We start from the raw sequence: 51,982 nt of genomic DNA on the forward strand, positions 1-51,982 counted from the left end.
GGACATGCTCGTCACAATGACCGATCGCGGCCCGGATTCGGCCGGCATCGCGATCTACGGAAGCGCTGCCAATGGCCGCGCGAAAGTGACGATCCAGTCGGCCGATCCCGCCGCTGATTTTTCCGGCCTCGCCGAAGCGCTGAAGGAAAGCGGCGTCGATGCCGTGGTCACGGTAAAAAGCACTCATGCTGTTCTCGATATTCCCGCCGAAAAACTGGATGGCATCCGTCCGGTTCTTTCCGCAATCCGCCCGAATGTGCGCGTGATGGGTTCCGGCGACTGCGTCGAAATCTACAAGGAAACCGGCCTGCCGAAGGATGTCGTCACCCGTTTTGACGTGCGTTCCATGGCCGGCACCCATGGCATCGGCCACACCCGCATGGCGACGGAATCGGCGGTGACGACGCTTGGCGCGCATCCCTTCTCCACCGGCGCAGACCAGTGCTTGGTGCATAATGGCTCGCTTTCCAACCACAATAATCTGCGCCGCGAACTGGTGCGCGAAGGCATGGTCTTCGAGACCCAGAACGACTCGGAAGTGGCCGCCGCCTATCTCACCGCGGAAATGGCCAAGGGCAAGGATCTGGGCGAGGCGCTGACTGGCGCGCTCGACGATCTCGATGGTTTCTTCACTTTCGTCGTCGGCACCAAATCCGGTTTCGGCGTGGTGCGGGATCCCATCGCCTGCAAGCCGGCTGTCATGGCCGAGACCGACCAATATGTCGCTTTCGGTTCGGAGTACCGCGCGCTCGTCAACCTGCCTGGCATTGAAAATGCCCGGGTGTGGGAGCCGGAGCCTGCGACCGTCTATTTCTGGGACCATGAAAAGGCCGCCTGAGACCCGTCATCGGCGCCTGTTTTGAAAGTCATAATCCATGCCAGTTTTCGATCTCTCCCACACGCCTTTGCGTGAACTCAACAAGGCGCTCCATGGTCTTTCCTCGGGCGCGAACGACACCGAATTCGAGGTCGTCAATCCGCGCGGCCACCATGCCGTGGCGGTGGGTATCGACAGCCCTGTCACCGTCGATGTGCATGGTTCGGTCGGTTATTATTGCGCCGGCATGAATGATGGCGGCACCGTCACCGTGCACGGCTCGGCCGGGCCGGGTGTCGCTGAGAACATGATGTCCGGCACGGTCGTCATCGAGGGCGACGCCTCGCAATATGCTGGCGCCACAGGCCGCGGCGGGCTTCTGGTCATCAAGGGAAATGCCGCCTCCCGCTGCGGCATTTCCATGAAGGGCATCGATATCGTCGTGAAGGGCAATATCGGCCACATGTCGGCTTTCATGGGCCAGTCCGGCCATCTCGTCGTCTGCGGCGATGCGGGCGATGCGCTTGGCGATTCCCTTTATGAGGCGAAGCTTTTCGTGCGCGGTTCGGTGAAGAGCCTGGGTGCCGATTGCATCGAGAAGGAGATGCGGCCCGAACATCTCGAAAAGCTCGCAGAACTTCTGGGAAAGGCCGGCGTCACGGATGTCAGCCCTGACGAGTTCAAGCGCTACGGCTCGGCCCGCACGCTCTACAATTTCAACATCGACAACGCCGACGCGTATTGAGGCGAGGGACATTCCGATGAGCTATCACAACCCCTTCACCCCGCCGCGCAAATCCGCAACTTTCGATGACCATACGCTGGCGGAAATCCGCCGCGCGGCTGCGACCGGCATCTATGATATTCGCGGCGCAGGCACCAAGCGCAAGGTGCCGCATTTCGACGATCTCTTGTTTCTCGGCGCGTCCATCTCGCGTTATCCACTCGAAGGTTATCGCGAGAAATGCGATACCACCGTGACGCTTGGCACTCGCTTCGCCAGGAAGCCGATCACGTTAAAAACGCCGATCACCATTGCCGGCATGAGCTTTGGCGCTCTGTCAGGCAACGCCAAGGAAGCGCTCGGCCGTGGCGCGACAATCGCCGGCACCTCCACCACGACGGGCGATGGCGGCATGACGGATGAGGAGCGCGGCCACAGCCAGACGCTGGTTTATCAGTACCTGCCCTCGCGTTACGGCATGAACCCAAAGGATCTGCGCCGTGCGGACGCCATCGAAGTCGTCGTCGGCCAGGGCGCGAAACCGGGCGGCGGCGGCATGTTGCTCGGCCAGAAGATTTCCGATCGCGTCGCCAATATGCGCAACCTGCCGAAGGGTATCGATCAGCGCTCCGCCTGCCGTCATCCTGATTGGACCGGCCCGGACGATCTGGAAATCAAGATCCTCGAACTGCGCGAAATTACCGACTGGGAAAAGCCGATCTATATCAAGGTCGGCGGCGCGCGGCCCTATTACGACACGGCGCTGGCGGTGAAGGCCGGTGCGGATGTGGTGGTGCTGGATGGCATGCAGGGCGGTACGGCCGCCACGCAGGATGTCTTCATCGAAAATGTCGGCATGCCCACGCTCGCCTGCATTCGCCCCGCCGTGCAGGCGCTTCAGGATCTCGGCATGCACCGCAAGGTGCAGCTCATCGTCTCCGGCGGCATCCGTTCGGGTGCGGATGTCGCCAAGGCGCTGGCGCTTGGTGCCGATGCGGTCGCCATCGGCACGGCGGCACTGGTGGCGCTCGGCGACAATGATCCGAAATGGGAAGACGAATACCAGAAACTCGGCACCACGGCCGGCGCTTACGATGATTGGCACGAGGGCAAAGACCCCGCCGGCATTACCACGCAGGATCCGGAGCTTGCCGCTCGCCTCGATCCCGTCGCCGCCGGCCGCCGTCTTGCCAATTATCTGAAGGTCATGACGCTCGAGGCGCAGACTATCGCGCGTGCCTGCGGCAAGAACCATCTCCACAATCTGGAGCCGGAAGATCTGGTGGCGCTGACGATGGAGGCTGCCGCCATGGCGCAGGTTCCGCTGGCGGGAACCAACTGGTTCCCGGGCAAAGGCAGCTTTTAAGCCATAAAGAACGGACGGGCGCATTTGGGAGGATGTGCCCGTCTTTTTTCGATGAAGTGTCTGATATTCAAAAAAGGGGAATGACGTGACACTGGACCTCTCCAAATTTGCTGCCGAAAAGGGCATCAAATATTTCATGATCAGTTATACCGATCTCTTCGGCGGCCAGCGCGCCAAGCTGGTTCCTGCAGAAGCGATTGCCGATATGCAGAAGGATGGCGCGGGTTTTGCGGGCTTCGCCACCTGGTTCGATCTGACGCCCGCCCATCCCGATCTTTTCGCCGTGCCCGACGCTTCCTCGGTCATCCAGCTTCCGTGGAAAAAGGATGTCGCATGGGTGGCAGCCGATTGCGTGATGGAAGACCAGCCGGTGGAGCAGGCGCCGCGTGTGGTTCTGAAAAAACTCATCGCGGAAGCGGCGGGCGAGGGGCTCAGGGTCAAGACAGGCGTCGAGCCGGAATTTTTCCTGATTTCGCCCGACGGTGCGAAAATCTCCGACGAATACGACACGGCGGAAAAACCCTGCTACGACCAGCAGGCCGTCATGCGCCGTTACGATGTGATCGCCGAGATTTGCGATTACATGCTGGAGCTGGGCTGGAAGCCCTACCAGAATGACCATGAGGACGCGAACGGCCAGTTCGAGATGAACTGGGAATATGACGATGCGCTGCAGACCGCAGACAAACATTCCTTCTTCAAATTCATGGTCAAATCCGTCGCCGAAAAACACGGGCTGCGCGCCACCTTCATGCCGAAGCCGTTCAAGGGCCTGACCGGCAATGGCTGCCATGCCCATATTTCGGTCTGGGACCTCGACGGCAAGGTCAATGCCTTTGCCGACAGGGAAATGCCGTTCGGTCTGTCGGCCAAGGGCAAGACGTTTCTCGGCGGCATCATGAAACATGCGTCGGCTCTTGCGGCGGTCACCAATCCGACGGTCAATTCCTACAAGCGCATCAACGCGCCGCGCACCATTTCCGGCGCGACCTGGGCGCCGAATACGGTGACATGGACCGGCAATAACCGCACCCATATGGTGCGCGTGCCGGGCCCGGGGCGTTTCGAACTGCGCCTGCCGGATGGCGCCGTGAACCCCTATCTGCTGCAGGCCATCATCATCGCCGCCGGCCTTTCCGGTGTCCGCTCCAAGGCCGATCCCGGTCCGCACTACGATATCGACATGTATCGCGAGGGCCACAAGGTCACGGATGCACCGAAGCTGCCACTCAACCTTCTCGATGCGCTGCGCGAATATGAGAAGGATGCGGAATTGCAGCAGGCTCTCGGCACGGAATTCTCCAAGGCCTATCTGAAGCTCAAGCAGGGCGAGTGGAACAGCTATTGCTCGCAATTCACCGCCTGGGAGCATCAGACCACCCTCGACGTTTGAGTCCGGTTTTCCCCGCCGCCCTTGCGGCTTTTCCCCGCGCTGATCAAGAGCGCGGGGTTTTTCACTAAAGCGCGTTGCGTCCAATCTGGTTCATGCCCCGCGCTTTAGATCTTTGTTTTTAAGCATGTCTTGGTTCCAAAACCGCTGCACACTTTTGGGAGACATGCTTTATCGATGACAGAAAGAGTGCCAGATGACGAACTTCGTCCTGACCGTGACATGCAAATCCACCCGCGGCATCGTCGCCGCCCTTTCAGGCTTTCTCGCTGAGAAGGGGTGCAACATCGTCGACAGTTCGCAATTCGACGATCTCGGCACCGGCCGTTTTTTCATACGCGTGGGTTTCATTTCCGAGGAGGGTGCGACACGCGACGCGTTGATGGCCGGGCTTGCTCCGATCTCGGAAAAATTCGGCATGGAGGTGGCGCTGCACGATCAGGCAGAGCGGATGAAGGTTCTTTTGATGGTGTCGCGCTTCGGCCATTGCCTCAATGACCTGCTCTACCGCTGGCGCATCGGGGCGCTGCCGATCGACATTGTCGGTGTGGTTTCCAACCATTTCGACTACCAGAAGGTCGTCGTCAATCACGACATTCCGTTCCACTACATTCCGGTGACGAAAGAGAACAAACCGCAGGCCGAAGCCCGGATCATGGAGATCGTGGAAAGTGCGGGTACGGAACTCATCGTATTGGCACGTTACATGCAGGTGCTTTCCGACAGGATGTGTGAGGCGATGTCGGGCAGGATCATCAATATCCACCACTCCTTTCTGCCTTCCTTCAAGGGGGCCAACCCTTACAAGCAGGCCTATCAGCGCGGTGTGAAGCTGATCGGCGCGACGGCGCATTATGTGACCGCCGATCTGGATGAGGGACCGATCATCGAGCAGGATACCGTGCGCATCACCCATGCCCAGTCGGCCGAGGATTACGTGTCGCTCGGCCGCGACGTGGAGGCGCAGGTGCTGGCGCGTGCCATACACGCCCATATTCACCGGCGTGTATTCCTGAACGGCAGCCGAACCGTGGTGTTTCCCCCAGGTCCCGGCTCTTACGCTTCGGAAAGAATGGGATGAGCATTCTGCGTGAGCCGTGCTGATGTTGCCTTAAAGAGAGCACGGCGCTAAATAAGTTGGTACGCCATAATACAAAAGCCATTTCCCGCTCTTGTTCGTAACCGCGTTGCGACGAAACGGGAGGTGTCAAAAGAGGTGATACCATGACAGATGCTTCGCAAGGAACTGCCATTCGCGTTGAGCGCCCGACAAAGACGCTGAGGGAACTCGCTCTCGACAAGGTCCGTGACGCCATCGTGAACGGTTATTTCCGCCCGGGCGACCGTCTGGTCGAGCGCGATCTCTGCGCCCAGCTCGGCGTTTCCCGCACCATCGTTCGTGAGGTCCTGCGGCATCTGGAATCCGAGGGGCTTGTGGCGAATTTGCCGAACAAGGGCCCGATGGTCGCGATGCTCGATCTCGATGAGGCGAAGCAGATTTATGAAATTCGCGGTGCGCTGGAGGGAATGGCGGCGCGCCTTTGTGCGGAGCGCCGCGATCCTGCCATCGTGGAAGCGCTTGAAGCATCCCTCAGTCATATCCGCGAAAGCTATGTCGAAAAGGATATGCCGGGCGTTCTGGCGCATACCTCGTCTTTTTATCAGACGCTGTTCAGCAAGATCGACCGTCATGTCGCCTGGGGCGTCGTCAACCTGCTGACGGTGCGGATCAACCATCTTCGTTCGATGACGATCAAAACGAAAAGCCGCGATACCGAAGGTCCGGCGCAAATGGAAAAGATCGTCGAAGCCATCCGTCAGGGGGATGGAGACGCCGCTTACAAGGCGGCTCTGGACCATGTCGCGAGCGCAAGCGCGATTGCGGAAGCTGTCCTCATCGCCCAGAAGACCGGCAAAGAGTAACCTCTCCCGTCTCGTGTGCGGCGAAAATTTCCGACGCAGTATCTAGCCTGCGTCGGCACCTATTCCCGCAAGCGTGGTTTGCAGCATTTCCCGAACGGCAGCTACCAGATCGTTGAGCGGCTGGTCGTCACGGTAAAATGGCGCCGCCGTCCGGACACGCCGGTAGAGCGTATCGGTGCCGGGCGCACGGCCGGCTTCGTCTGGCTGCATGTCGTAGGCCTGCGCGGCGCTCATGATCTCGATTGCGAGAATGGTTTCCAGATTGCCGATAATCGAAAGCGTCTTGTCGGCGGCGGCGGTGGCATGTGTCAGTATATCCTCCTGCAAGGCGGAGGTGATGCCGCCATCGAGGCTGGCGGGGGCGGCGAGGCGGCGGTTTTCTGCGGCAAGCGCTGCGGCCGTGTACTGGATGATCATGAAACCGGAACAGACACCATCGCTTTCCGCCAGGAAGGGGGGCAGCCCGCTGACAAGCGGGTTGACGAGCCGGTCGATACGCCGCTCGGAAATCGCCGCAAGTTCGGCTGCGGCCGTCGCCAGCCCATCCATGGCAAGCCCGAGCGCCGCACCGACGGCATGGGCCTGGGAATGGACCTCGGGCGCTTGCGGCGTGCCGCCGACGACCGGGTTGTCCGTGACACTTGCGAGCTCGCGGTCTACGACGTCCGCGATCTGCGCGACGCTGTCGCGAACGGCGCCATGCACCTGCGGCACGGCGCGCAGGCTGAGCGGATCCTGCGTGCGCGATCCGGCCGACCGGGCAAGCAGCGGGCTTGCCGCCAGAAGCTGGCGCAGGTTTGCGCCGACGGTCTGGATGCCGGGTGAGCTGCGCAGTGCCAGCGGCCCTGCGGCGAAGGGATCGGCCTGCGCACCAAGGTTTTCATAGCTCATCGCCGCTGCCGCATCGGCCCAGTCAAGGAGCGACGTCGTGCGGGCGAGCGCGAGGCTGGCGAGGCCGGTGGCGCAAGGGGTGCCGTTGACGAGGCTCAGCCCCTCCTTCGCCTGCAGAACCATGGGTTCGAGGCCGAGCTTTTCGAGCCCCTGCCTGCCGCTGATGAGTTCGCCGCCGTGGCGGGCCTGGCCTTCGCCGATCAGCACCAGCCCTATCGCCGCGGCATGGGTGAGGTAACCCACCGAGCCCTTTGACGGAATGACGGGAAGAATATCGCCATTCAGCAGGGCGAGCAGTGCTTCGACCGTTTTGACCTGCACGCCGGAATAACCATGCGCGAAGTTGTTTATCTGGGCGGCCATGATGGCGCGCGTTTCTTCGCGCCCGAGCGGTTCTCCGACGCCGCAGGAGTGGCTGAGCAGGATGTTGCGGGAGAGGGCCTGCTGTTGCGGGATGTCGACGATGACATCGCAGAGCGCGCCGACACCCGTATTGATGCCGTAACCGCGCACCCGTTTTTGGACGAGTGCATCGACGATGGCGCGGGCTTCGGCAATGCGCCGCCACGCTTTATCCGACAGGGAAAGCGTGGCGCCCTTTGCAACAGCGGCGATCTCTTGCCAGGTGAGGGCACGATCGATGGTGATCGTATCAGCCATGCTGGCCTTCTCTCGCACCCGTACGGCGCTCCACGAAACGGGCGACATAGTCGTTTGCGGGGCTGTTGAGGATCTGGTCCGGCGTTCCCACCTGCACCAGCTTGCCGTCCTTCAGGATCGCGATCTGCGCGCCGATGCGGAGCGCCTCGTCGAGATCGTGGGTGATGAAAACAATGGTCTTGTGCAGGTTCTTTTCGAGCTGCAGCAACTGGTCCTGCATATCAGCGCGGATCAGCGGATCGAGCGCCGAAAAGGCCTCGTCCATCAGGATGACGTCGGTATCGGCGGCCAGCGCGCGGGCGAGGCCGACACGCTGCTTCATGCCGCCGGAAAGCTGGTGCGGAAACTTGTCCTCATAGCCAGAAAGGCCGACGGTCTCGATCCATTTCATGCCGATGGGCCGCGCATCGGCCTTGGTCAATCCGCGCACGCGTTGGCCATAAACGACGTTCTGCAACACGGTGCGGTGCGGCATCAGGCCGAAATTCTGGAACACCATGCTGACGCGCCGGTTGCGGAAGTCGCGCAGATCTTTCGGCTTCAGCGCGAGAACATTGTCGTCGCCGACGAGAATCTCGCCGCTTGTCGGTTCGATAAGGCGGTTGATGTGGCGCACCAGCGTCGACTTGCCGGAACCGGAGAGGCCCATGATCACGAAAATGCGGCCGCCCGCTATATCGAGGCTGACATTGTCGAGCCCGACGCTGCATCCCGTCTTTGCCAGGATGTCGCTCTTTTCCGCGCCCTGCTGCGCCATGGCGAGCGCAGCCTTCCAGTTGCTGCCGAAGATCTTGGACACGTTGCGGATATGGATATCAGTCATTGCCCATTTCCTTCCGGCTGGATCGGCCAAAACCCTGGGTGATACGATCGAGCACGATTGCGAGAATAACGATGCCGAGGCCCGCTTCGAGGCCCTTGCCGACATCGAGCGTCTGGATGCCGTTGAGTACTTGCTCGCCAAGGCCGCGCGCGCCGATCATCGAGGCGACGACGACCATGGAGAGCGCCATCATGATCGTCTGGTTGAGGCCGGCCATGATCGTGGGCGTGGCGAGCGGCAATTCGACGCCGAAGAGGATTTGTCGCGGGCTGCCGCCAAAGGCGGTTGCCGCCTCCACCACTTCCCGGTCCACCTGCCGGATGCCGAGATCGGTCAGGCGGATCAGCGGCGGGACGGCATAAACGATGGTGGCAAGCACGGCCGGGACCTTGCCGAGGCCGAAAAGCATGATGGCGGGAATGAGATAGACGAAGCTCGGCATGGTCTGCATGACGTCGAGCACCGGCAGGGTGATGCGCCTTGCCCACTCGCTTTTGGCAAGCAGGATGCCCATGGGCACGCCGATGACGATGGAGATGAGGCTGGCGATCAGCATCAGCGCCAGCGTCTGCATCGTCAGGTCCCAGAGACCGAGCGCGCCGACGATGAAAAGCATCACAGCCACCATGATGACGAGCGAAATCTTCTTCGCCGCGAACCAGGCGAGCACCAGGAAGACCAGAAAAATGACCCACCAGGGCAGACCGCGCAGCACCCATTCCACGAAGAGGATCGCCTGCAGGATCGTCTGCGAGATCGCCTTGAAAACGGAGCCGTAATTCACCACCAGCGAACGCACGATCTCGTTGATCGGGCCTCGGATGGAAATATGGAAAACTTCAGGAAACATTGGTGTCGTCCTCGCGCCTGCCGACCCCATGTCCGGAAGCCGGCCCCTGTCCTGACGGGAAAATGCGCGCCGGAAGCCCGGCGCGCCTGCGATGTTTACTTGACGGCGGCTTCGATACGCGCCTTGGCCTCCGCAGAAACCCAACTGCCCCAGATATCGGCCTTGGTCTGAAGGAAGGTTTTGGCAGCGGCTGTCGCGTCGACCTGCTTGTCGGTCATGTAGGCAAGGCTGGAGTTGATCTCTTCCAGCGGGAACGTCGCCTTTTCAAGGATCGCGATGATGTCAGGCGCTTCCTTCGCAAAGGTGCTGTTCACGCCATAGGCCACCTCGACGGAGGGGAAGGCGCAACCGGCGTCGCGCTTTCCATCGGCGCTTGTCAGTTCCTTCCAGCAGGCGTCGCTATAGGCCGGCTCCTGCAGCTGGACCAGCTTGTATTTGCCCATGATTGCCGTCGGGCTCCAGTAATAGAACAGCATCGGCTCGCCCTGGAGATAGGCGGCGGCAATTGCGGCGTCGAGAGCGGTGCCTGTGCCGGGGCGGAAGTTCACATAGTTTGCTTCCAGCTTGTAGGCTTGCAGCTTGGCGGTATTGACGCCCTCGCAGGTCCAGCCCGAGGGGCAATTGAGGAAGCGGCCCTTGGTGGGCTCTTCCGGATCCTTGAACAGTTCGACGATCTTCGGGTCGGAAAGCTGTTCGACGCTCTTCAGGTCCGGCGCCTTGGCTTCGATGCCTTTTGCCGGGTCGCCCTTGACCAGGTATTCCGGCACGAACCAGCCTTCGGCGGCGCCGACGAAGGTCTTGCCGACCGATGTTACCTGACCGGCTTCCGCGGCCTTGTTCCAGACGTCGGAGCGGCCGATCCATTCTTCAGCGAAGATCTGCACGTCGTTATTGGCGGTCGCCTGTTCCAGCGTCACGGAGTTGCCGGGAATGGAATCGACCTTGCAATCATAGCCCTTGGAGAGGATTTCCTTCATGACTTCGGTGATGAAGGCACCGCTTTCCCAGTCGATGCCGGCGAAGGTGATGGTCTTTCCAGCGGCGCAATAGCCTTCCGCTCTCGCGGACCCGGCATAGGCTCCCATGATGAGCGCGGTGGTGGCCAGCGCGATTTTCAGCTTTGAATTCAGCATTGCATTCCCCTTTTGGTTTGATGATTGGCAAGTTGCTGGCATGCGTTTTGTGGCTTCAGCCGGGCGTGCCCCGGGCAGATGTCTAACCCTGAGCCCAACGGTCATTGATGCATTTCATGTCCCGTCGAAATCCGCGGTCGGGCGCTCGTCGAATCAATATGGAATTCGATGTTCACCCTGGAGCGGCGTGTCGGAAGTTCACTATACAACTTTGAGAAATTCATATGCTTCACGCGCATTGGCCATTCCGAGTCGAAGGCGTATGCGGTTGGCGGGTTCTTGCAACGGCGGTCTTTCAGCGCATATTGCGCGACCGAACCGTCGAGCATAGTTTCGGCACCGGTATGGCAGTTCCTGCCGTTGCGCTGGGCGGGCATTCGAATATCGCCCCGACTATCGGCGGGAGACTTGCGGCCGCTGGAGATCGAGTCTTCGCTTGCCATTGTTTTCCCCTCGAGTTGTATATGTAACTTCACACATTTGCGAAAGACAAGCAAGATAGGATGTGATAATTTTGTGCTTGCGCGGATTCTGGCTGCGTTTTGTGCAGTCGCCCGATTTTTAGGAGTTTCAATGCTGCCCGTCACCGAAAACGAGTTTCCTGTCTCGGGCGATCGCTCCTCCCTGCCGCTGTATGAGCGGGTGAAAGAACAGATCAAGGAAAAGATCGCCAGCGGTGAGTGGTTGACCAACCACAGGATACCCTCCGAAAACGAGATCGTCGACATGCTGGGTATCAGTCGCATGACGGCAAACCGCGCCCTGCGGGAGCTGGCAACCGAGGGGGTGATCGTTCGCGTGCAGGGGCGCGGGTCTTTTGTCGCCCCGAAAAAGCGAAGCGCCGGCATGATGGGCGTGCGCAACATCGCCGACGAGATCAAGGAGCGCGGTTCGACGCATCGGCCGAGCCTGATCCTCGCCCAGACGGAAGTTTGTGGTCCCGATCTCGCAACCGCGCTGGAGATCGCCGTGGGGGCGAAGGTTTTTCACTCCATCATCGTGCACCACGAAGACGATGTACCGATCCAGCTCGAAGATCGCTTCGTCAATGCGGAGATCGCTCCGGATTATCTGATGCAGGATTTCAATACGCTTACCCCGAATGCTTATCTCACGGCGGCGGCACCGATTTCGCGGACCGAGCAATTCATCGAGGCCGCATTGCCCCAGCCCTGGGAATGCAAATTGATGGCCATCAGCCGAAACGAGCCCTGCCTTCTCGTGCGCCGCAGAACCTGGTCATCCAGCCGCGCCGTTACATCCGTACGGCTGCTCTATCCGGGTTCCCGATATCGGCTTGAAAGTCAGGAATAGAGGCGGCCAGCCTCCGCTGCCCTGATCTTCCGGAACATTATCGCAGTATAAGGCGGCCACTTGCGCATCCAGCCCGGCTGATGACGCCCCGGTCAAATCTGCCCCATTTTCCCGCCTCCAATCGTTGCTTGCCAAGTGCAATCGGTTGCCCACAGCGCTCGACTTGTCGGCGACGACAATCCCCCAGAATTCCACTGCTCGCCCTTGCGGGATTACGGTACTTGACAGTCATATATTATGGCATACCATAAGCCATCATATTTACGGAGAGAGCGCTGATGTCCATCCAGATCCGCAAGACCCTGCTGCAGGTCGAAACGACGTTGATTGAGGGGGGCAAGGCTGCCGCGGCGCCGTTGAAGCTGTTCGCCGCCATTGCGGTCGTTAAGAATCCGTGGGCGGGCAAAGGCTTCGTCGCCGATCTGAAGCCGGAAATTCACGTAGGCGCGCCGGTGCTTGGCGAATTGCTGACGAAGATGATCCTTGACGCTGTCGGTTCCGGCGAGGCGGTGGAGGCCTATGGCAAGGCGGCCGTCGTGGGGCTGGATGGGGAGATCGAACATGCTTCCGCGCTCATCCATACGCTACGCTTCGGCAATCACTATCGTCAGGCGGTCGGCGCCAAATCCTATCTCGCCTTCTGCAACACGCGCGGCCCCGGCAATGCGCCGATCATGATCCCGCTGATGGACAAGAATGATGAAGGTCGCCGTTCGCATTATCTGACGATCCATACGGCCATTCCCGATGCTCCGGCCGCCGACGAGATCGTGGTCGCGCTCGGTGCTTCCGTTGGCGGCCGGCCGCATCACCGCATCGGCGACCGTTATCAGGATTTGAAGGATCTCGGCCAGGATGTCGCCAATCCGGCCGGCGTTTGAGGCGGACGCCAATGCAAAAGGTCGCCGACACGTCACGGGTCAATGGTGCAAAGGCAGGCGCCGCCACGCTCCCCCGGAAAACGACCGGAGGCGGGGCCGCCTATTTCGAAGCCGGCGCGGGCGAGGCCCTGATCCTCATCCACGGGGTCGGAATGCGGCTCGAAGCCTGGACGCCGCAGATCGAGGTGTTTTCTAGGACGCATCGCGTCATCGCTGTCGACATGCCGGGCCATGGCGGTAGCGAACGCCTCGCGGCTGGCAGTACTCTTGAGGATTTCGTCGGCTGGTTCGGCCGGTTCCTTGAGGATATGCGGATAGACCGCGCCAATGTCGCCGGACACTCGATGGGTGCGCTGATTTCCGGCGGTGCAGCCGCGACCCTTGGAGATCGCATCATACGCGCCGGATACCTGAACGGTGTTTATCGCCGCGACCCCGTTGCGAAGGCGGCGGTGCTTGCGCGCGCGGCGGCGATCCGCACCACGGGCGTGGACAAGGAAGGCCCCTTGCTGCGCTGGTTTGGCGATGATCTGAAAAGCCGGCACGCCCGGGAATTGACGCGAGGCTGGCTGGAAATGGTCGATCCCGAAGGTTACGCGGTCGCCTATACCGCCTTTGCGGGCGGGGACGAGACATATGCCGACCGCTGGCCTTCGGTCACCTGCCCGGCGCTTTTTCTGACCGGTTCGGACGATCCGAACTCCACGCCCCTGATGGCGGAACAGATGGCGGCGATCACGCCGCGCGGTTATGCCCGTATCGTCGAGGCGCACCGGCATATGGTCAATCTGACCGCACCCGAAACCGTCAATGCACTGATGGCCGAATGGCTGGCTTTAGAGGAGGAGCCGCAATGACCGTTGCAACCCTTGACCCGCGCGCCCTGCGCGACGCATTCGGCGCCTTCGTGACGGGGGTGACGATCGTTACCACCCGCGACGAAGCCGGAAAGCCGGTGGGTTTCACCGCAAATTCCTTCACCTCCGTCTCGCTCGATCCGCCACTGCTGCTGATCTGCCTTGCCCGCACCTCGCGCAATTTCGCGACGATGACGGGTGCGAAAAATTTCGCCGTCAATATTCTGTCGGAAGGCCAGAAGGACCTGTCCAATACGTTCGCCCGGCCGGTGGAAGATCGTTTTGCCGCCGCCATCTGGTCGGATGCGCCGGCAGGCTCACCGGTCTTTGCCGATGTTGCAGCCTGGTTCGAATGTTCGATGCAGGAGGTTATCGAGGCCGGAGACCACGTCATTCTGCTCGGTCGTATCGAGGCTTTCGAGAATAGCGGCCTGAACGGTCTCGGTTATGCGCGGGGCGGTTACTTCACACCGATGCTGGCCGCGAAGGCGCTTTCGGCTGCGGCAGAGGGTGAAATCGCTGTCGGCGCGGTTCTTGAGCGTCGTGGTGAGATTTACCTCGTCGGGGAGGATGTGCTGTCGCTGCCCGGCTGCGTCGTGGCGGGCGGTGATCCGGTGGCGGCGCTGACGGCGCGGCTTGAAGAGCTCACCGGGCTGCCAGTCAGGACGGGCTTTCTTTACTCGGTTTATGAAAACAAGACGGATGGGCGTCAGCACATCGTCTACCACGCGCTGGCAGATGGGGACGACGCACCGCGCCAGGGCCGTTTTCTGTTGCCCGGCGCGCTGGCTTCGGCAAAGTTCGACTCCGGCGCGACGGCGGACATTGTCAACCGGTTCGCGCTGGAAAGTTCAATCGGCAATTTCGGTGTCTATGTCGGTAACGAGACTGCCGGCAGGGTCCATCCCATCTCGATGAAGGCGGCAAACCTATGAAATTCTCCCTCTTCGTCCATATGGAACGGCTGGACGCCTCGCAGGATCACAAGACGCTCTACGAGGAGTTCGTGAAGCTTTGCGAAATCGCCGATCGCGGCGGCATGCATGCCATCTGGACCGGTGAACATCACGGCATGGATTTCACCATTGCCCCGAACCCCTTCGTGACGATCGCCGATCTGGCGCGGCGCACCAGGACGGCGCGTCTTGGCACGGGAACGGTGATCGCACCCTTCTGGCATCCGATCAAACTTGCCGGCGAAGCGGCGATGACGGACATCATCTGCGACGGCCGTCTGGATATCGGTATTGCCCGCGGCGCGTACTCGTTTGAATATGAGCGGCTGCTTCCGGGCCTCGATGCCTGGGGTGCCGGCCAGCGCATGCGCGAACTCATCCCGGCCGTCAAAGGCGTGTGGGCAGGCGACTATGCCCATGACGGCGAATTCTACAAGTTCCCCGCCACCACTTCCGCTCCCAAGCCGCTGCAGCAACCCTTCCCCCCGATCTGGGTGGCGGCGCGCGATCCGAATTCCCATGAATTCGCCGTCGCCAATGATTGCAACGTGCAGGTGACGCCGCTGTGGCAGGGCGATGACGAGGTGGAAACCCTGATGGGCCGCTTCAACGATGCCTGCGCCAAGAACCCGGAAAAACAGCGGCCGAAGATCATGTTGCTTCGCCACACCTATGTCGGTTCCGATGAAGCCGATATCGCCCAGGCGGCGCATGAGATGAGCGTCTATTACAATTATTTCTTCGCCTGGTTCAAAAACGAAAAACCGATCCATCAGGGTCTGATCGAGCGTATTGCGCCCGAAGACATCGCCACCAACGCGATGCTTTCCACCGATGTCATGCGAAAGAACAATGTCGTCGGCAATGCCGATGAGGTGATTAGCCGGCTTAAGGCCTATGAGGCCATGGGCTATGACGAATATTCCTTCTGGATCGATACGGGCATGAGCTTCGAGCGCAAGAAGGCCTCGCTGGAGCGCTTCCTTTCCGATGTCATGCCGGCTTTCGGGGAGTAACGCGATGCGCAGTTTCCAGTGCTATATCGACGGACGTTTCGAAAATGGCGAGGCGCGTTTTGCAAGTCTCGATCCCGCAAGCGGCACTGCATGGGCCGAAATGCCGGAAAGCCGCGAGGCGGATGTCGGCCGTGCGGTCGAGGCCGCGCATCGGGCGCTTTACGGAGATGCAGGCTGGCCGAAACTGACGGCGACACAGCGTGGCAAGCTGCTTTACAGGCTTGCCGATCTGGTCACTGAGAATGCGAAGACGCTCGCCGAACTCGAAACCCGCGATACCGGCAAGATCATCCGGGAAACCTCCGCGCAGATTGCCTATGTCGCGGATTATTATCGGTATTATGCGGGTCTGGCCGACAAGATCGAGGGCGCCTATCTGCCGATCGACAAGCCGGATATGGATGTCTGGCTGCGGCGCGAACCCGTGGGCGTCGTGGCGGCCATCGTGCCGTGGAACAGCCAGCTGTTTCTCGCCGCCGTCAAGGTCGGCCCGGCACTCGCGGCCGGCTGCACCATTGTCGTCAAGGCCTCGGAAGATGGGCCGGCACCCCTTCTGGAATTTGCCCGGCTGGTGCATGAGGCCGGTTTTCCCGCCGGTGTCGTCAATATCGTCTCGGGCTTCGGCGCATCCTGCGGCACGGCGCTCACCACCCATCCGAAGGTGGCTCATATCGCCTTTACCGGCGGTCCGGAAACGGCGCGTCATATCGTGCGCAATTCGGCTGAAAACCTCGCTTCCACCTCGCTGGAACTCGGCGGCAAATCGCCGATCCTCGTTTTTGCCGACGCCGATCTCGAAAGTGCCGCCAATGCGCAGGTGGCGGGAATTTTCGCCGCGACCGGCCAGAGCTGCGTCGCCGGCTCGCGGCTGATCGTCGAAAGAAGCGTCAAGGATCGGTTCCTCGATATTCTGAAGGCGAAAGCTGAGGCGATCCGCATCGGCTCGCCGCTGGATATGGCGACGGAAGTAGGCCCGCTGGCGACGGAGCGTCAAAGAAAGCATATCGTTTCTCTGGTTTCCGCCTCCGTGGACGCGGGCGCCAAGGTTGTCACAGGCGGTGCGCCTCTAGACGGCGACGGCTATTTCTATCGGCCAACCATTCTCGATTGCGACGGCATTCGTTCGCCATCGATGGAGAAAGAGTTCTTCGGTCCCGTCCTCTCGGTCGTTTCCTTTGAAACCGAAGCGGAAGCCATCGCGCTGGCCAATGACACGGTCTATGGGCTTGCCTCCGGTGTCTTCACGCAGAATCTGACCCGCGCCCACCGTCTGATGAAGGCGATCCGGGCCGGCATCGTCTGGGTGAATACCTATCGTGCGGTCTCGCCGATTGCGCCTTTTGGCGGATTCGGCCTGTCGGGCGACGGTCGCGAAGGCGGGCTTGCGGCGGCGCTCGATTACACGCGCACCAAGACCATATGGTTGCGCACCTCCGATGATCCGATCCCCGATCCCTTCGTGATGCGGTGAGCCCATGTTTTACGAAATCCGCACCTACCGGCTGAAGAACGGCGCCATCCCCGCCTACCTCAAGGTGGTCGAGGAAGAGGGTATCGAAATCCAGAAGAGCCATCTCGGCGAACTGGTGGGTTACTTCTTTTCCGAGATCGGCCCGATCAATGAGATCGTCCATATCTGGGCCTTTTCGAGCCTGGATGACCGCGAGGAACGGCGCGCACGGCTGATGGCCGATCCGCGCTGGTTGTCCTTCCTTCCGAAAATCCGCGACCTCATCGAAGTCGCCGAAAACAAGATCATGAAACCGGCGCGGTTTTCACCGCTCGGGTGAAATGCGCCGTTCGCGACGTGCATACCAACAAGAAGCTCTAAAACGGAGTAAGGGAACATGAAATTGAAACTGGTATTGACGACATGCGCCGCTCTTTTTGCCCTTGGTGCATCCGCCGAGGCGAATGATCTGGTTTTCTCCAGCTGGGGAGGAACCACACAGGACGCCCAGAAGGCGGCCTGGGCTGAAAAATTTATGGTATCGACCGGCATTAACGTGGTGCAGGACGGTCCGACGGACTACGGCAAATTGAAAGCCATGGTCGAGGCGAACGGCGTGACCTGGGATGTGGTCGATGTCGAGGGCGATTATGCCGCGCAGGCCGGCCCGAAAGGCCTGTTGGAGAAGCTCGATTTTGCCGTCATCGACAAGACCAAGCTCGATCCGCGCTTCGTGACGGACTACTCCGTCGGCAGTTTTTATTATTCCTTCGTCATCGGCTGCAATGTCGATGCCGTGGCCGCCTGCCCGAAGAGCTGGGCGGATCTGTTCGACACCGCGAAATTTCCCGGTAAACGAACCTTCTACAAATGGTCGGCACCGGGCGTGATCGAAGCCGCCCTTCTGGCCGATGGCGTGGCCGCCGACAAGCTTTATCCGCTCGATCTCGACCGCGCTTTCAAGAAGCTCGATACGATCAAATCCGATATCATCTGGTGGTCCGGCGGTGCGCAGTCGCAGCAATTGATTGCATCTGCGGAAGCGCCCTTCGGCAGCGTCTGGAACGGCCGCATGACGGCGCTTGAAAAAAGCGGCGTGAAGGTGGAAACCTCCTGGGAGCAGAACATCACCGCAGCGGATTCCCTCGTCGTTCCCAAGGGAACGAAGAACAGGGATGCGGCGATGAAGTTCATCGCGCTCGCCACCTCTGCGCAGGCGCAAGCGGATATGGCGACCGCGACGGGTTATGCGCCGGTCAATATCGAATCCGCCAAGCTGATGGATCCGGAAACCGCCAAGACCCTGCCGGACCAGCAGACGGCAAGCCAGGTCAACGCCGATATGAACTACTGGGCGCAGCATCGCGACGAGATCGGCGAGCGCTGGTACGCCTGGCAGGCGAAGTAAGATAACGGCGCGGGCCGCGACAGGCGCCCGCGCGATTTTCCACGTCCGGGAGGTTTGGGCATGGTCTCGCTTACCGATGAAACAGTCAGCCAGAAAGAAAAGGTGCGGATGCCTTTCCGGCCCGGCAACTTTACGGCTACCCTGCCGGCGCTTGTCCTGCTTGTCCTGTTCTTCGTCATTCCGGTTCTGATCCTGCTGTCGCGCAGCGTCACCGAACCCGTCCTCGGATTCGGCAACTATGCCGCCCTGCTGGGAAGCTCCACCTATCTGAAGATTTTTTTCAATACCTTCGCGGTGTCGGCGCTGGTAACGGTCGTGTCGCTGGCGATCGGCTTTCCCGTCGCCTGGGCGCTCGCCATCATGCCGGCGCGGCTCGCTTCCATCGTCTTTGCCATATTGCTCCTGTCGATGTGGACCAATCTTCTGGCGCGCACCTATGCGTGGATGGTGCTGTTGCAGCGCACGGGCGTGGTGAACAAGACGCTGATGGGGCTCGGCATCATCGATCAGCCTCTGGCGCTGGTCAACAATCTTACCGGGGTTACGATAGGCATGACCTATATCATGCTGCCCTTCATCATCATTCCGCTCTATGGCGTTATCCGCAAGATCGATCCGGCCATTCTTCAGGCGGCGGCCTTGTGCGGGGCGACACGCTTTCAGGCGCTGACCCGCATCCTCATTCCGCTGGCAGCGCCCGGCATGATTTCCGGCGCGCTGATGGTCTTCGTCATGTCGCTTGGGTATTTCGTCACCCCGGCGCTCCTCGGCGGTACGGCAAACATGATGCTGGCCGAACTCATTGCGCAATTCGTGCAGTCGCTGGTCAACTGGGGCATGGGCGGGGCGGCCGCACTGGTGCTTCTGGTGGTGACGCTGACGCTTTACGCCATCCAGCTCAAATTTTTCGGTGCGGCCGGGGCAGGGGGGCGCTGACATGCTTTTGAACTATAACAGCCTCGGCCTCTGGAAATGGCTGCTCCTCCTGATCACGGTGCTGACGACGGCATTTCTCGTTCTGCCCATCGTTTTCATCGCAGCGCTGTCCTTCGGCTCGTCGCAATGGCTGATCTTTCCGCCGCCCGGCTGGACATTGAAATGGTATGCGGATTTCTTCGCCGATCCGCGATGGCTGGAGGCCGCCTGGACCAGCCTGCGCATCGCCCTCATGGTCACGGTGCTGTCCGTGCTGATCGGTCTTGTCGCCTCCTTCGGGCTGGTGCGCGGCCGTTTCATCGGGCGTAACACGCTTCGCGCGCTGTTCATGACGCCGATGATCCTGCCTGTCGTGGTGCTGGCGGTGGCGCTTTATGCCTTTTTCCTGAAACTTGGCCTTGCCGGCACGACCGCCGGTTTCGTTATCGCCCATCTCGTCGTGGCGCTGCCCTTTTCCATTCTGGCGTTGACCGGCGCGCTCGAGGGTTTCGACAAATCGATTGAGGATGCGGCGGTGCTGTGCGGCGCAAGCCCGTTGCAGGCGAAAATCCGCATCACGCTTCCCGCCATCAGCCACGGCCTGTTTTCGGCGGCGATCTTCTCCTTCCTTACCTCCTGGGATGAGGTAGTGCTGGCGATCTTCATGGCAAGCCCGACATTGCAGACGCTGCCGGTGAAGATTTGGGCAACGCTGCGTCAGGATCTGACGCCGGTGATTGCGGCCGCCTCCACGCTTCTCATCGCGGTGACCATCATTCTCATGCTGCTTGTCGCGGCTGTGCGAAAAGGACTGAAAACATGACTAAACCGCTCCTGCAGATTCGCGGCATCCGCAAGCAATACGGACCGGTCGTCGCCGTTCAGGACGTCAATCTCGACGTGCAGCCGGGCGAGTTCATGACATTTCTCGGGCCGTCCGGTTCGGGGAAGAGCACGACGCTTTATATCCTTGCCGGTTTCGAGCAGCCGACATCGGGCGATATTTTGCTGAACGGCGAAAGCCTGCTGTCGACGCCGTCGCACAAGCGCAATATCGGCATGGTCTTCCAGCGCTACACCCTGTTTCCGCATCTGTCGGTGGGCGAGAACATCGCCTTTCCGTTGAAGGTCCGCCGCAAGAGCAGGGCGGAAATCGATGCGAAGGTGAAGGAAATGCTGCGGCTTGTCCGTCTCGAAGGTTTCGAAGACAGAAAACCGGCGCAGATGTCAGGCGGCCAGCAGCAACGCGTGGCGTTGGCGAGGGCGCTTGCCTACGACCCGCCCGTGCTGCTGATGGATGAGCCGCTGTCGGCGCTCGACAAGAAGCTGCGCGAAGAAATCCAGTTCGAAATCCGCCGTATTCACCAGCAGACGGAAGTGACGATCCTCTATGTCACCCACGATCAGGAAGAGGCCTTGCGTCTTTCCGATCGGATCGCCGTGTTTTCCAAGGGGGTTATCGACCAGATCGGCACGGGACCGGAGCTTTACACTCACCCGGCGACCCGTTTCGTGGCTGAATTCATCGGGGACAGCGACTTCATCGCCTGCGATCTCCTCGCCGCCTCGGGAGGCAGGGCGACGGTGTCGCTCGGTCGGGATATCGTTTTCGATCACGTTCCGGTGCATGGCGAAGCCGCGCCGGGAAAGAAAGCGGCGCTGATGCTGCGCCCGGAGCGGCTGCAACTCAGCCGTAACCGGCCGGTCGCCGCCGCCGGCTTCCAGGCCACGGTCAGCGACATCACTTTCCTCGGCAACAATGTCCATGTGGTGGCCCATACTGGCTCGGGTGAGCCGCTTGCGGTTCGCCTGCCTTTCGGCCATGAGGCGATTTCTGGCCTCAGCCGTGGCGACCTCGTGCATCTCGCCTTCGATCCGGCCTCGGCGCAGGTCTTCTGTTGAGGGGTGGGCCATGAATCTGAATGATCCCACACTCCTCTGCGAGAACGTGCCGGTGGCTGGCCGCTGGATCGATTGCGATGGCCGTGAAACGGCGGCAATCCGCAATCCCGCGACCGGTGAGATCGTCGGGCGGGTTCCAGAACTCGGTGCGAAGGAAACGAGAGAAGCAATCGCTTCCGCCGTGATCGCCCAGAAGGAATGGGCCCGCCGCACAGCCGGCGAGCGTGCGAATATCCTGAAGGAATGGTTCCGGCTCGTCATGGAAAACCGTGACGATCTCGGCATGATATTGACGTTGGAACAGGGCAAGCCGCTGGCGGAAGCAAAGGGTGAGGTCGCCTATGGCGCAAGCTTCATCGAATGGTTTGCAGAAGAGGCGCGGCGGATCAATGGCGAGACAGTGCCCGGCCACCAGCCGGATAAACGCATTCTGGTTCTTCGCCAGCCCGTGGGTGTGGTTGCGGCCATCACGCCATGGAATTTCCCCAATGCCATGATCACCCGCAAGGCCGGCCCGGCGCTGGCCGCCGGCTGTGCGGTGGTGCTGAAACCGGCGCCGCAAACGCCGTTTTCTGCCATCGCCCTTGCGATCCTTGCCGAGCGCGCCGGCCTGCCGCTTGCGCTTTTCAGCATTTTGACAGGGCCAGCCGCCGAGATAGGCGCAGAAATGACGGCAAGCCCGGATATCCGCCTTCTGACCTTTACCGGCTCAACGCGCACAGGCGAACATCTTTACCGGCAATGTGCGCCGACGATCAAGAAACTGGGGCTGGAACTCGGCGGCAATGCGCCCTTCATCGTCTTCGATGACGCCGATCTCGATGCCGCTGTTGAGGGCGCGATCCTCGCCAAATTCCGCAACAATGGTCAGACCTGCGTTTGCGCCAACCGTCTTTATGTGCAGAGCGGCGTCTATGATGCTTTCGCTGAAAAATTCGCTCGAGCCGTCGTTCGGTTGAAGGTTGGCAACGGGTTGGAGGGGGCAAGCATTCTCGGGCCTCTCATCGACGCAAACGCCGTTGCCAAAGTGGAGGCCCATATTGTCGATGCGCTTTCGAAAGGCGCGGAAGTCACCACCGGCGGCAGAAGACATGCGCTGGGCGGCAACTTCTTCGAGCCGACGATCCTGCGTAATGTCGATGCCGGCATGCAAGTGGCGCATGAGGAAACCTTCGGGCCTCTCGCCCCGCTCTTCCGCTTCGAGGATGAGGCCGATGTGATCGCGCAGGCGAACAATACCGATTTCGGTCTCGCATCTTATTTTTATGCGCGCGATCTGTCGCGGGTCTTCCGGGTCGCCGAGGCGCTCGAATATGGCATGGTCGGCGTCAATACGGGGGCTATTTCCACCGCCGAGGCGCCTTTCGGTGGTGTCAAGATGTCGGGTCTCGGCCGGGAAGGGTCACGTCACGGCATCGAGGAATATACCGAGCTCAAATATGTCTGCATCGGTGGCGTCGGCTGAGGCCGGGCCGCGAAGAATGATGCCTACGCCAGCAGCCCACGCATGATCAGCTCGAGATGAATTTTCAGGACGGCCTGTCTGTCCAGAATGCGCCGGTCGTTGAAAATCAGCCGAAACACCAATGTTCCGACCATGGGCGACATCACCACTTTGGCGAGTTCGGGAGGGTTGGCCCTGAACCTTTTTTTCGCGACGCCTTCCTCGAGGACCGCATCGATGCGTGCAAAGACCGGCGCCATCATCGTGTCATGGTGCTGGTCGATGAGATCCGGGAATTTTGCGCCTTCCGCGACGATTAGGCGAAACAGTTCCCGCATTTTTCTGTTGTCGACGAGTGAGTCGAACAGGAATTCGAGCAGCAGACGAAGCTGCTCGACGGGATCGTCTGACTTGTGCGTATAGGCCCTGAACGCCTCCCGGAACGGCATGGAGGCGCGTTTTACCATGGCCTCGAAGAGCGCCTCCTTGGTTTCGAAATAGACGTAGACCGTTCCTTTCGTCACTCCCACCCGTTCCGCGATGTCTTCCACCCGCGTCGCGGTAAATCCCCTTTTGGTGAATTCCTCGAATGCTGCATCGAGAATTTGCAACGGACGTTGTATCTTCTGTTCAGCACGTGTCAGTTTTGCTTTCGCCATGGCCCCGGGTTCCTTCTTTATTTTCGACGCGTGCCCTTCTGTCCGTCGCGATTGGCGGAAATGAGAGATGGGTTTGCCTATAGCACCGGCGCAAAAACCGGAACGATTTTTGTGAAGGCGCGCGCATGCTTCACTATGCCGGAACATTGCCGATGCGCCCGCAGGTAGGTGCCGGACGACGAGGGAATGATCATTCGGGAACCCGTGCCGACACTCCGGACAGCTCCCCGATCAGCGGCGTAAGAATTTCATTGACTATTCAGTCAGTCAAATATTATAGGATGAGGCGAAGATCAAGAGGTCACCATGAGAACCATTCTTATCGCGGCGGCGCTTGGCGGTGTTTTCGCCCTGTCGTCCTGCAGCAATGAAGAGCCGCCCGCCGAAAAGCCGCTCCGCACCGTCGATGTGGTCGCGGCTGAGAAAAAGCCCGTTGATCGCGGTAGCGTCATCACGGGCGAAGTAAAGGCGCGGGTCCAGACGGATCTGTCCTTCCGGGTCAGCGGCAAAATCACCGAGCGGCTGGTGGATGTGGGCGCACGGGTGAAGACCGGGCAATTGCTTGCGCGCATGGATCCCGAAGAGCAGAAGGCCGATCTCGATGTCGCCCTGGCCAACCTGCAATCAGCGGAAGCGCAGCAGACGCAGGCGCAATTGACGTTCGACCGTCAGCAAAGCCTTTTCAAGACGCAGGTGACCTCGCGTTCGGCGGTCGACAAGGCCCAGGAAACCCTTCTCACGACGCAGGGCGCAGTAAGATCGGCGCAGGCGCAGCTCGATACGGCGCGGGATGCCCTCTCCTATACCGAACTCAGGGCGGATGCGGATGGCGTTATCACGGCCCGCAATGTGGAGGTTGGCCAGGTGGCGCAGGCCGCTCAGCTCGTCTTCACGCTGGCCCATGACGGGCCGCGCGATGCGGTTTTCGATGTTTATGAATCCCTGTTCCTCGAGCGCGATATCGACAATCTCGTCAATGTCAGCCTCCTGTCGGACCCCGCCCGCAGCGTTGCGGCGCCGGTGCGGGAGATTTCTCCGACGATCGACCCGGACAATGGAACGATCAGGGTCAAGGTGGGTCTTAACGGCGATATGACCATGCCGCTCGGCGCGCCCGTATCCGGCCATTTCCGCTTCAAACAGGTCGATGCGATTGAACTTCCGTGGTCGGCGATGACGTCGCAGGACGGCTTACCCGCCGTCTGGGTGGTCGATCCGCAATCCTCGGAAATCGCCATGCGGCGTGTTGAGGTCGCCGATTACGAGACCGGTCAATTCGTCATCACGCAGGGGCTTAATCCCGGCGATCTCGTCGTCACCGTCGGCACCAAATTTCTCCGCGCCGGTGAAAAGGTCGCCTATGAAAAGGGGCAGGCACAATAATGTCCAGTATATACAAAAGCTTGTTTTTTGTGGCTGTGGCGATTGCGGTTTCCTCCTGCGAGGACAAGCAGGAAGCCGCCGCCGAGGCGCCGCGCCCGGTGCTTTCCGTCGTCGTGGAAGAGAAGCCGGCCGATGCCCTGCGTCTGACCGGCACTGTGGAATCGCGCATTCAGACCGATCTCGGCTTTCGCGTGCTCGGGCGCATTATCGCCCGCAATGTCGATGTCGCCGATCTGGTGAAGAAGGGCGACGTGGTTGCGTCAATCGATCCGCTCGCGCTCGAGCTTGCGGTGAAGAGCGCGCAATCCGACCTCTCCAATGCGGAAGCGCAGCTGGCCAATGCAGTGACGACCGAGCAGCGCCAGCGCGTGCTGGCGGAAGCCCGCAGCGGCACGGAAGCGGCACTGGAAGAGGCCGAGCAGGCCACCCGCACCGCCAATGCGTCCGTCGCCAAGGCCCGCGCCAATCTGGACAAGGCCGAGGAGCAGCTGGGTTATGCGCAGCTGCATGCGGAATTTGACGGTGTGGTGACGGCAACTTCGGGCGAAATCGGTCAGGTCGTCTCGGCCGGGCAAACGGTCGTGACGATTGCCCGTCCGGAAGTGCGCGATGTGGTGGTCGACGTTCCGCAATTTGCGGCGCAGCGGCTGGAGATCGGCTCCGCCTTCGAGATCGCCCTGCAGCTCGACCCGAAAATTCGCACCACCGGCGTGGTCCGCGAGATTGCTCCGGAAGCCGAAACGGCGACGCGCACGCGCCGCACGAAGATCAGCCTGCAGGATGCGCCGCCGGCATTCCGGCTGGGCTCCGTCGTCACGGCCTCGGTGCTTGCAGCATCCGAACCGCAGATCATGCTTCCGTCATCGGCCTTGCTGAAGACCGACAATGGATGGGGCGTCTGGATCGTCAATGCCGATACGGCAACGGTAACGCTTCGCCCCGTCACGATAGAGGGCGAGCCTGCCGAAGGCGGCAACGTGCGCATCACCGGCGGCGTCAAGCCCGGTGAGCGCGTTGCCAGTGCCGGCGTTCACAAGCTCAAGGATGGACAAGCCATCAGGATCGATCAGGAGGTCCGTCAGTGAAGAAATTCAATCTCTCCGACTGGGCGCTCGAACACCGTTCGCTCGTCTGGTACTTCATGCTGGTTTTCGTTCTTGCCGGCGTTTTCTCCTATCTCAACCTCGGTCGCGAGGAAGATCCGAACTTCACCATCAAGACCATGGTGATCAGCGCGCAATGGCCTGGCGCTTCCGCCGAAGAAGTGGCGCGGCAGGTGACCGACAGGATCGAGAAGAAACTCGAGGAACTCGACAATCTCGATCATCTGCGCAGCCAGACGGTGGCCGGCCGCACGACGATTTTCGTGGAACTGGTGCCGGAAACCAAGGCGCGCAACGTGGAGCCGACCTGGGTGCGGGTGCGCAACATGATCGGCGACATCAAGGGCGATTTCCCCTCGGGCGTTGTCGGTCCCTTCTTCAACGACCGCTTCGGCGATGTTTATGGCAATATCTACGCCTTCACCAGCGACGGTCTCAGCCAGCGACAATTGCGCGATCTGGTGGAGGATGCGCGTGCGAAGGTGCTGACCGTCGACAATATCGGCAAGGTCGATGTCATCGGCGCACAGGATGAGACGATCTATCTGGAGTTTTCCACGCGCCAGATCGCGGCGCTCGGCATCGACCAGCAGTCGATCATCAAGACGCTGCAAGCCCAGAACGCCGTCACGCAATCCGGCTTCGTCAATGCCGGGCCTGAGCGCGTGGCGCTGCGCGTCAGCGGCCAGTTCACCTCGGAAGACAGCCTGCGGTCCATCAATCTGCGGGTCAACAACCGGTTCTTCCCGCTGACGGAAGTGGCGACGATCCGGCGCGGTTATGTCGATCCGCCGTCCTCGCTGTTCCGCTTTAACGGCCAGCCGGCCATCGGCCTTGCGATCGGCATGAAAACCGGCGCGAACCTGCTGCACTTCGGCGAGGCGCTGGATGCGCAGATGAAGCGGGTGGTTGCGGACCTGCCTGTTGGCGTCGATGTGCATCGCGTGTCCGATCAGCCGGCCGTGGTCGATGAGGCGGTCTCGGGCTTCACCTCCGCACTGTTCGAGGCCATCGCCATCGTTCTCGTCATCAGCTTCATCAGCCTTGGCCTCAGGGCCGGCATGGTGGTTGCCGTTTCCATTCCGCTCGTGCTGGCGATCACCTTCGTCTACATGGAATATACCGGCATTTCCTTGCAGCGTATCTCTCTGGGCGCCCTCATCATCGCGCTCGGGCTTCTCGTCGACGATGCGATGATCGCCGTCGAGATGATGGTCGCGCGGCTTGAGGTCGGAGACGACCTCAGGAAAGCGGCGACCTATGTTTACACCTCGACCGCTTTCCCGATGCTGACCGGTACGCTGGTCACCGTTGCCGGCTTCATTCCGGTCGGTCTCAACAACAGTGCGGCGGGTGAATTCACCTTCACGCTTTTTGTGGTGATCGCCGTTTCACTGATCGTGTCATGGATCGTCGCGGTCCTGTTCACGCCGCTGCTCGGCGTGACGATCCTGCCGAAGACGATGAAATCGCACCACGAGAAAAAGGGCCGTTTTGCCTCCGCCTTTTCGTGGCTTCTTGGCCGGGCGCTGCGCTGGCGCTGGGTGACGATCATCCTTACCATCGCGCTGTTCGGCCTTTCCGTCGGCGGCATGGGCCTTGTGCAGCAGCAGTTCTTCCCGTCATCCGACCGCGTGGAGCTGATCGTTGACTGGAACCTGCCGCAGAACAGTTCGATTGCCGAGACCAACCGGCAGATGGCGCAGTTCGAGCAGGAAATGCTCTCCAAGAATCCGGACATCGACCATTGGACAACCTATGTCGGCGAAGGCGCGCCGCGTTTCATCCTGTCCTTCGACGTGCAGACGCCGGATGTCACCTTCGGCCAGACGGTCATCGTCACCAAGGGGCTGGATGTGCGTGACAAGGTGCGCGCCGACCTGCAGGACTATCTGAACAAGACTTTTATCGGCACCGACGCCTTCGTGAAACTGCTAGATATCGGTCCTCCGGTCGGAAAGCCGGTGCAATATCGCCTCAGCGGTCCGGATATCCAGAAGGTGCGCGAGCTCGGGCAGCAATTGTCGGGCATCGTCGGCGAACACCGGCTGCTGTCCAACATGGTGATGGACTGGAACGAGCCGACGCGCGTGGTGAAAGTGGATGTTCTGCAGGACAAGGCCCGCCAGCTCGGCGTCTCCTCGGAAGATATTGCCAATGCCATGAACAGCATTGTCGAAGGGTCCACAGTCACGCAGGTGAGGGACGATATCTACCTCGTCAACGTGGTGGCGCGGGCGCAGCTTTCGGAGCGCGGCTCCATCGAGACCTTGCAGAACCTGCAATTGCCGGCAACCAACGGCAAGGCCGTGCCGCTCTCGGCAATCGCCAACTTCCGTTATGAGCTGGAGCAGCCGACAATCTGGCGTCGCGACCGGATCCCCACTGTCACCGTCAAGGCTGCCATTATCGGTCCGACGCAGCCGGCGACGATTGTGGAGCAGTTGAAGCCGAAGATCGAGGCGTTCCAGAAGGCGCTTCCCGTCGGCTATACGCTGGAGACGGGCGGCTCGGTGGAATCCAGCGCGGATTCGCAAGCGCCGATCGTCGCTGTCGTGCCCATGATGCTGTTTGCAATGGCGACCATCCTGATGATCCAGTTGCAGAGCTTCAGCCGGCTGTTCCTGGTCTTTGCCGTGGCGCCGACAGCCCTGATCGGCGTTGTGGTGGCGCTGCTCTTCTCCAATGCGCCGATGGGTTTCGTCGCCATTCTCGGCGTGCTGGCGCTGATCGGTATCCTGATCCGCAACTCGGTCATCCTCGTCGTGCAGATCGAGCATCTGAGAAGCGAAGGGGTCTCGGCATGGCGTGCCGTCATCGAGGCGACCGAACACCGCATGCGGCCGATCATGCTGACGGCGGCGGCGGCCACACTTGCCCTCATCCCCATCTCCCGGGAAATCTTCTGGGGGCCGATGGCCTATGCGATGATGGGCGGCATTGTGGTGGGTACGGCGCTTACCCTGCTCTTCCTGCCGGCGCTCTATGTCGCGTGGTTCCGCATCCCGCGTGAGGATGACAAGCCGGAGGCAGCGGAAATCAAGGCGTAATATCTGAGGCGGAGCGAGGGTGCGGCGATACTGTACCCTCGCTTCAACAAAAATATCCGCCGTCGTTGTTCCGGCGGGCAGGATAATGTTAGGAAGGTCGGCTTGGCCGCGAGAGCGGCGGCCGTCCTTTGCGTTTGGGCGGTTGTCTGGTTTTGCGTTGATATTGCGAACATATTGAGAGTGCGGAGGGTTTGAAGATGGGCGGGTTGTCGGATTGGCTGTCGGATGCGCAGCCGATCAATCGCAAGAATGCCGCAGAAGCGGTGTTCGATGATATCCGTTCCGCCATCACCTCGGGGCAGCTTGCGGTCGGCACCCGGCTGCCTTCCGAAGCCCATCTGGCCGCCCGATATGGCGTCAGCCGGCCGATTATTCGCGAGGCTTTGCGGTCGCTCCAGACCCTAGGGCTGACACAGACCCGCACCGGAAGCGGCACCTATGTGATGACGCCGACCCCGCCTTCCGAATTGAATTACGGCGCCTATTCCGCCCGCGATCTGATCGAGGCCCGCCCCTTCATCGAAGTTCCTGCGGCTGGTTGGGCGGCGTTGAGGCGCACGAATGCTCAGCTGGAAGTCCTGCTTGACCTCTGTGATCGGATGGAAGCCGAAGAAAGGCCGCATCCCTGGGTGCTGCTGGATGGGCAATTCCATTGCGCCATTGCGGAAGCTTCGGCCAACAGGCTGTTTGCCAAGGTGGTGGCCGATGCCCGTGAGGCCCTTTCCCAACAGTCAGAGATGGTCAACCTGATGGCCGGCCGACGCGTTGCCTCGAATTTCGAGCACCGCCGGATCGTCGAGGCGATCCGGCGGGGTTCAGCGCCTGAGGCGCGCGAGGCGATGGAGCTTCACCTTGGGCAGGTGAAGCAGGTGGTGACCACGATTATTGGCGAAGATCGGCTTCGCCAGCCGTGACGGCGGGCAGGTTTGCAAGGTGCCGCGGGCTCAGTGCCTGCTGCAATTGCGCATCGGTGAGATAACCGCGTTCCAGAACCACCTGCGGCACGGTGCGGCCGCTGGCAAGCGCTTCCTTCGCCACTTCCGTCGCCGCATAATAACCGATCAGCGGGTTGAGCGCGGTGGCGAGACCGATGGATTCTTCCACGCGCTGCGCCATGATCGCCGGATTGGCGACGATGCCGTCGACGCAGCGTTCCGCCAGCGTGCGGCAGGCGGCGCTGAGCTGGCTGATGCTCTGTGACAAGGCTCGCACGATGATTGGCTCGAAAGCATTCAACTGCAATTGTCCGGCTTCAGCGGCCATGGTGATGGTGATGTCATTGCCGATCACCGCATAGGCCACCTGATTGACCACTTCGGGAATGACCGGGTTGATCTTGCCCGGCATGATGCTGGAACCCGCCTGAACGGAGGGCAGTGTGATTTCGCCGATACCAGCGCGCGGGCCGGAAGAGAGCAGGCGAAGGTCGTTGCAGGTTTTCGACAGCTTCACGGCGACGCGTTTCAGCACACCGGAGAGATGCACGAAGGCGCCGGGGTCCTGGGTGGCTTCGATGAGGTCTGCCGCCGTCACCAGCGGTCGTCCGGTCAGTTCCGCCAGATGCTGGCAGGCAAGCTCGGCATAACCACGCGGTGCATTCAGCCCGGTACCGATGGCGGTGGCACCGAGATTGATCTCGTGCAGAAGTGCTGCGGATTCGATGAGGCGCGCCTGATCTTCTCCCAGCATCACCACGAAGGTGCGGAATTCCTGGCCGAGCGTCATCGGCACGGCGTCCTGCAATTGCGTACGCCCGATCTTGATGAAGCCGGCGAATTCCTGCGCCTTGCGGTCGAAGGCATCCTTCAGCACACCCATGGAAGCGGCCAGATCGTCGATCGCCTCGATCAGGCCGACATTGATCGCGGTCGGATAGGCGTCGTTGGTCGACTGGCTGAGATTGACATGATCGTTCGGGTGAAGCCGGGCATAATCGCCTTTTTCGTGTCCGAGCAGTTCGAGCGCACGGTTGGCGATGACCTCGTTGGCATTCATGTTGGTGGAGGTGCCGGCTCCGCCCTGAATTTCATCCACCACGAATTGCTCATGCAGCGCGCCGGCGCGGATTTCGCGGCAGGCTTCGGCGATGGCTTCCATGCGTTCGGCGTCGAGCAGGCCAAGTTCGTGGTTTGCGCGTGCCGCCGCCTCCTTCACATAGGCCAGTCCCCGGACGAGATAGGGGTTGTGGCCGATGGTCACCCCGGTGATCTTGAAATTTTCCACAGCGCGTGCCGTGTGCACGCCCCAATAGACATCCGCCGGAATTTCCTTGGTCCCGAGCAGATCATGCTCCTTGCGCGTCACGCTCACTTTTTCCTCCACTGACTTTTAAGCGTTGCTATATCTGTAAAGCTGTCTTACAGATTTTTTGACCTTAATTGGGGTGGAGGAGAAGGTCAATCATATCGAATACACTTGACGAACGGCATTATCTGCCATTATGAGGGGCGAAAATCTGTCATGCAGCTTTACAGCGCGCATGAGCATGCATGCTGGCCATATTCCAGCGCGGACTGTGCCAGTTTCATTTTCATTTCCGGCTTATCGCCGACTGCAAGCACTTTATCGGGAGGATAAATATCCATGCATTCTGGGAAAACGGCGTCAGCCGATCGTGAGGTCTTCGTCGAAGAAGACCTCGGTTACCACAAGGCCCTCAAACCGCGTCAGATCCAGATGATCGCCATTGGCGGCGCCATCGGCACCGGGCTTTTCCTCGGTGCGGGCGGGCGTCTGGCGCAGGCAGGCCCGGCGCTGGTGTTTGTTTATGCACTCTGCGGCTTCTTCGCTTTTCTGGTGCTGCGCGCGCTCGGCGAACTGATCATGCACCGTCCGAGCTCCGGTTCCTTCGTGTCCTATGCCCGTGAGTTCTACGGCGAGAAAATGGCCTTCGCTGCCGGCTGGATGTACTGGCTGAACTGGGCCATGACCTCGGTGGCGGATGTGACTGCCGTTGCCCTCTACATGAATTTCTTCAAGCAATATGTTCCGTGGCTTGCGGGTATCGACCAGTGGGTCTTCGCGATGACGGCGCTTCTGGTCGTGCTGGCCATGAACATGCTGTCGGTGAAGGTCTTTGGTGAGCTTGAATTCTGGTTCAGCCTCATCAAGGTGCTGGCGCTTGCGATCTTCCTCGTGGTCGGCATTTATTTCGTCATCTTCGGCACCCCCATCGAAGGCCACGTCACCGGCTTCAGCATCATCACCGATAATGGCGGTTTCTTCCCGAACGGTATTTTGCCAGCCTTCGTGATCATACAGGGCGTCGTCTTCGCTTATGCCTCCATCGAACTGATCGGCACGGCGGCAGGCGAGACGGAAGACCCGCGTAAGGTCATGCCCCGCGCCATCCGCGCCGTGGTCCTGCGCCTCGTGGTCTTTTATGTCGGTTCGGTGCTGCTGTTCGCGCTGCTTCTGCCCTATACCGCCTACAAGGCTGGCGAGAGCCCCTTCGTCACCTTCTTCGGTTCCATCGGTGTGCAGGGCGCTGACGTGATCATGAACCTCGTCGTTCTGACCGCCGTGCTGTCCTCGCTCAATGCCGGACTTTATTCCACCGGCCGCATCCTGCACTCGATGGCGGTTTCCGGCTCGGCGCCGGCAGCACTTGCGAAGATGAACAAGAACGGCGTGCCCTATGGCGGCATAGCGGTGACCGCCGTCGTCACTGTTCTCGGCGTGGCGTTGAACGCCGTCGTTCCCGCTTCGGCCTTCGAGATCGCGCTCAACCTCTCGGCGCTCGGCATCATCTGCGCATGGGCCGTCATCGTGCTCTGCCAGTTGAAGCTCTGGCAGCTTTCCAAGCGTGGTGAACTCGTGCGTCCGGATTTCCGCATGTTCGGCGCGCCGTACACCGGCATTCTCACGCTCATCTTCCTGTTCGGCGTGCTGGTGCTGATGGCCTTCGATTATCCCGTCGGCTCCTGGACCATCGCCTCGCTGCTGGTCATCATCCCGGCGCTCGTCATCGGCTGGTATCTCTTGCGTGACCGCATCTACCGCCTCGCGGACGAGCGTGCGGGAGCATCGCAGTGAGCGGGCAGGACGCAACGCCTCTGGTGGCGGTCATCGCCACCGGCGGCACCATCGCCAGCCGGCGTGGTGCCGATGGCGTGAGCACGCCCAGCCTTTCGGGTGAGGATCTTCTGGCGCTGGTTCCGCAGATCACCGCCCGGCTGAAGCCGGTCGACTTGATGGCGAAGGATTCCTCCAGCCTGACACTGGCAGACATGCAGCGCATTAGCGATGCAGTGGGCGCGGAGCTCGATGATCCCGGCGTTGCCGGCATCGTGGTTCTGCATGGCACCGACGCCATGGAAGAATCGTCGCTGCTCGTGCATTTGCAGCGGGCCATCACAAAGCCGGTGGTCTTCACCGGCGCGCAATTTACGGCAGACCATAAGGACGCGGACGGACCGGCCAATCTGGCCCGGGCCATAGAAACAGCGCTCGATCAGGCGAATGCCGCAAAAGGCGTGCTCCTCTCCTTCGGCGGCCGCTGTCTGCCGGCGTGGGGGCTTTATAAGCTGAGCGCGGACGAGGCGGACGCCTTCCGCTCCGCCCGGCCGTTGGCTGCTGCAGCAACGCTGCGGCTTTCCGCCCCGGTCGCCGATCAGCGCGTCGATATCGTCGCCATTCATCCCGGCTGTGACGCGACCCATATCGATGCAAGCCTGCAGGCGGGCGCGAAAGGCATCGTTCTTGCCGCACTGGGTTCCGGCAACGCCAACCCGCGTATCTCCGAGGCCGTGAAGCGCTGCGCCGAACGTGGCGTGCCCGTCATCGTTTCCAGCCGCGTGCCGGAAGGGCGGCTGGTGGCGACCTATGGCGGCGGCGGCGGCGGGCATGATCTTGTCGCGGCGGGCGCCGTGCATTCATCCACGCTTCGCCCGGGCCAGGCCCGCATTTTGCTGGCAGCGCTGTTGGCCGGTAAAAGCCCGGCGGAAACCATCGTTTCCGCTTTCGGTGATAGCCCGCTCTCTTAGAGCACTTCCAGGAAAAGTGGACCCCGGTTTTCCGTCCGGAAAAGTGTCAAAACTCTAAGTAGCGGCAGCGATGCCCGCGACCGGCGGGCATCGAAATTCCTATAGGATTCCTATTTTATTGCCTCTGTGGCCGTCTCGAACCTTTATGCGGTTCGGGTGCATTCTTCTGTGCGGGAAGGGATGGTGTTCCCTTCTCAGCCAGAAAGAATGAAAAGCGACGTCCCACATGACGGCGCTTTTCTTCCTGTCCGGCTCCTCGAATAAAAAGGAGTCCCATCGATGATGGATGTTGTTCTGATCGGCGCAGCCACGGTGTTTTTCGCCCTCTGCTTTGCCTATACGCGCGCCTGCAACCGGCTTTAGACGGAGGCTGCGATGACATTCGACTATATCTTGAGCGGTGCCGTCACGGTCTTTATCGCCGCCTATCTCACCTATGCTCTCATTCGCCCCGAACGTTTCTGATCGGGAAGCGGCGGTTCGCGCGGCGGAGAGAAAATGGAATCGGATCCGCCGCTCTCTCTTTCTGTCCGAGCATCGGATTTTCCGAAAACCGCATGACACTTTTCGGTCCGATGCTTTATTGAAAGTTCAATACCATGACCCTCAATGGATGGTTTCAGATTCTGCTGTATTGCGGGATCATTTTTGCGCTGGTGAAGCCGCTCGGCTTCTATATGGCGCGTGTCTTTAATGGCGACCGCACCCTGCTGTCGCCGGTTCTGGCACCTGTAGAGCGTGGTCTCTACGCACTTGCCGGCACCAGCGAGCATGAGGAGCAGCACTGGACGACCTACGCCTTCTCCATGCTGCTCTTCAACCTTTTCGGTTTTGCCCTGCTTTATGCGCTGATGCGCTTTCAGGCCGTGCTGCCTTACAACCCGCAGGCGATGCCGGCCGTCGGGCCGGAATTGTCCTTCAATACGGCGGTCAGCTTCGTCACCAATACCAACTGGCAGAATTACGGCGGGGAGAGCACCCTGTCCTATTTGACCCAGATGTCCGGTCTCACCGTGCAGAATTTCGTTTCGGCCGCCACGGGCATGGCAATCGCCATTGGCCTCATCCGCGCTTTTTCGCGCGCCTCGGGCAAGGCCATCGGCAATTTCTGGGTGGATATGGTCCGTTCCACCCTCTACGTGCTTCTGCCGCTCTGTATCCTGCTGACGCTCGTTTATGTGTGGATCGGCGTACCGCAGACGCTCGGCGCCTATGTCACGGCGCAGACGCTGGAAGGTGCGCAGCAGACGATTGCCGTCGGCCCCGTGGCATCGCAGCTGGCGATCAAGATGCTCGGCACCAATGGCGGCGGTTTCTTCAATGCCAATTCCGCGCATCCCTTCGAAAACCCGGACGCCATCTCCAACATGATCCAGATGGTGTCGATATTCGCCATCGGCGCGGCCTTCACCAATGTCTTCGGCCGTATGGTCGGCAATCAGCGTCAGGGCTGGGCAATCCTCGCCGCGATGGGCGTACTGTTCATAGCCGGTGTCGCAGTCACCTATTGGGCGGAAGCAGCCGGTAACCCGCTGATGCACAATCTTGGTCTCGCCGGCGGCAACATGGAGGGCAAGGAAGTGCGCTTCGGCGTTGCGCTTTCCTCGCTCTTTGCGGTGATCACCACGGCTGCATCCTGTGGGGCGGTCAATGCCATGCACGGCAGCTTCACGGCGCTCGGCGGTCTCGTCCCGCTCATCAACATGCAGCTGGGTGAGGTGATCGTGGGCGGTGTCGGCGCGGGTTTCTACGGCATTCTTCTGTTCATCGTCATCGCCATTTTCGTGGCGGGTCTGATGGTCGGCCGCACGCCGGAATATCTCGGCAAGAAGATCGAGGCCAAGGAAATGAAGATGGCGGTTCTGGCCATTCTCTGCCTGCCGCTCGCCATGCTGGCTTTTACGGCAACGGCCACGGTTCTGCCCTCGGCGGTGGCGTCGATCGGCACGGCCGGACCGCACGGCTTCTCCGAAATCCTCTACGCCTACACATCGGCAGCCGCCAATAACGGCTCGGCATTCGGCGGGCTGACCGGCAATACCACCTGGTACAACATCACCCTGGGTCTCGGCATGCTGATGGGACGTTTTCTGGTCATCATCCCGGCACTCGCCATTGCAGGCTCGCTTGTCACCAAAAAGACCGTTCCTGCCTCGGCAGGCACCTTCCCGACAGATGGTCCGCTCTTCGTCGGCCTGCTTGTCGGCACGATCCTGATTGTCGGCGGTCTTACCTTCCTGCCAGCACTCGCGCTCGGCCCCGTTGCCGAACACCTTGTCATGGCGGCAGGCCAGCTCTTCTGAGGTGATGCCATGAATGACGACATGTCCCGACGTAGCCGCATCGTCTCCGCCCCCACGGACGCTCCCTTCAAAGGGAGCGCCACGCCCGGCGGCTGGTGCGCCTCGAATCTCATTCTTGCAATGATGGCGGCTCTGTTCGCCGCCGTCATTGCCCTCGAAGTTATCACGGGCTGATCGATCCTCATCGGTCGCCCTGTTTCAAACGCTGGAGCCTCTTCATGAGCCAGTCCAAACAAGCGAGCATCCTCGATTCTCGCATTCTCGTGCCGGCCATTGCCGACGCATTTAAAAAACTCAACCCGCGCACACTTGCGCGCAACCCGGTCATGTTCGTGGTGGCGACGGTGTCGGTGCTGACGACAGTGCTGTTCATCCGCGATCTCCTCACCGGCGGCGCCAATCTCGCCTTTTCCTTCCAGATCAATCTCTGGCTCTGGTTCACCGTATTGTTCGCCAATTTCGCCGAAGCCGTCGCCGAAGGGCGCGGCAAGGCGCAGGCGGATTCCCTGCGCAAGACACGCACGGAAACCCAGGCGAAACTTCTGATCGGCGACGATCGCGGCCAGTATAAAATGGTTGCGGGCGACAGCCTGAAGGTGAACGATGTCGTTCTCGTCGAAGCAGGCGATATCATCCCCTCCGACGGTGAAGTTATCGAGGGTGTCGCATCCGTCAACGAGGCGGCGATCACAGGCGAATCTGCCCCCGTCATTCGCGAATCCGGCGGCGACCGCTCGGCGGTCACCGGCGGCACGCAGGTGCTGTCGGACTGGATCCGCGTTCGCATCACCGCTGCTGCCGGCTCCACTTTTCTCGACCGGATGATTTCGCTGGTCGAAGGCGCCGAGCGCCAGAAGACGCCGAATGAGATTGCGCTCAACATCCTGCTTGCGGGCATGACGCTGATCTTCGTTCTGGCCACCGCGACCATTCCAAGCTTTGCCGCCTATGCCGGCGGTTCCATCCCGATCATCGTGCTGGTGGCGCTGTTCGTCACGCTTATCCCGACCACCATCGGCGCGCTGCTGTCTGCCATCGGCATTGCCGGCATGGACAGGCTGGTGCGTTTCAACGTGCTGGCCATGTCCGGTCGCGCCGTCGAGGCCGCCGGTGACGTCGATACGCTGTTGCTCGACAAGACCGGTACGATCACGCTTGGCAACCGGCAGGCGACCGAGTTCCGCCCCATCCCCGGCGTTTCCGAACAGGAACTTGCCGATGCCGCGCAGCTCGCCTCGCTCGCCGACGAAACCCCGGAAGGTCGCTCCATCGTGGTTCTGGCCAAGGAAAAATACGGCATCCGCGCCCGCGACATGCAGAAGCTGCACGCCACTTTCGTGCCCTTCACTGCCCAGACCCGCATGAGCGGCGTCGATTTCGAAGGCGCCTCCATCCGCAAGGGCGCGGTTGATGCGGTTCTCGCCTATGTCGATGGCGGCGCTCTGCAGCATGGCAATCAGGCGCTTGCGCTTAAAACCGAAACGGACGCTACGCGGGCTATCCGCACAATAGCGGAAGACATTGCCAAGGCCGGCGGCACCCCGCTCGCCGTCGTGCGGGATGGAAAGCTGCTCGGCGTCGTGCAGCTGAAGGACATCGTCAAGGGCGGCATTCGCGAGCGTTTCGCAGAGCTTCGCCGCATGGGCATCCGCACCGTCATGATCACGGGCGACAACCCGATGACGGCGGCAGCGATTGCGGCCGAAGCCGGCGTCGATGATTTCCTCGCCCAGGCAACGCCGGAAAACAAGCTGGAGCTTATCCGCGAGGAGCAGGCCAAGGGCAAGCTTGTCGCCATGTGCGGCGACGGCACCAACGACGCGCCGGCGCTGGCGCAGGCCGATGTCGGCGTTGCTATGAACACGGGTACGGTGGCGGCCCGCGAAGCCGGCAATATGGTCGATCTCGACAGCGACCCGACCAAGCTCATCGAGATTGTCGAAATCGGCAAGCAATTGCTGATGACGCGCGGCGCGCTGACGACCTTCTCCATCGCCAACGATATCGCCAAATATTTCGCCATTATCCCGGCAATGTTCCTGGCACTCTATCCGCAGCTCGGCGTTCTGAATGTGATGGGACTTTCGACACCGCAGAGCGCCATCCTGTCGGCCATCATCTTCAACGCGCTCATCATCATCGCGCTCATCCCGCTGTCGCTGAAGGGCGTCAAATATCGGCCGATCGGTGCGGGCGCGCTTCTGTCGCGCAATCTGGTCATCTATGGCCTCGGCGGCATCATCGTTCCCTTCATCGGCATCAAGGCCATTGACGTCGCCGTCACGGCGCTCGGTCTCGCCTGAGGAGTAAAGACAATGTTCAAACAGCTTCGTCCCGCACTGGTGCTCATCCTCGCCACCACTGCCATCACCGGCCTTGCCTATCCGCTGGGCATGACGGGTCTGGCGCAGGCGCTCTTTCCCGTTCAGGCCAAGGGCAGCCTGATCGAGAAGGATGGCAAGGTGGTCGGCTCGCAATTGATCGGTCAAGCCTTTACCGGTGAGACCTATTTTCACGGACGCCCCTCCGCCGCCGGCGACGGGTATAATGCCGCCTCATCGTCCGGCTCCAATCTGGGCCCGACGAGTGCCAAGCTCATCGACCGGGTGAAAACGGATTATGAGGCCGCAAAGGCCGAAAACCCGGCCGCCGGAGTTCCGGTCGATCTGGTGACGGCATCAGGCAGCGGTCTTGATCCGCATGTCTCGCCGGAGGCTGCCTATTTCCAGGTGCCGCGCGTCGCCAAGGCAAGGGGCATGGATGAAACCGCGTTGCGTGCCCTCGTCGAGCGTCATGTCGAAGCGCCGGAACTCGGCTTCATGGGCGAGCCCGTTGTAAATGTGTTGGCACTCAATATGGCACTTGACGCAGCCGGCTCATGAACTGAAATGGCTATGGCTTCTTTGGAAGCCATAGCCTCGACCACTGGTGGTTAAATGCCTGACGATATGAGCGATATGCCGAGCCGACCGTCGCCCGATGCGCTGCTGGAAAATGCCCAGCGCGAGGCAAGAGGCCGGCTGAAGATTTTTTTAGGCGCTGCACCCGGTGTCGGCAAGACATATGAAATGCTGATGTCCGGCCGAGCGAAGCTCGCGGATGGTGTCGATACGGTTATCGGTGTCGTGGAAACCCACGGTCGCCGGGAAACCGAGGCGTTGGTCGAAGGGTTGAGCGTGATCCCGCGCAAGCGCATCGAGTATCGCGGTCAGGTGCTGGAGGAGATGGATATCGACGCCATCCTCGCCCGTCGCCCCGCTCTGGTTCTGGTCGATGAACTCGCCCATACGAATGCCGCCGGCAGCCGCCATCCCAAGCGCTACATGGATGTTCAGGAAATCCTTGCGCAGGGCATCGATGTCTATACGACGCTGAACATCCAGCATGTCGAAAGCCTGAACGATGTGGTGGCGCAGATCACCCGCATCCGCGTGCGCGAAACTGTGCCGGACAGCATCATCGACCGGGCCGACGACGTCGAAATCATCGATATCACCCCCGATGACCTGATCAAGCGGCTGCAAGACGGCAAGGTTTACCTGCCGCGTACCGCCCGGCGTGCCATCGAGAATTATTTCTCCCGGGGCAACCTGACGGCGTTGCGCGAACTCGCACTGCGTCGCACGGCGCAACGTGTGGACGAGCAATTGCTCAACCACATGCAATCCCATGCCATTTCCGGCCCATGGGCGGCAGGAGACAGGGTTCTGGTCTGTCTCGATCATGGCGGCAATGGCCCGGGTCTGGTGCGTTATGCTCGCCGGCAGGCGGATCGGCTGCGGGCGCCCTGGACGGCGCTGCATCTCGATACGCCGCGTTCGCAGCAATTGTCGGAGGCGGAGAAGGACCGGCTGGCCGGCACGATGCGGCTTGCCCAGCAGCTTGGCGGCGAGACGGTGACCCTGCCGGCGCTCGACCTGACACGGGAGATCATCTCCTATGCCAACGCCAATAATTTCACCCACATCATCATCGGCCGCCCGCGAAAATCCTGGTGGCAGCGGATTTTTCAGCGCTCGCTGACGCATGATCTGATCGACCATGCGGGCGATATCAGCGTACACGTCATTTCCGGCGACAAAAAAGAAGAGAAGTTGGGCCAGGCCGCAAAGCCGGCCTCGGCGCAATCGCATCGTTCTATACGGCCTTATCTTAGCAGCACCCTGTTCGTCGGCTTGGCAATCGTGGCCGGCATCGTGCTCGACCAGACGCTCGATGTTCGAAATCTGGCGCTGGTGTTCCTGATGGCGGTTCTCGCCGCCGCCGTGCGCGGCGGGCTGGGGCCAGCGCTTTATGCTTCCCTGCTCGGCGCTTTTGCATTCAATTTTTTCTTCCTTGAGCCGCGTTACACCCTGACCGTTCGCGATCCGGAAAGTGTCGTGGCGCTGCTGTTTTATCTCGGCGTGGCGCTTGTCGCCTCCAATCTCACGGCGGCCGTGCAACGGCAGGCCTCCGCCGCGCGGGCAAGGGCGCGAACGACGGAAGATTTATATCTGTTCTCGAAGAAGCTTTCGGTGACGGGAACGCTGGACGATGTGCTGTGGGCGGCCGCTTTCCAGATGGCCTCGATGCTGAAGGTGCGGATCGTTCTTCTCTTACCGGAAAACAATACGATCACGGTCAAGGCGGGGTATCCGCCGGACGATACGCTGGTGGATGCCGATATTGCCGCGGCGCAATGGGCCTGGGAACATAACAAGGCGGCGGGCAGGGGCGCGGATACGCTGCCCGGCGCCAAACGGCTTTATCTGCCCCTGCGCACCGGCAGCGGCGCCGTCGGCGTGGTGGGGCTGGACGATGACCGGCTCGGCCCGCTTTTGACACCGGAACAGCAGCGGCTGTTCGATGCCCTGGCCGATCAGGCGGCGCTCGCCATCGAGCGTATTCAACTCGTCTCGGATGTCGACCGGGCAAGGCTTGCGGCGGAAACCGACCGGCTGCGCACCGCGCTCCTGACATCCATCTCCCACGACCTTAAAACGCCGCTTGCGGCCATTCTGGGCTCGGCCGGAACGCTGAAGGATTTCGCCGAGGACATCCCGCCGGATGCGCGCGCCGAACTGCTTTCGACGATCATCGAGGAATCCGAGCGGCTGAACCGGTTCATCTCTAATCTTCTTGATATGACGCGGATCGGTTCGGGCGCGATGGAGCCGAATTACGGTCTGCATTTCGTGGGCGACATGGTCGGAACCGCACTTTCGCGCGCAGCGAAAATCGTCGTCAGGCATGAGATCGTTCTGGATATTCCCTCCGACCTGCCGATGCTGAAGGTCGACCCTGTGCTTTTCGAACAGGTTCTATTCAATCTCATCGACAATGCCGCCAAATACGCTCCCGAACATACCGCTATCGAGATTCGCGGCTGGCGGCAGGGCAAGAATATCTTCCTCTCCGTGGCCGATGCGGGGCCGGGTATTCCACCCGACGATGCGGAGCGGGTGTTTGACAGTTTTTACCGGGTGCGCAAGACGGACCATGTGCAGGCCGGAACGGGCCTGGGGCTATCCATCTGCAAGGGGTTTATCGAGGCCATGGGCGGTTCGATCCGCGCGGAAAACAGGTCGGGCCGCACCGGTGCGCAGTTTACCGTCAGTCTGCCGGTTCCGGCCGATGCGCCGGTGATAGACCATGATTAAGGCGCGATTGCCGGCGACAAGCAGCCATGCCGCTGAAGGAGATCGGGAATGACCAATTCCGCCGTTCGTATTCTGATCGTCGACGACGAACCGCCGATCCGCAAGCTTTTGCGCGTAGGGCTGTCGACCCAGGAATATGCGGTGAGCGAGGCGATGAATGCGAAGGTCGCCATGGAGCTGGTTAGTGAGGACGAGCCCGATCTCGTCGTTCTCGATCTCGGCCTGCCGGATATGTCGGGGCATGATCTTCTGGCGAAATGGCGCGGCGAAGGGCTGGCGCTGCCGGTCATCATCCTCTCCAGCCGTACGGATGAGGCGGGCATCGTCAGGGCGCTGGAACTGGGGGCCGATGACTACATTACCAAGCCTTTCGGCATGAACGAACTCGTCGCCCGCATCCGCGTCGCCCTGCGCCATCGTCTGCAAAGCCAGGGGGAGAGGCCGGTGTTCCAGACCGGCGATCTTTCTGTCGATCTGGTCCGGCGCATCGTCAAGGTGGAGGACCGGGAGGTGAAGCTCTCGCCCAAGGAGTATGACATTCTGCGGGTTCTGGTGCAGCATGCCGGCAAGGTGCTGACGCACCGTTTCCTGCTGGAGCATGTATGGGACGAACTGACCGACGTGCAATATTTACGGGTCTATGTGCGCCAGCTTCGCCAGAAGATCGAAAAAATCCCGGATCAGCCGCGCTATATTCTGACGGAAACCGGGGTCGGCTACCGGCTGCAGGAGGTATGAGGGCGCCGCAAGGCGACGCCCTCCGATAGTTTAAACGGCGGCGCAGATCGACAGGAATTCGTCGACATCGGCCTCGGTTGTCGCAAAGCTGGTGACCATACGGATCAGCACTTCGTCCTTGCCGACCTTTTCCGGCATGTCGCGCGGCTCCAGCCAGTCATAGAACTTCGCACCCTTTGCCGTGGCGGCTTCTGCGGCGGCTTTTGGCAGAATGGCGAAAACTTCATTGGCCTCGGTCGGCCAGGCAAGGCGGGCGCTGTTCAGCGAAGCGAAACCGGCGCGCAGGCGATTGGCCATGGCGTTGGCGTGGCTGGCGAGACCAAGCCACAGGTCGTCCTGCAGATAGGCCTCGAACTGCGCGGCGATGAAGCGCGACTTGGAAAAAAGCTGGGCGGTGCGCTTGCGCAGGAAGGAAAAATCCCGGGCGAGCGAGGGATCGAAGAAGACGATGGCTTCCGCACACCAGCAGCCATTTTTCGTGCCGCCGAAAGACAGGACGTCGACGCCGCGTTTCCAGGTCATTTCGGCCGGCGTGGTGCCGAGGGCGGAAAGCGCATTGGCAAAGCGCGCGCCGTCCATATGCAGCGGCAGGCCGTTTTCCTTGGCGATCTTCGATATCGCGTCGATTTCGTCGAGCGTATAGACGGTGCCGGCCTCGGTCGCCTGCGTCATGGTGATGGCTGCGGCCCGGCCGTGATGCACGGCATCCTGCGGATAACGCGCAATGCGCTCGATGAGGTTCTCCGGCAGCATCTTGCCGTTCGGTCCCTCGACGGCGACCATGCGCATGCCGGAAAAGAAATCCGGCGCGCCGCACTCGTCCTCGATCACATGCGCTTCGGAGTGACAGAAGGTCAGGCCGCCGGCGCGAGCGATGCTGGCCAGCGAAAGCGAATTGGCAGCCGTGCCGGTGGCGACGAAAAACACCGCGACCTCGCGCTCGAAAATCTCGTTGAAGCGCTTTTCGATGGAGAGATCGAGTTCGCTGGTGCCGTAGGCGGCGGCAAAGCGCGTGGATTCCCGCGAAAGCCGTTCGTTGACGGCAGGGTGGGCGCCGGCCCAATTGTCTGAAGCAAAAAACATCTCTGAAGGCTTTCCGATGGCTGGGGTTCTGGTTTGGGAATGCGTGGCGCGATGAACGGCAAAGTTCTATGACCTAAGATTGCGATTGGCAAATCCGGCAATGAAAGCAATGGCTCCGCAGGTCTTGCGATAAGAAAGTTTCGCGCAATAGGTCAGTATCGAAACTTCGCTGCAAAATGGGGCTTTCACTAATTGGATTCGCACCCTTGCTAAATTCGCCTGTTTCTGCCAAAATCCTCTTGAATTGAGACAGCTTTGCTGTCCTAAATTTGGTCGAGCCGGATTGAATGCGGATTTTGCGGGAAGCGAAAATTCGTGTCGAGCCGGATCTTCGCATGAAACCATGCAAGTAATTTTGCAGGAGGGACAAAAATGACGAACAAGCCGCAGGCGGAAATCGCCGCCGCCACCCTGACCACTGACTGTCCCACCGCGGCTGCGGCCGCACCCGTTTCTGCGAAAGCGCGTTTCGCGGGCGGTTTGCCGGAAAGGCAGGGTCTTTACGATCCGGCCAATGAACATGATGCCTGCGGCGTCGGCTTCGTTGCCCATATGAAGGGCGTCAAGTCGCACCAGATCGTCAAGGACGGCCTGTTCATTCTCGAGAACCTGACGCATCGCGGCGCCGTCGGCGCAGATCCGCTGATGGGCGATGGTGCGGGCATTCTCGTGCAGATTCCCGACCGCTTCTTCCGTGAGGAAATGGCGGCGCAGGGCGTTACCCTGCCGAAGGCCGGCGAATATGCCGTTGGCCACATCTTTATGCCGCGCGATCCTTCCCGTATCGAGCATTACAAGAAGGTCATCGTCGACGTCATCGGCGAAGAGGGGCAGCAGTTCCTCGGTTTCCGCGATGTGCCGGTCGACAATTCCTCGCTCTCCAAGGCGCCGGATATCGCAGCGACCGAACCGCACCACGTGCAGGTCTTCATCGGCGCCGGCCGCGATGCCGCGAGCAATGCCGATTTCGAGCGCAAGCTGTTCCTGATCCGCAAGGTACTGTCCAACCGCATCTATGACGAGGGCGGCGGCAAGGAAACGCAGGATTTCTATCCCGTTTCCCTCTCCTCCTCGACCATCGTTTACAAGGGCATGTTCCTCGCCTATCAGGTGGGCGCTTATTACAAGGATCTTGCCGATCCGCGTTTCGAATCCGCCGTCGCCCTCGTGCACCAGCGTTTTTCGACCAACACCTTCCCGTCCTGGAAGCTGGCGCATCCCTACCGCATGGTCGCCCATAACGGCGAAATCAACACGCTGCGCGGCAACGTCAACTGGATGGCGGCGCGCCAGGCGTCGGTTTCCTCGGTGCTGTTTGGCGACGATATCTCCAAGCTCTGGCCGATCTCCTATGAAGGCCAGTCGGATACGGCCTGCTTCGACAACGCGCTCGAATTCCTCGTGCGCGGCGGTTACTCCATGGCCCATGCCGTGATGATGCTGATCCCGGAGGCCTGGGCCGGCAACCAGTCCATGTCGGCCGAACGCAAGGCGTTCTACGAATATCACGCAGCGCTGATGGAGCCGTGGGACGGCCCGGCCGCCGTCGCCTTCACCGATGGCAAGCAGATCGGCGCGACGCTCGACCGCAACGGCCTGCGTCCGGCGCGTTACCTCGTCACCGATGACGACCGTATCATCATGGCGTCGGAAGCAGGCACGCTGCCGGTGCCGGAAGAGCGCATCGTCAAGAAGTGGCGCTTGCAGCCCGGCAAGATGCTGCTGATTGATATGGAAAAGGGCTCCATCGTTTCCGACGAGGAAGTCAAGCACGAGCTTGCCGCCAAGCACCCCTACCGCACCTGGCTCGACCGCACGCAGCTCATCCTCGAAGAGCTGAAGCCGGTTGAACCGCGCGCGCTGCGCCGCGATGTGTCGCTGCTCGACCGTCAGCAGGCCTTCGGCTACACCAGCGAAGATACCAAGCTCCTGATGTCGCCCATGGCGACGACCGGTCAGGAAGCCATCGGCTCAATGGGCACGGATACGCCGATCTCGGCCATGTCGGAAAAGTCGAAGCTGCTTTACACCTATTTCAAGCAGAACTTCGCCCAGGTCACCAACCCGCCGATCGATCCGATCCGCGAAGAGCTCGTCATGAGCCTCGTGTCCTTCATCGGTCCGCGCCCGAACATTCTCGACCATGAAGGTGCCGCCCGCGCCAAGCGTCTGGAAGTGCGCCAGCCGATCCTGACCAATGGCGATCTGGAAAAGATCCGCTCCATCGGCCACACGGAAGACCGTTTCGACACCAAGACGCTCGACTTCACCTATGATGTGGAGCGCGGTGCCGAAGGCATGCCTGAAATGCTCGACCGCCTGTGCGAGCGTGCGGAATCGGCCGTTCGCGGCGGTTATAACATCATCGTTCTCTCCGACCGCCAGCTTGGTCCGGACCGTATCGCGATCCCCGCCCTTCTGGCGACCGCCGCTGTGCACCATCACCTGATCCGCAAGGGTCTGCGCACCTCGGTCGGCCTCGTCGTGGAAACCGGTGAGCCGCGCGAAATCCACCATTTCTGTCTGCTGGCCGGTTATGGTGCCGAGGCGATCAACCCGTATCTCGCCTTCGACACGCTGCTCGACATGCACAAGCACGGCGCCTTCCCGAAGGAAGTCTCCGACGATGAAGTGGTCTATCGCTACATCAAGGCTGTGGGTAAGGGCATCCTCAAGGTCATGTCCAAGATGGGTATTTCCACCTACCAGTCCTATTGCGGCGCGCAGATTTTCGACGCCATCGGCCTTTCCTCGGAATTCGTCGAGAAGTATTTCTTCGGCACTGCCACCTCCATCGAAGGTGTCGGCCTGACTGAGATTGCCGAAGAAACCGTGGCACGTCACACAGCGGCCTTTGGCAAGGACCCGATCCTCGCCAACACGCTCGATATTGGCGGCGAATACGCCTATCGCATGCGCGGCGAAAGCCACGCCTGGACGCCGGATGCCGTCGCCTCGCTGCAGCACGCCGTGCGCGGCAACAGCCAGGATCGCTACCGCGAATTCGCCGGCATGGTGAATGAGACGGCGCTGCGGATGAACACCATTCGCGGCCTGTTCAAGGTCAAGTCGGCGGAAGCACTCGGTCGCAAGCCGGTCTCCATCGATGAGGTCGAACCGGCGGCTGATATCGTCAAGCGTTTCTCGACCGGGGCGATGTCCTTCGGCTCGATCAGCCGTGAGGCGCATACCACGCTTGCGATCGCCATGAACCGTATCGGCGGCAAGTCCAACACGGGTGAAGGCGGCGAAGAATCCGACCGTTACATGCCGCTGTTGAACGGTAAGCCGAACCCGGAACGCTCCGCCATCAAGCAGATCGCTTCCGGACGCTTCGGTGTAACGACCGAATATCTCGTCAATGCCGATATGCTGCAGATCAAGGTGGCACAGGGTGCCAAGCCCGGCGAAGGCGGCCAGCTGCCCGGCCATAAGGTGGATGCGACGGTTGCCAAAACCCGGCATTCGACGCCGGGCGTCGGCCTCATTTCGCCGCCGCCGCATCACGATATCTACTCCATCGAAGATTTGGCGCAGCTGATCTACGACCTGAAGAACGTCAACCCTGAAGCCGATGTTTCGGTGAAGCTGGTGTCGGAAGTCGGTGTCGGCACGGTTGCGGCCGGTGTCGCCAAGGCGCGCGCCGACCATATCACCGTTGCCGGTTTCGATGGCGGTACGGGTGCTTCGCCGCTCACCTCGCTGAAGCACGCCGGTTCCCCATGGGAAATCGGTCTTGCCGAAACCCAGCAGACGCTGGTGCTGAACGGTCTTCGCTCGCGCGTTGCCCTGCAGGTGGATGGCGGTCTGAAGACCGGCCGCGACGTCATCATCGGCGCGCTGCTCGGTGCGGATGAATTTGGCTTTGCCACCGCGCCGCTGATTGCGGCCGGCTGCATCATGATGCGCAAGTGCCATCTCAACACCTGCCCGGTGGGCGTCGCCACGCAGGACCCGGTTCTGCGCAAGCGCTTCAAGGGCACGCCGGAACACGTCATCAACTACTTCTTCTTCGTGGCCGAAGAAGTGCGCGAAATCCTCGCTTCGCTTGGCGTTACCAGGCTGGACGAGATCATCGGCGCTTCCGAGCTGCTGGAGAAGGATGAGATGCTGGCGCACTGGAAGGCCAAGGGGCTGGATTTCAGCCGCATCTTCCACAAGGTCGAGGCACCCAAGGAAGCGACGTTCTGGACCGAACGCCAGAAGCATCCGATCGACGACATTCTCGACCGCAAGCTGATCGAAAAGTCCCTGCCGTCGCTGGAAAACCGCGAGCCCGTGGTCTTCGAAGTGCCGATCAAGAACGTCGACCGTTCTGCCGGCGCCATGCTGTCGGGTGCGCTTGCCAAGCGCTGGGGTCACAAGGGCCTGAAAGACGACACGATCCACGTCACCCTCAAGGGTACGGCGGGCCAGTCTTTCGGCGCGTTCCTCGCCCGCGGCATCACCTTCGATCTGGTGGGTGACGGCAACGACTATGTCGGCAAGGGCCTTTCGGGTGGCCGCATCATCGTGCGTCCGCCGGAAAACACCCGTATCGTCGCGGAAAACTCGATCATCGTCGGTAATACCGTTCTTTACGGCGCGATCACCGGCGAGTGCTATTTCCGTGGCGTGGCTGGCGAGCGTTTCGCGGTGCGTAACTCCGGCGCGGTCGCGGTTGTCGAAGGTGTCGGCGACCACGGTTGCGAATACATGACCGGCGGCATCGTCGTCGTTCTCGGTGAAACGGGCCGCAACTTCGCGGCCGGCATGTCCGGCGGCGTTGCTTATGTTCTCGACGAGAAGGGCGATTTCGCCACACGCTGCAACATGGCGATGGTCGAGCTGGAGCCGGTTCCGGAAGAGGACGACATGCTGGAGAAGCTGCACCATCACGGCGGTGACCTCATGCACAAGGGACGCGTGGACGTTTCCGAGGACATGACGCGCCACGACGAGGAGCGTCTCTACCAGCTGATCTCGAACCACTTCCATTACACGAACTCGTCGCGCGCCAAGGATATACTCGACCGCTGGAGCGAGTTCCGTCCGAAATTCCGCAAGGTCATGCCGGTCGAATACCGGCGTGCGCTTGAGGAAATGGAGCGCATGCGCATGGGCGTGGCGGCGGAGTAATCCGCCGCGTGAGGATACTACACCAACTGGTCTCGCTGATGATCGCGGTCGCCGTTCCACGGCGATCACCTGGACGAGCGGCGAGACCGGATTTGAGTTCATCGTGCTGGGGGCGACTTTTGGTTTCGCTTACTGGTACTGGGGCCCGACAGGCGCTCCGCTTTGATGTGAGGACATAAACGTGGGCAAGGTTACAGGTTTTCTGGAGATCGACCGGCAGGTGGGCAAGTATCAGCCCGCATCGGATCGTATCCGCCATTTCCGCGAATTCACCATTCCGATGTCGGATGCCGAGGTGCAGAAGCAGGCGGCGCGCTGCATGGATTGCGGCATTCCCTATTGTCATGGCCCGACCGGCTGTCCCGTGCACAACCAGATCCCCGACTGGAACGATCTGGTCTATAACAACAATTGGGAAGAGGCGATCCGCAACCTCCATTCCACCAACAACTTCCCGGAATTTACCGGCCGCGTCTGTCCCGCGCCTTGTGAGGAGGCTTGCACGCTGAACCTCGAGGATGCGCCGGTCGCCATCAAGACTGTCGAGCAGGCGATTGCCGACAAGGCCTATGAGTTGGGCTTCATCGTGCCGAAGCCGGCGACGATCCACACCGGCAAGAAGGTTGCCATCATCGGTTCCGGTCCTTCGGGCATGGCGGCTGCGCAGCAGCTCGGCCGCGCCGGCCACGAGGTTCATGTCTATGAGCGCGAATCCAAGCCAGGCGGCCTGCTGCGATACGGTATTCCGGACTTCAAGATGGAGAAGAACTTCATCGACCGCCGTGTCGAGCAGATCAAGGGTGAAGGCGTCACCTTCCATTGCGGCGTCAATGTCGGCGTCGATGTAACGGTTGAGGCGCTTCTGGCCGACCACGATGCCGTGCTTTATTGCGGCGGTTCGGAAACCCCGCGCCCGGCCGGTATCGGCGGCGCCGATCTGCATGGCGTTTATGATGCCATGCCCTATCTCGTGCAGCAGAACCGCCGCGTCGGTCGCGAAAATATCGATAGCGTCGGCTGGCCGGCCGATCCGATTCTTGCCGGCGGCAAGCATGTCGTCGTTGTCGGCGGCGGCGATACCGCATCCGACTGCGTCGGTACGGCTTTCCGTCAGGGTGCGGTGAAGGTCACACAGCTCGACATCCGCCCGATGCCGCCGGAAAAGGAAGACAAGCTGGCGGTCTGGCCCTTCTGGGCGACCAAGATGCGCACCTCGTCCTCGCAGGCCGAAGGCGCCATCCGCGAGTTCCAAGTGGCGACGCTCGAATTCGTTGGCGAAGACGGCGTGTTGACCGGCGTGAAGTGCTGCCAGGTGGATGACCGCCGCAAGCCGATTGCCGGCACGGAATTCATCATCAAGGCCGATCTCGCCTTCATCGCCATCGGCTTTTCCGGTCCCTTCACGGACAGCGTGCTGAAGGAAATGGAAGGCAAGCTGACGCTCAACACCGACCGTCGCGGTTCCACCAATGTGATCGCCAACGAAACGGACTACAAAACCTCGGTCGACAAGCTGTGGGCGGCGGGCGACGTACGCCGTGGCCAGTCGCTGGTGGTCTGGGCGATCCGCGAAGGCCGTCAGGCGGCGCGCGCGATCGATGAAGCGCTGATGGGTGCGACCGTTCTTCCGCGCTAAGCACCGACGGTAATGCGAACCGGAAAGGCCTGTTGCAAACACAACAGGCCTTTTCTTTTGGCTGCGAAAATGAGGGCTCCTTCTTCAGCAATAGGGAAGAATGACACAAAAGCACGCACCACCGGTGGAAGCGTCGCTGATGGTGATCTCCCCGCCGTGATAACGGACGATTTCCTGCACGAGGTTGAGCCCGAGCCCGGTGCCGCGATCTTTCGGTCGCAGGCGGTGGAAGGCATCGAAAACCAGTTCCCGGTCCTCCTCGGGAATGCCATTGCCCTCATCGGCTATCTCGATCACCCGGTTTGCAGCCACCCTTATCGTGATCGTGCCGCGATTGCCGCCATGTTCGATGGCGTTTTGCACGATGTTCATCAGGGCGCGCTGCAACGAAGCGTCGTCGGCAAGGGCGAGGATAGGCTCCTCCTCCGGTTCGAAGGACAGCGCATATCCCTGTGATATGGCGAGCGGGGCCATATCGGCGACGACCGATCTGCACAGCGTGACAAGATCAAGCGGGACTAGATGTGAGCTTTCATTAGGTTGTCCATTCGGAGCGGATTTAGGAGACTGGAGTTACCACACCTCAGTCATCCAGGATCGCCCCGAATGAACATCCATAAGAATGCCCGACTGACGCCATTGCGTCGAGAAGAAATGGCTGCCGCTGTTCTTGGCGGCAAGCTTTCGAAAGCCCAGGCGGCCCTGCTCTACGGTGTTTCGCTGAAGATCGTTTCTCGCTGGGCGGAACGGTTCAAAGCATTGGGCCGGGCGGCGATGATGGATCGCTCATCGCGACCTGCCAGCAGTCCGAGACAGACGAATGGCGGCGTTATCGAACGGATCCTCCATCTTCGCAGACAACGCCTGACCGGCAAGCACATTGCCATGGAGACCGGCGTATCTCCCGCCACCGTCAGCCGCGTTCTCAGGCGGGCTGGTCTATCCCGGATGAAGGATATCGTTCCGGCGGAACCTGTCATGCGCTACGAATATGCCGAGCCGGGTGGCCTGATCCATCTCGACATCAAGCGCCTTGGCCGTTTCGAGCGCATCGGTCACCGGATCACAGGTGACAGGACGGGCCAAAGCAACTCACGCGGAGTGGGCTGGGAATACGTCCACGTCTGCATCGATGATGCTTCTCGCATTGCCTTCACCGACATCTTCCCAGACGAAAAAGCCGTCAGCGCCATCGTATTCCTCAAGGCAGCCGTTGGTTATTACGAAAGCCTCGGCGTCACGGTTACGCGGGTGATGACCGACAACGGCTCCTGCTATGTCGCAAAGGAGTTTGCCAAAGCCTGCCGAGCACTCGGCCTCAAGCACATTCGAACCAGACCTTACACGCCAAAAACCAACGGCAAGGCCGAGCGCTTCATTCAGACCGCCTTGCGGGAGTGGGCGTATGCACGTCCATATCCATCATCAGAGATACGCAAAACGCACCTGCCAAACTGGACGCACATGTACAATTGGCATCGCCCTCATGGCGGGATAAAATCAAAAACACCAATCAGTCGCCTCGGCCTCAACCGGGACAACCTGTTGAGGTTCCACAACTAGAG

At 60.8% G+C, this 51,982-nt stretch carries 42 protein-coding genes and 1 pseudogene (1 of these 43 only partly in view); 34 read left to right on the forward strand and 9 right to left on the reverse strand.

The features are described from left to right. The 6 genes from F3H58_RS18940 to F3H58_RS18965 all read left to right on the forward strand — a co-directional run. Positions 1-838: the 3' portion of a class II glutamine amidotransferase gene (locus F3H58_RS18940; RefSeq protein WP_149743294.1), read on the forward strand. 68 nt of this gene lie to the left of the window's left edge; only the last 838 of its 906 coding nucleotides appear in the window; its start codon lies off the left edge, out of view; it ends in the stop codon at positions 836-838. Between the two features lie 37 nt (positions 839-875). After that, complete coding sequence (locus F3H58_RS18945; protein ID WP_149743295.1) at positions 876-1,562, forward strand: GltB/FmdC/FwdC-like GXGXG domain-containing protein; 687 nt, start codon at positions 876-878, stop codon at positions 1,560-1,562. Between the two features lie 16 nt (positions 1,563-1,578). Then, positions 1,579-2,907, forward strand: a complete 1,329-nt coding sequence (locus F3H58_RS18950; protein ID WP_020813492.1) for an FMN-binding glutamate synthase family protein — start codon at positions 1,579-1,581, stop codon at positions 2,905-2,907. Between the two features lie 85 nt (positions 2,908-2,992). Next, positions 2,993-4,300: a type III glutamate--ammonia ligase gene (glnT, locus tag F3H58_RS18955; RefSeq protein ID WP_149743296.1), complete on the forward strand. Its 1,308-nt coding sequence runs from the start codon at positions 2,993-2,995 to the stop codon at positions 4,298-4,300. Between the two features lie 193 nt (positions 4,301-4,493). Further along, on the forward strand, positions 4,494-5,378 hold the full coding sequence (gene purU, locus F3H58_RS18960) for a formyltetrahydrofolate deformylase (RefSeq protein WP_149743297.1): 885 nt from the start codon (positions 4,494-4,496) through the stop codon (positions 5,376-5,378). A gap of 143 nt (positions 5,379-5,521) precedes the next feature. Next, a complete protein-coding gene (locus F3H58_RS18965; protein ID WP_149743298.1) occupies positions 5,522-6,220 on the forward strand; it encodes a GntR family transcriptional regulator in 699 nt (232 codons plus the stop codon). 42 nt (positions 6,221-6,262) lie between these two features. Here F3H58_RS18965 and F3H58_RS18970 read toward each other — a convergent pair whose 3' ends face one another. The 5 genes from F3H58_RS18970 to F3H58_RS18990 all read right to left on the reverse strand — a co-directional run bounded on the left by F3H58_RS18970 (position 6,263) and on the right by F3H58_RS18990 (position 11,020). Next, complete coding sequence (locus F3H58_RS18970) at positions 6,263-7,771, reverse strand: HAL/PAL/TAL family ammonia-lyase (RefSeq protein ID WP_149743299.1); 1,509 nt, start codon at positions 7,769-7,771, stop codon at positions 6,263-6,265. Further along, positions 7,764-8,594 (reverse strand): quaternary amine ABC transporter ATP-binding protein, encoded by an 831-nt coding sequence (locus F3H58_RS18975; protein ID WP_149743300.1) that lies wholly within the window; start codon positions 8,592-8,594, stop codon positions 7,764-7,766. Before F3H58_RS18975 ends, F3H58_RS18970 begins: the two co-directional genes overlap by 8 nt. Beyond that, positions 8,587-9,444 (reverse strand): ABC transporter permease, encoded by an 858-nt coding sequence (locus F3H58_RS18980; RefSeq protein WP_003519593.1) that lies wholly within the window; start codon positions 9,442-9,444, stop codon positions 8,587-8,589. Before F3H58_RS18980 ends, F3H58_RS18975 begins: the two co-directional genes overlap by 8 nt. Before the next feature lie 95 nt (positions 9,445-9,539). Further along, positions 9,540-10,577 (reverse strand): ABC transporter substrate-binding protein, encoded by a 1,038-nt coding sequence (locus tag F3H58_RS18985; RefSeq protein ID WP_149743301.1) that lies wholly within the window; start codon positions 10,575-10,577, stop codon positions 9,540-9,542. A gap of 101 nt (positions 10,578-10,678) precedes the next feature. Beyond that, on the reverse strand, positions 10,679-11,020 hold the full coding sequence (locus F3H58_RS18990) for a hypothetical protein (RefSeq protein ID WP_149743302.1): 342 nt from the start codon (positions 11,018-11,020) through the stop codon (positions 10,679-10,681). Positions 11,021-11,150: 130 nt separating this feature from the next. Here F3H58_RS18990 and hutC point away from each other — a divergent pair, with 130 nt between their 5' ends. The 12 genes from hutC to F3H58_RS19050 all read left to right on the forward strand — a co-directional run bounded on the left by hutC (position 11,151) and on the right by F3H58_RS19050 (position 22,741). Next, positions 11,151-11,891 carry a histidine utilization transcriptional repressor HutC gene (gene hutC / locus F3H58_RS18995; protein WP_188128985.1) on the forward strand — a complete coding sequence of 247 codons (741 nt, stop codon included), beginning with the start codon at positions 11,151-11,153 and terminating at the stop codon, positions 11,889-11,891. Positions 11,892-12,169: 278 nt separating this feature from the next. Further along, a complete protein-coding gene (locus F3H58_RS19000; protein WP_149743303.1) occupies positions 12,170-12,772 on the forward strand; it encodes an amino acid synthesis family protein in 603 nt (200 codons plus the stop codon). An 11-nt stretch (positions 12,773-12,783) separates the two neighbouring features. Next, entirely contained in the window at positions 12,784-13,629 is an 846-nt protein-coding gene (locus F3H58_RS19005) for an alpha/beta fold hydrolase (protein ID WP_149743304.1), read from the forward strand. Further along, positions 13,626-14,564, forward strand: coding sequence for a flavin reductase family protein (locus F3H58_RS19010; RefSeq protein WP_149743305.1), 939 nt, complete (start codon positions 13,626-13,628; stop codon positions 14,562-14,564). Before F3H58_RS19005 ends, F3H58_RS19010 begins: the two co-directional genes overlap by 4 nt. Then, complete coding sequence (locus F3H58_RS19015; protein WP_149743306.1) at positions 14,561-15,601, forward strand: LLM class flavin-dependent oxidoreductase; 1,041 nt, start codon at positions 14,561-14,563, stop codon at positions 15,599-15,601. Before F3H58_RS19010 ends, F3H58_RS19015 begins: the two co-directional genes overlap by 4 nt. A gap of 4 nt (positions 15,602-15,605) precedes the next feature. Continuing rightward, the gene (locus F3H58_RS19020; protein WP_149743307.1) at positions 15,606-17,072 is read left to right on the forward strand and encodes an aldehyde dehydrogenase; all 1,467 of its coding nucleotides are present in this window, start codon (positions 15,606-15,608) and stop codon (positions 17,070-17,072) included. A gap of 4 nt (positions 17,073-17,076) precedes the next feature. Further along, positions 17,077-17,391: an NIPSNAP family protein gene (locus F3H58_RS19025; RefSeq protein ID WP_020813480.1), complete on the forward strand. Its 315-nt coding sequence runs from the start codon at positions 17,077-17,079 to the stop codon at positions 17,389-17,391. Between the two features lie 57 nt (positions 17,392-17,448). After that, the gene (locus F3H58_RS19030) at positions 17,449-18,459 is read left to right on the forward strand and encodes an ABC transporter substrate-binding protein (protein WP_149743308.1); all 1,011 of its coding nucleotides are present in this window, start codon (positions 17,449-17,451) and stop codon (positions 18,457-18,459) included. A 108-nt stretch (positions 18,460-18,567) separates the two neighbouring features. After that, positions 18,568-19,395: an ABC transporter permease gene (locus F3H58_RS19035; protein WP_286169797.1), complete on the forward strand. Its 828-nt coding sequence runs from the start codon at positions 18,568-18,570 to the stop codon at positions 19,393-19,395. A gap of 1 nt (position 19,396) precedes the next feature. Beyond that, positions 19,397-20,197, forward strand: coding sequence for an ABC transporter permease (locus tag F3H58_RS19040; protein ID WP_020813477.1), 801 nt, complete (start codon positions 19,397-19,399; stop codon positions 20,195-20,197). Continuing rightward, a complete protein-coding gene (locus F3H58_RS19045) occupies positions 20,194-21,276 on the forward strand; it encodes an ABC transporter ATP-binding protein (RefSeq protein WP_149743310.1) in 1,083 nt (360 codons plus the stop codon). Before F3H58_RS19040 ends, F3H58_RS19045 begins: the two co-directional genes overlap by 4 nt. Positions 21,277-21,286: 10 nt before the next feature. Further along, complete coding sequence (locus tag F3H58_RS19050; protein ID WP_149743311.1) at positions 21,287-22,741, forward strand: NAD-dependent succinate-semialdehyde dehydrogenase; 1,455 nt, start codon at positions 21,287-21,289, stop codon at positions 22,739-22,741. Positions 22,742-22,764: 23 nt separating this feature from the next. Here F3H58_RS19050 and F3H58_RS19055 read toward each other — a convergent pair whose 3' ends face one another. Beyond that, positions 22,765-23,379: a TetR/AcrR family transcriptional regulator gene (locus tag F3H58_RS19055; RefSeq protein WP_127755889.1), complete on the reverse strand. Its 615-nt coding sequence runs from the start codon at positions 23,377-23,379 to the stop codon at positions 22,765-22,767. Positions 23,380-23,685: 306 nt separating this feature from the next. Between F3H58_RS19055 and F3H58_RS19060 the strand changes: the two genes are divergently transcribed. The 4 genes from F3H58_RS19060 to F3H58_RS19075 all read left to right on the forward strand — a co-directional run bounded on the left by F3H58_RS19060 (position 23,686) and on the right by F3H58_RS19075 (position 29,829). Then, positions 23,686-24,762, forward strand: coding sequence for an efflux RND transporter periplasmic adaptor subunit (locus F3H58_RS19060; protein ID WP_149743312.1), 1,077 nt, complete (start codon positions 23,686-23,688; stop codon positions 24,760-24,762). Continuing rightward, positions 24,762-25,847, forward strand: a complete 1,086-nt coding sequence (locus F3H58_RS19065; protein WP_149743313.1) for an efflux RND transporter periplasmic adaptor subunit — start codon at positions 24,762-24,764, stop codon at positions 25,845-25,847. Before F3H58_RS19060 ends, F3H58_RS19065 begins: the two co-directional genes overlap by 1 nt. Continuing rightward, positions 25,844-28,915, forward strand: coding sequence for an efflux RND transporter permease subunit (locus F3H58_RS19070; protein ID WP_149743314.1), 3,072 nt, complete (start codon positions 25,844-25,846; stop codon positions 28,913-28,915). The genes F3H58_RS19065 and F3H58_RS19070 overlap by 4 nt, the downstream gene beginning before the upstream one ends. Positions 28,916-29,112: 197 nt before the next feature. Further along, a complete protein-coding gene (locus tag F3H58_RS19075) occupies positions 29,113-29,829 on the forward strand; it encodes a FadR/GntR family transcriptional regulator (RefSeq protein WP_065656538.1) in 717 nt (238 codons plus the stop codon). On the opposite strand, the gene F3H58_RS19080 is transcribed toward F3H58_RS19075, so the two are convergent. After that, positions 29,798-31,225 (reverse strand): aspartate ammonia-lyase, encoded by a 1,428-nt coding sequence (locus F3H58_RS19080; protein WP_286169789.1) that lies wholly within the window; start codon positions 31,223-31,225, stop codon positions 29,798-29,800. The two genes, F3H58_RS19075 and F3H58_RS19080, sit on opposite strands and share 32 nt — an antisense overlap. Positions 31,226-31,498: 273 nt before the next feature. Here F3H58_RS19080 and F3H58_RS19085 point away from each other — a divergent pair, with 273 nt between their 5' ends. The 9 genes from F3H58_RS19085 to F3H58_RS19120 all read left to right on the forward strand — a co-directional run bounded on the left by F3H58_RS19085 (position 31,499) and on the right by F3H58_RS19120 (position 42,580). Next, positions 31,499-32,950, forward strand: coding sequence for an amino acid permease (locus F3H58_RS19085; protein ID WP_078052064.1), 1,452 nt, complete (start codon positions 31,499-31,501; stop codon positions 32,948-32,950). Continuing rightward, entirely contained in the window at positions 32,947-33,900 is a 954-nt protein-coding gene (locus tag F3H58_RS19090; protein WP_149743316.1) for an asparaginase, read from the forward strand. Before F3H58_RS19085 ends, F3H58_RS19090 begins: the two co-directional genes overlap by 4 nt. Positions 33,901-34,275: 375 nt before the next feature. Then, positions 34,276-34,365 carry a K(+)-transporting ATPase subunit F gene (kdpF, locus tag F3H58_RS19095; RefSeq protein ID WP_003506089.1) on the forward strand — a complete coding sequence of 30 codons (90 nt, stop codon included), beginning with the start codon at positions 34,276-34,278 and terminating at the stop codon, positions 34,363-34,365. 134 nt (positions 34,366-34,499) lie between these two features. Beyond that, positions 34,500-36,203: a potassium-transporting ATPase subunit KdpA gene (kdpA, locus tag F3H58_RS19100; RefSeq protein WP_149743317.1), complete on the forward strand. Its 1,704-nt coding sequence runs from the start codon at positions 34,500-34,502 to the stop codon at positions 36,201-36,203. A 9-nt stretch (positions 36,204-36,212) separates the two neighbouring features. Beyond that, complete coding sequence (locus F3H58_RS27290) at positions 36,213-36,377, forward strand: hypothetical protein (protein WP_188128986.1); 165 nt, start codon at positions 36,213-36,215, stop codon at positions 36,375-36,377. A 44-nt stretch (positions 36,378-36,421) separates the two neighbouring features. Further along, positions 36,422-38,506, forward strand: coding sequence for a potassium-transporting ATPase subunit KdpB (gene kdpB / locus F3H58_RS19105; protein ID WP_149743318.1), 2,085 nt, complete (start codon positions 36,422-36,424; stop codon positions 38,504-38,506). A gap of 12 nt (positions 38,507-38,518) precedes the next feature. After that, positions 38,519-39,085: a potassium-transporting ATPase subunit KdpC gene (gene kdpC / locus F3H58_RS19110; protein ID WP_149743319.1), complete on the forward strand. Its 567-nt coding sequence runs from the start codon at positions 38,519-38,521 to the stop codon at positions 39,083-39,085. A 54-nt stretch (positions 39,086-39,139) separates the two neighbouring features. Beyond that, positions 39,140-41,842: a DUF4118 domain-containing protein gene (locus tag F3H58_RS19115; RefSeq protein ID WP_149743320.1), complete on the forward strand. Its 2,703-nt coding sequence runs from the start codon at positions 39,140-39,142 to the stop codon at positions 41,840-41,842. 48 nt (positions 41,843-41,890) lie between these two features. Beyond that, positions 41,891-42,580: a response regulator transcription factor gene (locus F3H58_RS19120; protein ID WP_149743321.1), complete on the forward strand. Its 690-nt coding sequence runs from the start codon at positions 41,891-41,893 to the stop codon at positions 42,578-42,580. Between the two features lie 30 nt (positions 42,581-42,610). Here the strand turns inward: F3H58_RS19120 and F3H58_RS19125 are convergent, their stop codons facing one another. Continuing rightward, positions 42,611-43,663, reverse strand: coding sequence for a threonine aldolase family protein (locus F3H58_RS19125; RefSeq protein WP_149743322.1), 1,053 nt, complete (start codon positions 43,661-43,663; stop codon positions 42,611-42,613). A gap of 372 nt (positions 43,664-44,035) precedes the next feature. Between F3H58_RS19125 and gltB the strand changes: the two genes are divergently transcribed. Both gltB and F3H58_RS19135 read left to right on the forward strand, forming a co-directional pair. Further along, positions 44,036-48,781, forward strand: coding sequence for a glutamate synthase large subunit (gene gltB / locus F3H58_RS19130; RefSeq protein WP_149743323.1), 4,746 nt, complete (start codon positions 44,036-44,038; stop codon positions 48,779-48,781). Between the two features lie 181 nt (positions 48,782-48,962). Then, a complete protein-coding gene (locus tag F3H58_RS19135; RefSeq protein ID WP_065656528.1) occupies positions 48,963-50,417 on the forward strand; it encodes a glutamate synthase subunit beta in 1,455 nt (484 codons plus the stop codon). A gap of 84 nt (positions 50,418-50,501) precedes the next feature. Here F3H58_RS19135 and F3H58_RS19140 read toward each other — a convergent pair. Continuing rightward, positions 50,502-50,951: pseudogene (locus tag F3H58_RS19140) on the reverse strand (sensor histidine kinase); the annotation flags it as partial. A 72-nt stretch (positions 50,952-51,023) separates the two neighbouring features. On the opposite strand from F3H58_RS19140, the gene F3H58_RS19145 reads away from it, so the two are divergent. Beyond that, positions 51,024-51,980, forward strand: a complete 957-nt coding sequence (locus F3H58_RS19145) for an IS481 family transposase (RefSeq protein WP_149742865.1) — start codon at positions 51,024-51,026, stop codon at positions 51,978-51,980. Positions 51,981-51,982 lie beyond the last annotated feature (2 nt).

It is taken from the genome of Rhizobium sp. NFACC06-2, assembly GCF_900101425.1.
Taxonomy (GTDB): domain Bacteria; phylum Pseudomonadota; class Alphaproteobacteria; order Rhizobiales; family Rhizobiaceae; genus Agrobacterium; species Agrobacterium leguminum.

Bases quoted from the DNA above. Each gene is read 5' to 3' on its own strand.
- F3H58_RS19035 (WP_286169797.1), top strand. From the start codon at position 18,568: ATGCCTTTCCGGCCCGGCAACTTTACGGCTACCCTGCCGGCGCTTGTC.
- F3H58_RS27290 (WP_188128986.1), top strand. From the start codon at position 36,213: ATGAATGACGACATGTCCCGACGTAGCCGCATCGTCTCCGCCCCCACG.
- F3H58_RS19040 (WP_020813477.1), top strand. From the start codon at position 19,397: ATGCTTTTGAACTATAACAGCCTCGGCCTCTGGAAATGGCTGCTCCTC.
- F3H58_RS19030 (WP_149743308.1), top strand. From the start codon at position 17,449: ATGAAATTGAAACTGGTATTGACGACATGCGCCGCTCTTTTTGCCCTT.
- kdpC (WP_149743319.1), top strand. From the start codon at position 38,519: ATGTTCAAACAGCTTCGTCCCGCACTGGTGCTCATCCTCGCCACCACT.
- gltB (WP_149743323.1), top strand. From the start codon at position 44,036: ATGACGAACAAGCCGCAGGCGGAAATCGCCGCCGCCACCCTGACCACT.
- F3H58_RS18950 (WP_020813492.1), top strand. From the start codon at position 1,579: ATGAGCTATCACAACCCCTTCACCCCGCCGCGCAAATCCGCAACTTTC.
- F3H58_RS19015 (WP_149743306.1), top strand. From the start codon at position 14,561: ATGAAATTCTCCCTCTTCGTCCATATGGAACGGCTGGACGCCTCGCAG.
- F3H58_RS19120 (WP_149743321.1), top strand. From the start codon at position 41,891: ATGACCAATTCCGCCGTTCGTATTCTGATCGTCGACGACGAACCGCCG.
- F3H58_RS19000 (WP_149743303.1), top strand. From the start codon at position 12,170: ATGTCCATCCAGATCCGCAAGACCCTGCTGCAGGTCGAAACGACGTTG.
- F3H58_RS19050 (WP_149743311.1), top strand. From the start codon at position 21,287: ATGAATCTGAATGATCCCACACTCCTCTGCGAGAACGTGCCGGTGGCT.
- F3H58_RS19020 (WP_149743307.1), top strand. From the start codon at position 15,606: ATGCGCAGTTTCCAGTGCTATATCGACGGACGTTTCGAAAATGGCGAG.
- F3H58_RS19055 (WP_127755889.1), bottom strand. From the start codon at position 23,379: ATGGCGAAAGCAAAACTGACACGTGCTGAACAGAAGATACAACGTCCG.
- F3H58_RS19085 (WP_078052064.1), top strand. From the start codon at position 31,499: ATGCATTCTGGGAAAACGGCGTCAGCCGATCGTGAGGTCTTCGTCGAA.
- F3H58_RS18945 (WP_149743295.1), top strand. From the start codon at position 876: ATGCCAGTTTTCGATCTCTCCCACACGCCTTTGCGTGAACTCAACAAG.
- kdpA (WP_149743317.1), top strand. From the start codon at position 34,500: ATGACCCTCAATGGATGGTTTCAGATTCTGCTGTATTGCGGGATCATT.
- F3H58_RS18980 (WP_003519593.1), bottom strand. From the start codon at position 9,444: ATGTTTCCTGAAGTTTTCCATATTTCCATCCGAGGCCCGATCAACGAG.
- F3H58_RS19075 (WP_065656538.1), top strand. From the start codon at position 29,113: ATGGGCGGGTTGTCGGATTGGCTGTCGGATGCGCAGCCGATCAATCGC.
- F3H58_RS18985 (WP_149743301.1), bottom strand. From the start codon at position 10,577: ATGCTGAATTCAAAGCTGAAAATCGCGCTGGCCACCACCGCGCTCATC.
- F3H58_RS19065 (WP_149743313.1), top strand. From the start codon at position 24,762: ATGTCCAGTATATACAAAAGCTTGTTTTTTGTGGCTGTGGCGATTGCG.
- F3H58_RS19025 (WP_020813480.1), top strand. From the start codon at position 17,077: ATGTTTTACGAAATCCGCACCTACCGGCTGAAGAACGGCGCCATCCCC.
- hutC (WP_188128985.1), top strand. From the start codon at position 11,151: ATGCTGCCCGTCACCGAAAACGAGTTTCCTGTCTCGGGCGATCGCTCC.
- F3H58_RS19125 (WP_149743322.1), bottom strand. From the start codon at position 43,663: ATGTTTTTTGCTTCAGACAATTGGGCCGGCGCCCACCCTGCCGTCAAC.
- F3H58_RS19005 (WP_149743304.1), top strand. From the start codon at position 12,784: ATGCAAAAGGTCGCCGACACGTCACGGGTCAATGGTGCAAAGGCAGGC.
- F3H58_RS18990 (WP_149743302.1), bottom strand. From the start codon at position 11,020: ATGGCAAGCGAAGACTCGATCTCCAGCGGCCGCAAGTCTCCCGCCGAT.
- F3H58_RS19145 (WP_149742865.1), top strand. From the start codon at position 51,024: ATGAACATCCATAAGAATGCCCGACTGACGCCATTGCGTCGAGAAGAA.
- F3H58_RS19060 (WP_149743312.1), top strand. From the start codon at position 23,686: ATGAGAACCATTCTTATCGCGGCGGCGCTTGGCGGTGTTTTCGCCCTG.
- F3H58_RS18965 (WP_149743298.1), top strand. From the start codon at position 5,522: ATGACAGATGCTTCGCAAGGAACTGCCATTCGCGTTGAGCGCCCGACA.
- F3H58_RS19115 (WP_149743320.1), top strand. From the start codon at position 39,140: ATGCCTGACGATATGAGCGATATGCCGAGCCGACCGTCGCCCGATGCG.
- F3H58_RS18975 (WP_149743300.1), bottom strand. From the start codon at position 8,594: ATGACTGATATCCATATCCGCAACGTGTCCAAGATCTTCGGCAGCAAC.
- purU (WP_149743297.1), top strand. From the start codon at position 4,494: ATGACGAACTTCGTCCTGACCGTGACATGCAAATCCACCCGCGGCATC.
- F3H58_RS18970 (WP_149743299.1), bottom strand. From the start codon at position 7,771: ATGGCTGATACGATCACCATCGATCGTGCCCTCACCTGGCAAGAGATC.
- F3H58_RS19010 (WP_149743305.1), top strand. From the start codon at position 13,626: ATGACCGTTGCAACCCTTGACCCGCGCGCCCTGCGCGACGCATTCGGC.
- kdpF (WP_003506089.1), top strand. From the start codon at position 34,276: ATGACATTCGACTATATCTTGAGCGGTGCCGTCACGGTCTTTATCGCC.
- F3H58_RS19045 (WP_149743310.1), top strand. From the start codon at position 20,194: ATGACTAAACCGCTCCTGCAGATTCGCGGCATCCGCAAGCAATACGGA.
- kdpB (WP_149743318.1), top strand. From the start codon at position 36,422: ATGAGCCAGTCCAAACAAGCGAGCATCCTCGATTCTCGCATTCTCGTG.